Annotated in this window: 40 protein-coding genes and 1 pseudogene (1 of these 41 only partly in view); 16 read left to right on the plus strand and 25 right to left on the minus strand. The window is 62.5% G+C overall.

Translation table 11 applies throughout. The features are described 5' to 3' along the window. Positions 1-851: the 3' portion of a l-ornithine N(alpha)-acyltransferase gene (gene olsB, locus NKI41_RS18855; protein WP_023675251.1), read on the plus strand. Its footprint begins 25 nt before the window's first position; only the last 851 of its 876 coding nucleotides appear in the window; the start codon falls outside the window, past its left edge; the stop codon is at positions 849-851. A 112-nt stretch (positions 852-963) separates the two neighbouring features. Here the strand turns inward: olsB and grpE are convergent, their stop codons facing one another. Further along, positions 964-1,599, minus strand: coding sequence for a nucleotide exchange factor GrpE (gene grpE / locus NKI41_RS18860; RefSeq protein WP_023675250.1), 636 nt, complete (start codon positions 1,597-1,599; stop codon positions 964-966). 236 nt (positions 1,600-1,835) lie between these two features. Here grpE and NKI41_RS18865 point away from each other — a divergent pair, with 236 nt between their 5' ends. Next, the gene (locus tag NKI41_RS18865) at positions 1,836-2,039 is read left to right on the plus strand and encodes a hypothetical protein (RefSeq protein WP_023675249.1); all 204 of its coding nucleotides are present in this window, start codon (positions 1,836-1,838) and stop codon (positions 2,037-2,039) included. Between the two features lie 126 nt (positions 2,040-2,165). Continuing rightward, the gene (locus NKI41_RS18870; protein ID WP_352469420.1) at positions 2,166-3,188 is read left to right on the plus strand and encodes a fatty acid desaturase; all 1,023 of its coding nucleotides are present in this window, start codon (positions 2,166-2,168) and stop codon (positions 3,186-3,188) included. 148 nt (positions 3,189-3,336) lie between these two features. On the opposite strand, the gene NKI41_RS18875 is transcribed toward NKI41_RS18870, so the two are convergent. From NKI41_RS18875 to cysG, 6 genes are all read right to left on the minus strand, one after another. After that, the gene (locus tag NKI41_RS18875) at positions 3,337-3,957 is read right to left on the minus strand and encodes a DJ-1/PfpI family protein (RefSeq protein WP_352684498.1); all 621 of its coding nucleotides are present in this window, start codon (positions 3,955-3,957) and stop codon (positions 3,337-3,339) included. A gap of 137 nt (positions 3,958-4,094) precedes the next feature. Then, positions 4,095-4,631, minus strand: coding sequence for a DUF934 domain-containing protein (locus tag NKI41_RS18880; RefSeq protein ID WP_352684500.1), 537 nt, complete (start codon positions 4,629-4,631; stop codon positions 4,095-4,097). Positions 4,632-4,824: 193 nt separating this feature from the next. Continuing rightward, positions 4,825-5,589 carry a phosphoadenylyl-sulfate reductase gene (locus NKI41_RS18885; RefSeq protein WP_352448339.1) on the minus strand — a complete coding sequence of 255 codons (765 nt, stop codon included), beginning with the start codon at positions 5,587-5,589 and terminating at the stop codon, positions 4,825-4,827. Further along, positions 5,564-7,234 (minus strand): nitrite/sulfite reductase, encoded by a 1,671-nt coding sequence (locus NKI41_RS18890; protein ID WP_352469418.1) that lies wholly within the window; start codon positions 7,232-7,234, stop codon positions 5,564-5,566. Before NKI41_RS18890 ends, NKI41_RS18885 begins: the two co-directional genes overlap by 26 nt. Before the next feature lie 73 nt (positions 7,235-7,307). Beyond that, positions 7,308-7,613, minus strand: coding sequence for a DUF2849 domain-containing protein (locus tag NKI41_RS18895; protein ID WP_352684502.1), 306 nt, complete (start codon positions 7,611-7,613; stop codon positions 7,308-7,310). Next, a complete protein-coding gene (cysG, locus tag NKI41_RS18900) occupies positions 7,610-9,061 on the minus strand; it encodes a siroheme synthase CysG (protein WP_352684503.1) in 1,452 nt (483 codons plus the stop codon). The genes NKI41_RS18895 and cysG overlap by 4 nt, the downstream gene beginning before the upstream one ends. Positions 9,062-9,501: 440 nt before the next feature. Here cysG and NKI41_RS18905 point away from each other — a divergent pair, with 440 nt between their 5' ends. Further along, a complete protein-coding gene (locus NKI41_RS18905) occupies positions 9,502-9,951 on the plus strand; it encodes a baeRF12 domain-containing protein (protein ID WP_352448343.1) in 450 nt (149 codons plus the stop codon). A gap of 227 nt (positions 9,952-10,178) precedes the next feature. Then, complete coding sequence (locus NKI41_RS18910; protein WP_352684504.1) at positions 10,179-11,951, plus strand: cation:proton antiporter domain-containing protein; 1,773 nt, start codon at positions 10,179-10,181, stop codon at positions 11,949-11,951. A gap of 112 nt (positions 11,952-12,063) precedes the next feature. Here NKI41_RS18910 and NKI41_RS18915 read toward each other — a convergent pair whose 3' ends face one another. The 5 genes and pseudogenes from NKI41_RS18915 to NKI41_RS18935 all read right to left on the minus strand — a co-directional run bounded on the left by NKI41_RS18915 (position 12,064) and on the right by NKI41_RS18935 (position 18,173). Next, the gene (locus tag NKI41_RS18915; protein ID WP_023675240.1) at positions 12,064-12,816 is read right to left on the minus strand and encodes an SDR family NAD(P)-dependent oxidoreductase; all 753 of its coding nucleotides are present in this window, start codon (positions 12,814-12,816) and stop codon (positions 12,064-12,066) included. Between the two features lie 60 nt (positions 12,817-12,876). After that, on the minus strand, positions 12,877-15,129 hold the full coding sequence (locus tag NKI41_RS18920) for a transglycosylase domain-containing protein (protein ID WP_352684506.1): 2,253 nt from the start codon (positions 15,127-15,129) through the stop codon (positions 12,877-12,879). 483 nt (positions 15,130-15,612) lie between these two features. After that, positions 15,613-15,861, minus strand: a pseudogene (locus NKI41_RS18925) (hypothetical protein); the annotation flags it as partial. 202 nt (positions 15,862-16,063) lie between these two features. Then, positions 16,064-16,684 carry a ribonuclease D gene (locus tag NKI41_RS18930; RefSeq protein WP_254816792.1) on the minus strand — a complete coding sequence of 207 codons (621 nt, stop codon included), beginning with the start codon at positions 16,682-16,684 and terminating at the stop codon, positions 16,064-16,066. 103 nt (positions 16,685-16,787) lie between these two features. Further along, complete coding sequence (locus NKI41_RS18935) at positions 16,788-18,173, minus strand: M20/M25/M40 family metallo-hydrolase (RefSeq protein ID WP_352684508.1); 1,386 nt, start codon at positions 18,171-18,173, stop codon at positions 16,788-16,790. A gap of 442 nt (positions 18,174-18,615) precedes the next feature. On the opposite strand from NKI41_RS18935, the gene polA reads away from it, so the two are divergent. Next, positions 18,616-21,564 (plus strand): DNA polymerase I, encoded by a 2,949-nt coding sequence (gene polA, locus NKI41_RS18940; protein WP_352469411.1) that lies wholly within the window; start codon positions 18,616-18,618, stop codon positions 21,562-21,564. A 292-nt stretch (positions 21,565-21,856) separates the two neighbouring features. Then, entirely contained in the window at positions 21,857-22,138 is a 282-nt protein-coding gene (locus NKI41_RS18945; protein ID WP_352448351.1) for a type II toxin-antitoxin system RelE/ParE family toxin, read from the plus strand. 67 nt (positions 22,139-22,205) lie between these two features. Here the strand turns inward: NKI41_RS18945 and NKI41_RS18950 are convergent, their stop codons facing one another. Then, the gene (locus NKI41_RS18950; protein ID WP_023675234.1) at positions 22,206-22,610 is read right to left on the minus strand and encodes a Fur family transcriptional regulator; all 405 of its coding nucleotides are present in this window, start codon (positions 22,608-22,610) and stop codon (positions 22,206-22,208) included. A gap of 206 nt (positions 22,611-22,816) precedes the next feature. Here NKI41_RS18950 and NKI41_RS18955 point away from each other — a divergent pair, with 206 nt between their 5' ends. The 3 genes from NKI41_RS18955 to NKI41_RS18965 all read left to right on the plus strand — a co-directional run bounded on the left by NKI41_RS18955 (position 22,817) and on the right by NKI41_RS18965 (position 26,202). Then, positions 22,817-25,018 (plus strand): caspase family protein, encoded by a 2,202-nt coding sequence (locus tag NKI41_RS18955; protein WP_352684510.1) that lies wholly within the window; start codon positions 22,817-22,819, stop codon positions 25,016-25,018. A gap of 102 nt (positions 25,019-25,120) precedes the next feature. Next, positions 25,121-25,501, plus strand: coding sequence for a hypothetical protein (locus NKI41_RS18960; RefSeq protein ID WP_352684512.1), 381 nt, complete (start codon positions 25,121-25,123; stop codon positions 25,499-25,501). Then, positions 25,498-26,202: a DUF4760 domain-containing protein gene (locus NKI41_RS18965; protein WP_352613079.1), complete on the plus strand. Its 705-nt coding sequence runs from the start codon at positions 25,498-25,500 to the stop codon at positions 26,200-26,202. The genes NKI41_RS18960 and NKI41_RS18965 overlap by 4 nt, the downstream gene beginning before the upstream one ends. An 84-nt stretch (positions 26,203-26,286) precedes the next feature. Here NKI41_RS18965 and NKI41_RS18970 read toward each other — a convergent pair whose 3' ends face one another. Beyond that, entirely contained in the window at positions 26,287-27,369 is a 1,083-nt protein-coding gene (locus NKI41_RS18970; protein WP_352474872.1) for a trypsin-like serine peptidase, read from the minus strand. A gap of 390 nt (positions 27,370-27,759) precedes the next feature. Here NKI41_RS18970 and NKI41_RS18975 point away from each other — a divergent pair, with 390 nt between their 5' ends. Next, positions 27,760-28,848, plus strand: coding sequence for a S1 family serine peptidase (locus NKI41_RS18975; protein WP_352684514.1), 1,089 nt, complete (start codon positions 27,760-27,762; stop codon positions 28,846-28,848). A gap of 90 nt (positions 28,849-28,938) precedes the next feature. Here the strand turns inward: NKI41_RS18975 and NKI41_RS18980 are convergent, their stop codons facing one another. Continuing rightward, entirely contained in the window at positions 28,939-29,289 is a 351-nt protein-coding gene (locus NKI41_RS18980) for a hypothetical protein (RefSeq protein ID WP_352502632.1), read from the minus strand. A 181-nt stretch (positions 29,290-29,470) separates the two neighbouring features. Here NKI41_RS18980 and NKI41_RS18985 point away from each other — a divergent pair, with 181 nt between their 5' ends. Further along, a complete protein-coding gene (locus NKI41_RS18985) occupies positions 29,471-29,767 on the plus strand; it encodes a DUF2934 domain-containing protein (protein ID WP_352502631.1) in 297 nt (98 codons plus the stop codon). 82 nt (positions 29,768-29,849) lie between these two features. On the opposite strand, the gene mgrA is transcribed toward NKI41_RS18985, so the two are convergent. From mgrA to NKI41_RS19020, 7 genes are all read right to left on the minus strand, one after another. Then, positions 29,850-30,896, minus strand: a complete 1,047-nt coding sequence (gene mgrA / locus NKI41_RS18990) for an L-glyceraldehyde 3-phosphate reductase (RefSeq protein ID WP_352684516.1) — start codon at positions 30,894-30,896, stop codon at positions 29,850-29,852. A 129-nt stretch (positions 30,897-31,025) separates the two neighbouring features. Beyond that, positions 31,026-32,174, minus strand: coding sequence for a Gfo/Idh/MocA family protein (locus NKI41_RS18995; protein ID WP_352684518.1), 1,149 nt, complete (start codon positions 32,172-32,174; stop codon positions 31,026-31,028). Between the two features lie 12 nt (positions 32,175-32,186). After that, entirely contained in the window at positions 32,187-32,933 is a 747-nt protein-coding gene (locus NKI41_RS19000; protein WP_352684519.1) for a sugar phosphate isomerase/epimerase family protein, read from the minus strand. 86 nt (positions 32,934-33,019) lie between these two features. Then, complete coding sequence (locus NKI41_RS19005) at positions 33,020-34,132, minus strand: ABC transporter ATP-binding protein (protein WP_352448362.1); 1,113 nt, start codon at positions 34,130-34,132, stop codon at positions 33,020-33,022. A gap of 5 nt (positions 34,133-34,137) precedes the next feature. Then, positions 34,138-35,073 carry a carbohydrate ABC transporter permease gene (locus NKI41_RS19010; RefSeq protein ID WP_352644084.1) on the minus strand — a complete coding sequence of 312 codons (936 nt, stop codon included), beginning with the start codon at positions 35,071-35,073 and terminating at the stop codon, positions 34,138-34,140. Then, positions 35,066-35,959, minus strand: coding sequence for a carbohydrate ABC transporter permease (locus tag NKI41_RS19015; protein ID WP_352448363.1), 894 nt, complete (start codon positions 35,957-35,959; stop codon positions 35,066-35,068). The genes NKI41_RS19010 and NKI41_RS19015 overlap by 8 nt, the downstream gene beginning before the upstream one ends. A 107-nt stretch (positions 35,960-36,066) precedes the next feature. After that, a complete protein-coding gene (locus NKI41_RS19020; protein WP_352684520.1) occupies positions 36,067-37,305 on the minus strand; it encodes an ABC transporter substrate-binding protein in 1,239 nt (412 codons plus the stop codon). A gap of 394 nt (positions 37,306-37,699) precedes the next feature. On the opposite strand from NKI41_RS19020, the gene NKI41_RS19025 reads away from it, so the two are divergent. Further along, positions 37,700-38,749 (plus strand): LacI family transcriptional regulator, encoded by a 1,050-nt coding sequence (locus NKI41_RS19025; RefSeq protein WP_352684522.1) that lies wholly within the window; start codon positions 37,700-37,702, stop codon positions 38,747-38,749. Positions 38,750-39,074: 325 nt separating this feature from the next. On the opposite strand, the gene NKI41_RS19030 is transcribed toward NKI41_RS19025, so the two are convergent. The 3 genes from NKI41_RS19030 to NKI41_RS19040 form a co-directional block, all read right to left on the minus strand. Continuing rightward, entirely contained in the window at positions 39,075-40,226 is a 1,152-nt protein-coding gene (locus NKI41_RS19030; protein WP_352684523.1) for a reverse transcriptase family protein, read from the minus strand. 180 nt (positions 40,227-40,406) lie between these two features. After that, a complete protein-coding gene (locus NKI41_RS33300; protein WP_502901219.1) occupies positions 40,407-41,630 on the minus strand; it encodes a phosphoribosyltransferase-like protein in 1,224 nt (407 codons plus the stop codon). A 121-nt stretch (positions 41,631-41,751) separates the two neighbouring features. Continuing rightward, positions 41,752-41,928, minus strand: a complete 177-nt coding sequence (locus NKI41_RS19040; protein ID WP_352684524.1) for a hypothetical protein — start codon at positions 41,926-41,928, stop codon at positions 41,752-41,754. 40 nt (positions 41,929-41,968) lie between these two features. Between NKI41_RS19040 and NKI41_RS19045 the strand changes: the two genes are divergently transcribed. From NKI41_RS19045 to NKI41_RS19055, 3 genes are all read left to right on the plus strand, one after another. Continuing rightward, positions 41,969-43,798, plus strand: a complete 1,830-nt coding sequence (locus tag NKI41_RS19045) for an ATP-dependent nuclease (RefSeq protein WP_352474106.1) — start codon at positions 41,969-41,971, stop codon at positions 43,796-43,798. Continuing rightward, entirely contained in the window at positions 43,779-45,044 is a 1,266-nt protein-coding gene (locus NKI41_RS19050) for an ATP-binding domain-containing protein (protein WP_352684527.1), read from the plus strand. Before NKI41_RS19045 ends, NKI41_RS19050 begins: the two co-directional genes overlap by 20 nt. A gap of 207 nt (positions 45,045-45,251) precedes the next feature. Then, positions 45,252-45,698, plus strand: a complete 447-nt coding sequence (locus NKI41_RS19055; RefSeq protein WP_352684526.1) for a hypothetical protein — start codon at positions 45,252-45,254, stop codon at positions 45,696-45,698. The last annotated feature ends 43 nt before the right edge of the window (positions 45,699-45,741 follow it).

The following is a 45,741-nucleotide window of genomic DNA, read 5'->3' on the forward strand; positions in this document are numbered from 1 at the left end:
ACGCCAGCGGGCCTTTGCTCGTCGGCCGGAACGCCGATGCCGTCATAAAAGGCGCATCGCTCGGCCGCATCGGCAATCTCGAAGTGCGGCTCGCCCGCAACGAGGCCGAGATCGCTGCCGCGCAGGAAGTGCGCTACCGGGTGTTCTACGACGAGCTTGGTGCCAGGAAGGACCTGTTCCAGATGCAGGACCGCCGCGATGCCGATCGCTTCGATCCCCTCTGCGATCATCTGCTGGTCTTCGATACTTCGCTTTCCGGCCCCGAGCATCGCCGCATCGTCGGCACCTACCGCCTGCTGCGGCAGGAGATTGCCGCGGCCGCCGGCGGCTTCTATTCCGAAGGTGAATTCGAGCTGACCAAGCTCATCGCGCGGCATCCCGGCCAGCGCTTCCTCGAGCTCGGCCGCTCCTGCGTTCTGCCGGAATACCGCTCGAAGCGCACCATCGAGGCGCTGTGGCAAGGCATCTGGGCCTACATCAACCATTACGGCATCGGCGTGATGACCGGCTGCGCGTCGTTCCACGGCACCGTGCCTGCGGCACATGCCGAGGCGCTGACCTATCTTGCCCACCACTGCCGGACGAATTCATCCTGGGACGTGCGCGCCGTCGCCGGGCGCTATTGTTCCATGGATCTGATGCCGATCGAGGCCGTCAACACCAAGGCGGCGATCGCGGCGATGCCGCCGCTGGTCAAGGGCTATCTGCGCGTCGGCGCACGCATCGGCGACGGTTGCGTCATTGATCGTGAATTCTCGACGGTCGACGTGTTCGTGGTGATGCCGGTCAAGGAGATCGGCGCCCGCTACGTCAATTATTATGGCGGAGAAGCGCAGCGGTTTGCGGCCTGAATAGGGGAGTAGGCGGAGAGAAGGCAACGGCCCGAGTAGGCAATTGCTCTACTTTACCCGACGTAGCGCTATTCCCTACTCCCGTACTGCCCTATTCCCCTACTCCCCTAACTTACGCATCTTTCTCAGCCTGCTCGTTGACCGGCCCCGGCTCCACCGGCGCTTCGCTTGCGACATGCTTGGGGCCGCCCTTGGCGACGCCGACCATGGCCGGCCGCAGCACACGCTCGCCGATCGAATAGCCGGGCTGCACGACCTGCACGACCGTGTTGGCCGGTACGTCGGGATTGGGCACCTCGAACATCGCCTGGTGGAAATTCGGATCGAATTTCTCGCCCTCGGGCTCAAGCTTCTTCACGCCGTGGCGTTCCAGCGCCGACAGCATGGCGCGCTCGGTGATCTCGACGCCGTCGATCAGCGCCTTGAAGCCGGCATCGCCCGAAGCCTTGGCCTCCTCCGGGATGGCATCCAGCGCACGGCGCAGATTGTCCGACACCGAAAGCATGTCGCGGGCAAAATTGGCAACCGCATAGGCGCGCGCGTCGTGGACGTCGCGGGCGGTGCGGCGACGCAAGTTCTCCATGTCGGCCGCGACGCGCAGCGCGCGATCCTTCAGCTCTTCGTTTTCCTTCAGAAGCCGCACAAGCGCTTCATAGTCGCCGTCGACGCCACCTTCCCTTGGCTCCGCGGCAGCCTCGGTCTTCTCGGCTTCATCGGGCGCGCGTTCGTCTTTTGCCTGGTCGCTCATCGCCGTTTCCCGTCATTTTCGAATGGTGTGGATTTGCGCCCGATATCGAGGTTTAGCGGCCAAAAATCAAGGGGCAAGCGATACTGCAGCCGCTGTCGCTGCTTGATGGCGGACGGCGCAGACCTTTCGATTTTAATTCAAACTTTACCGTACCCGACGGCTTTGCTTGCCAGCATACTACAATGCGGGAACCATTCCTCCCCTGGAAGAGTTTCGAAGCCGACACAGGATTTTGGATGATGCCCCGCAGGAATGGCGAAAAACGCGACGGGCTCGCCGCCGATATCCGGCGCCAGCTCGGCACCGAGGCGACCAAGCGCTTTCTGCGCACCTTACCGGCCTTCCGCACGGAGTCCGATATTCCCGACCGTCTGAAGGAATTGCTCGACCGCCTGGACGGCGTCGAAGCCAAGGTGGTCGCAGGCGGGCGCCGTCGGTAGACACCGTCGCCAGCAACGCGACCTGCGATTGCGGCCGCAATTCCTCGCCATCGCGCGACATTTACCCGCAGTAACTTTGCGTGATCTCCGCCTTGCGGCAGCGCGCCGCTCCGCCTATGTTTCATGATGAACATGATTTCACCCGAAGCTGTGGCAAACAGCAAGCGCGCCTGGTTGAAGATTCTGTCGCGCTATAAAAAGCCCGACAGGCGTCGCAGCGCCGTCGAACTCGCCATCACCCTCATCCCCTTCGCCACGCTGTGGGCACTGTCCTCGGCCGCCTATGCCTATGGCCATTGGTGGGGTCTGGTCCTCATCCTTCCGGCAGCCGGCTTTCTGGTGCGTATCTTCATGATCCAGCACGATTGCGGCCACGGCTCCTTTTTTGCCAATCGCTATGCCGACGACTGGATCGGCCGCGTGCTTGGCGTGCTGACGCTGACGCCCTACGATTGCTGGCGCCGCGCCCACGCAACCCATCACGCCAGCGCCGGCAATCTCGACGAGCGCGGCACCGGCGACATCAAGACACTGACGGTCGCTGAATATCGGCAGCTGTCATGGCGGGGCCGGCTCGCCTATCGCCTCTATCGCCATCCGCTGGTGATGTTTGGCCTTGGCCCGATATGGATCTTCATTTTCGAGCAGAGACTGCCCTTGGGCATGATGCGGGGCGGTTTCACCCCCTGGGTGTCGTCGATGTCGACCAATCTCGCCATCGCGGTCATCGCCGCGCTGCTCATCTGGTTCGTTGGCCCCGGCGCGTTCCTGGTCGTGCATTTGCCGATCGTCATCCTCGCCGGATCGGCCGGCATCTGGCTGTTTTATGTCCAGCATCAGTTCGAGGAGACGGAGTGGACAAAGGACTCCGAGTGGGAATTCCAGCACGCTGCCCTGCACGGTTCGTCCTATTACGACCTGCCGCCGGTGCTGAACTGGATCACCGGCAATATCGGCGTCCACCACGTGCATCACCTCTCGGCCAAGGTGCCATGCTACCGGCTTCCGGAAGTGTTGAGGGACTATCCGGAGCTGCGTGAGATCGGCCGCGTCACACTCCTCGACAGCCTGCGCTGCGTCAAGCTGGCGCTGTGGGACGAGAGTCGCAGCAAGCTGGTATCGTTCCGCGAAGCGCGGATGGCCGTGTAAAGCATACCGCCGCACCTAAAGCGCGTCGCGCTCGACCGGCCTTCACGCGACGCGCTTTAGGTTGTTGTTTATGCATGCCGTTATCGCAAAACCGCTGACACTTTTGCGCGACATGCGTTAGGGGTGCGGCGGGCTCCACATTCCGAGCTTAAGCCGCCCGGCGCTGGTCGCGCATCAGGATCTCGCCCTGGCGGATCTCGGTGCCCAGCACTTTCAGGCATTCGCGCATGAAGGCGGCAAGGCCCGGCCAGCCCTTGGCCGACACCAGATTGCCGTCGACATGGGCGCCGGTCGGCGCAACATCGATATAGATGCCGCCGGCCAGCGTGACTTCCGGCTCGCAATATTGCAGCGCCGCGACTTCCCTGCCGCGCACCACGCCGTCGACCGCGATCAGGATCTGCACGCCGTGGCAGATGGTGAAGATCGGTTTTCCCGTCTCATGGAAATGCCGCACCAGCGCCTGCACGCCCTTGTCGATGCGGATATATTCCGGCCCGCGCCCGCCCGCCGCGTAGACGGCATCGTAGTCGGCCGGATTGACCTCGGAAAACGTCTTGTTGAGGATGTAGTCGTGGCCGAGCTTTTCCGTATAGGTCTGGTGGCCCTCGAAGTCGTGCAGCGAGGTCTTCAGGATATCGCCGGCCTTCTTGTCGGGGCAAACGACATGGACGGTGTGGCCCACCGCATGCATGGCCTGTTCAAAGACGAAAATCTCGTACTCCTCGCTGAACTCGCCAACGAGCATCAATATCTTCTTGCCAGCCATACCCGGTTCCTCCCTTGTGGCCACATTTATTCGGATCGCGAAATAATGGGCCCATCCTAAGGCGGAGAGGCGCAAAATAAAAGGCTGAATCGGGAATGTGGTCCGACCAGATAGGGCTTCTGGCCCTCTGGAGCGGATCAGCCGGCGCGCACCCGCCGCCAGGAATATTTCGGGCCTTTGGCCTCCGGCTTCACCGCCGGCTGATAGAACAGCGGAAGTCCGCCGGTGCGGCCTTGCTCGAGCCGCTTCAGCAGCACCGGGTGCGATACCTCGAATTCATCGAAGCCGACGCGCAGCATATGCGGCAACTGATCGATCAGCACCTGCCCGGTGGCGCGCATAGCGCCTGCAAAATGATAACGGCTGCGCAGCAATTCGCCCTTGGAGAACGAGCGGCCGTCATTGAACGCCGGAAACGCCAGCGCCACCAGCGACAGCTGATCGAGCAGGCCTGCGATCTTCTCGAGCTGATCGCCGGGCTGCAGCAGCACACCGATGCGCTCCTTCGCCGACCGCCGCACCTCCGGATCGAGGCCGAGAAACGCCTGCAACGGCAGGATGAAACGGCCATTGCCGATCAGCGCCTCGGCGCTTTCGGCATGAACCCACTCGTCCTCGCGGAACCCATCCGGTGTCCACAGCCGCATGGCGTTTTCGGCTATCAAATCGCTCATCAAGAAAATTCCCAAGTCCAAAGATTCTAAAGTGCACCGTGAGATTCAGGTCAGGCCGAGCCGGAACCGAAGGCGGGCGCGAAGCGACCAAACTGCGTGGCTTCCGAGAACCGGAGCGGAGCGTACTTTGGGTACGTGAGCGCCGGAAGCGCAGGAAGCCGCCGTTTGCAGGCCGGCTGGATATCAACATATCCTAAAGCGAGGCGTCGGTCAGCGACCTTTCCAGCCCCGACAAGTGGATGCCGCATTCGGTCTTGGCGTGCCCGGCCCAGCGGCCGCTGCGCGCATCGTCGCCCGGTTGCACCGGCTGCGTGCATGGGAAACAGCCGATCGACAGATAGCCATAGGCGACCAGCGGGTTCTCACGCAGCGCATGCGCGCGCATGTAGCCGGCCTGGTCCGATGTCGTCCAGTGCGCCAGCGGATTGATGCGGATGCGCGAGCCGACCGCCTCGAACACCGGCAGCGCTGCCCGGGTCGCCGCCTGGAAGCGCTTGCGGCCGGTGAACCAGGCGCGGAACGGCTCGACGCCGCGCGCCAGCGGCTCGACCTTGCGGACGTCGCAGCAGGCGTCGGTGTCGGTCTCGTTCAGATTGCCGGTCGGGTCGATCCTTGCCAGCGCCGCATCGTCGGGCCTGATCACCCGGATATCGCTCAGCCCGAAATCGGCGGCCAGCGCGTCACGATAGCCGAGCGTCTCCTCGAAATGCTTGCCGGTGTCGAGAAAGATCACCGGCAGCGTCCGGTCGATCTCGGCGATCATGTGCAGCAGCACCGCCGAATCCGCGCCGAAGGACGAGACGGCGGCGATTTCGCCGTGAAAGAACTCCCGGGTCGACCGCTCGATGATCTCCAGCGGCTTCAGATGGCCGTAGAGCGCGTCGAGACCCGCTGCTTGGGCGGCGATGCCGGCCTCGACGTCGACGATACGGTCAAGCGGCCTTGGCTTCGCCAGCATAGAGCGCCTCCTTGAACGGCGCGGGACCGACTCGGCGGTAGGCGTCGATGAATCTTTCGTTTCTGTCCAGCCGAAGCCCGAGATAGGTCTCGACGATCTGCTCGATGGCATCGGTGATCTCTTCCGAACTGAAGCCGCGGCCGATGATCTCGCCGACCGAGGTGTTCTCGTCGGCCGAGCCGCCGAGCGTCACCTGGTAGAGCTCGGCGCCTTTCTTCTCGACCCCGAGGATGCCGATATGGCCGACATGGTGATGGCCGCAGGCATTGATGCAGCCGGAAATCTTCAGCTTCAATTCGCCGATGTCGCGCTGGCGCTCCAGCGAAGCAAAGCGCCGCGAGATTTCCTGCGCCACGGGAATGGAACGCGCCGTTGCCAGCGCGCAATAGTCGAGGCCGGGGCAGGAGATGATGTCGCTGATCAGGTTGGAATTGGCCGTCGCCAGCCCGATATCGACAAGCGCGTCATAGACCGCCTTGAGGTCGGCACGCGCCACATGCGGCAGGATCAGGTTCTGCTCGTGGCTGACGCGCAGCTCGTCGAATGAATATTTTTCGGCAATGTCGGCGACCGCTTCCATCTGGCTGTCGGAGGCATCGCCCGGCGTCTCGCCGATGCCCTTGAGCGAGATGGTCACCGCCGCGTAGTCGGGATGGCGATGGGTGACCACATTCTGATCCAGCCATTCGGAAAAGCTCTTGGAGTCGAGACGGGCAAGCTTGACCGCCTCGTCGCCTTCCGGCCGGTCGACAAGTGGAGGCGGCGCGAAATAGGCATCGATGGCGCGGATGTCTTCTTCCGGCAGCCTCAGCTCGGCGTCCTTCAACTCCTGCCATTCGGCCTCGACCTGGCGGGTGATCTCCTCGACGCCGGTCTCATGGACCAGGATCTTGATGCGCGCCTTGAACTTGTTGTCGCGCCGGCCGTAGAGGTTGTAAACGCGAAGGATCGCCGTGCAGTAGGACAACAGATCCGCTTCGGGCAGGAAATCGCGGATCTTCTTGGCGACCATCGGCGTGCGGCCTTGGCCGCCGCCGACATAGACGGCGAAACCGAGCTCGCCGGCGGCGTTCTTCTTCAGGTGCAGGCCGATGTCGTGCGTCTGGATGGCGGCGCGGTCGCGCTCGGCGCCGGTCACCGCGATCTTGAATTTTCGCGGCAGGAACGAGAACTCCGGATGCACCGAGGACCATTGCCGCAGGATTTCGGCATAGGGGCGCGGATCGGCAACCTCGTCGGCGGCTGCGCCGGCGAAGTGGTCGGCGGTGACGTTGCGAATGCAATTGCCGCTGGTCTGGATGGCGTGCATCTCGACGCTTGCCAGATCCGCCAGGATCGCCGGGATGTCCGACAGCGCCGGCCAGTTGAACTGGATGTTCTGGCGCGTCGTGAAATGGCCGTAACCCTTGTCGTATTTGCGGGCGATGTGGCCAAGCATGCGCAGCTGCTTGCTGTTCAGCGTGCCGTAGGGCACCGCGATGCGCAGCATATAGGCATGCAGTTGCAGATAGACGCCGTTCATCAGCCGCAGCGGCCGGAACTGGTCCTCGGTGATCTCGCCGGCAAGGCGCCGCGCGACCTGGTCGCTGAACTCGGCGACGCGGGCCTTGACGAAATCGTGGTCGAACTCATCGTAACGGTACATATTCAGGTCTTTCCGGGCGCGTCCGCCCGTTATTTTCTTCGTTCGAGCATGATCGGGATCATGCTTGGGTCATCTATGCCGCGCGTGCGGCTTGCGGACGGGCCTGCTTGCCCAGGTCGTTGCGGGTGGTCGGGCCGGCGGCACGGATCTTTTCACGCAGCCGGACCGCTTCGACCGTGCCGTTGGCCACGGTCACGTCGATCAGATTGACGTCGACCACTTCGTTGTTGGCGGAGGCCTTGGTGCCGATCGCCTCCAGCCGGTCCTCGGCCGCCTTGTCATGGGCGATGTCGGCATGGTCGATGGTCTCGGCCCAGCCGCCGTTGGCGTACCAGACGGCTATGCCGTCGGCGAGGCGGTTCGCGGTCAGGACTTTCATTGGTTCACTCCTTGCGCGGCAGTACGGGCCACGCTTTCCTGCCTGTGTGCCGCCAGCGGCTCGGACCGTTCGAAGTTGGCGCCGGCGACGGCGTCGCCAATGATGGTCATCACCGGGCCGCTGAGGTCGGCACGCGCCTCCAGCGACGGCAGGTCGGCGAGCGTGCCGTGGAAACGGCGGCGGTTGGCAAGGCTGGCATTCTCGACCACGGCGACGGCCGTATCCGGCGACAGGCCGGCTTCGATCAGCCGGCCGGCGACCTCTGCAGCGACCGAGCGGCCCATATAGACGGCGACCGTCGCGCCGGAAATGGCGAGCTTTGCCCAATCTGGCAGCGAATTTCCCTTGAGGTCATGGCCGGTGGTGAACACCATCGACGACGACACGCCGCGCAGCGTCAGCGGCAGTTCGAAATCGGCGGCGGCGGCGAAGGCCGCGGTGACGCCCGGAACCACTTCGTAGGCGACGCCGGCATCGCGAAGTGCCGCCATCTCCTCGCCGGCCCGGCCGAACACCAGCGGGTCGCCGGACTTCAGCCGCACGACACGCTTGCCGGCGTGGCCAAGCTCGACCAGCAGCGCATTGATCTCGGCCTGGCTCTTGGAATGGCAGCCCTTGCGCTTGCCGACCGGCAGGCGCTCGGCATCGCGACGGCCCATTGCGACGATCGCCTCCGGCACCAGCGCGTCATGGACGATCACGTCGGCTTCCATCAGCAGGCGATGGGCGCGCAGCGTCAAAAGGTCCTCGGCGCCTGGACCGGCGCCTACAAGCGCGATATGGCCCGATGCCGGTTCTGTCGAAAGCAGCAGGCCGACGGCCGCATCATGCGCCTGCGAAAGCTCGCCTGCCTCGACAGCGCGGGCCGGCGCGCCGCCAAAGAAATCGCTCCAGAAGCGGCGGCGGGCATTGCCCTTCGGCAGCAGTCTTTCGGCGGTGTCGCGAAACGATGCGGCGAGCGCCGCGAGCGGCCCGAGCGAGGGCGCCAGCATGCGGTCAATGCGGCTGCGCAGCATCTGCGCCAGCACCGGGCCGGCACCTTCCGTGCCGATGGCAATGGCGACCGGCGCGCGGTTGACCAGTGCCGGCGTGAAGAAATCGCATAGCTCCGGCCGGTCGACGGCATTGACCGGAATGCCTAGCCGGCGCGCATCCCCGGCAACGCGGCGATCGAGCGCCTCGTCGCCGCTGGCGGCAAACACCATCACCGCACCATTGAGATGTGCTGCATCATAGGCGTCGGCGATGTGGGCGGCCCCCGTCTCGGCGATAAAGGCCAGCAGCTCGGGGCTTGTTTCATCGCTGACGATGCGCAGCACAGCGCTCGACTGCGCGAGCAGCCGCGCCTTGGCCAGCGCTTCCTCTGCGCCGCCGACGATGGCTATGGCTTCGCCCTCGACCCGCATGAAGACGGGAAAGGCATTGAGCTTGGGTGTGGCTTGCGGCATGACGAGCGGAATCCTGGAACCGTTTGTCAGTTCTACGCGGGGGCGCGAAAAACCAGAAGGCACCCACTCGCGCATCGCTTCGTAGCAGGCAATCTCTTTTCTGCAAGCATGAAGGCCAAGAGAAAAATATTCCACATTCAAATGCGGGGCAGATTGAAGCTGCTGTTGCAGCCCTTGATCCGCTGCCTTTTTAGCGGCCGGAGGAGCTAACCACAAAACAGATTTTTCTAAATTCTATCAATTTAGTAGATTAAGCCGCCGGATGCTGACCGAGCGATCGACGGCAGCCCCGCACTCTCGCCGACCCCTGTCGGAGCACCGGGTCCGAGTGCCGGAACATTCCCGCCTCGGCACGCGTTTGCTCTATGGACCCAGGCCCGGTCACACCCCTGCGGCAAAGGCCCGGCGATGGGCTCGAAAAATCAAAAAAGGAGCGCCCCATGAGCAACGTCAGACTGAAACGCGGACTATGGATCGTGGTGGCAGATGGCGAAAAGGCGCTGTTCCTCGAGAACCGTGGAGACGTCCAATATCCCGACCTTCAGGTCGTGCACGAGATGGAGCAGGAAAATCCGGCAACCCGAGAACAAGGCACGGACCGCCCCGGCCGCTACAGCGACGGCCCTTCCGTCCACCGCAGTGCGGTCGAGGACACCGACTGGCACCGTCTCGGCAAGGAGCGTTTTGCCGAAGAGATTGCCGACAGGCTCTACAAGCTCGCGCATCGCGGCAGCTTCAAGGAGATCGTGCTGATCGCGCCGCCGCCGGTGCTGGGCGACATGCGCAGGAAGCTGCACAAGGAGGTCACCGACAAGATAACGGCCGAAATTCCAAAGACGCTGACCAACCACAGCATACCCGATATCGAGAGCCTGCTGCAGGCGACCTGATCGGGCATCGGCGGCGCGCAACTTTCGTTTCCGTAGCAATCGCCTGCCTGGAGCAGGCCGCGCCGGGTGGCAACGCTTGCCGGCTCAACGCCTTTTTGCCGCCTTGCCATCGATTTCATGGGAATTGCGGGTTGTCTCGCGACTGTCCCAGCCTCCATACTGCCAAGGCGGCGGCTTTTGGACGGCGCATATCCGACATCGCGATTCCTGAAGGTGCTCCATAGACAATGCCGCATGACACGCCCCTTATCGCCACCATCGTCGCCGGTCTGGGGCTGGCTTTCGTCTTCGGCGCACTTGCCAACCGTTTTCGCGTGCCGCCGCTGGTAGGCTACCTCGTCGCCGGCGTTCTGGTTGGACCGAACACGCCGGGTTTCGTCGCCGATGCCGGCCTCGCCAATGAACTTGCCGAGATCGGCGTCATCCTGCTGATGTTCGGCGTCGGCCTGCATTTCTCGCTGAAGGACCTGTTGTCGGTCCGCGCCATCGCCGTGCCCGGCGCCATTGTGCAGATCGGCTTCGCGACGGCCCTCGGCGCCGGCCTTGCCTGGATGCTCGGCTGGTCGATGGGCGCGGGACTGGTCTTCGGCCTGGCGCTTTCCGTGGCCTCGACCGTGGTGCTGTTGCGCGCCCTGCAGGAGCGGCGGCTGATCGAGACCGAGCGCGGCCGCATCGCCGTCGGCTGGCTGATCGTCGAGGATCTGGCGATGGTGCTGGCGCTGGTGCTTTTGCCGGCGTTGGCCGGCGTGCTCGGCGGCCAAGAGCAGGTTGAGGTGCACTCCAGCGGTCTGCTGTCGCTGCCGGCGAGCTACGGCGTCTGGGGCGTCGTCGCCATCACACTGGCCAAGGTCGCGGCCTTTGTCTTGGTCATGCTGGTGGTCGGCCGCCGGCTTATCCCCTGGATCCTGCACTACGTCGCCCATACCGGATCGCGCGAACTGTTCCGGTTGGCGGTGCTTGCGATTGCGCTTGGCGTCGCCTTCGGCGCGGCCAAGCTGTTCGGCGTGTCGCTGGCTCTCGGCGCTTTCTTCGCCGGCATGATCATGAGCGAATCCGAGCTCAGCCACCGGGCGGCCGAGGAATCGCTGCCGCTGCGCGACGCCTTTTCCGTGCTGTTCTTCGTTTCGGTCGGCATGCTGTTCGACCCGTTCAGCGTGATCAGCAATGGCTGGCCGATCCTGGCGACGCTGGCCATCATCGTTGTCGGCAAGTCGCTGGCAGCCTTCGTCATCGTCGTCGTCTTCCGCTATCCGGTGGCAACCGCATTGATGATTTCGGCAAGCCTAGCCCAGATCGGCGAATTCTCGTTCATCCTGGCTGAACTCGGCGTCGGGCTGAAACTGCTGCCCGAACAAGGCCGCGACCTCATCCTCGCCGGCGCCATCCTGTCGATCGTCCTCAATCCGCTGATGTTTTTTGCCGTCGACCGGATGAAACCCTGGCTGGAAGCACGCGCCGGCAGGACGGCGCCGTCCGGCGAAGCAAGGCCGATCGGCCCGGCGACCGAGCCCGGCCAGGTGGCTTCGGTCGCGGCGCCTGCTAACGAGGATGGCCCACCGCCCAGGACCAGGCTGACCGGCCACACCATCCTGATCGGCTACGGCCGCGTCGGCAGCCTCGTCGGCACGGCGCTGAAGCAGGCCGCCCTGCCCTTCCTCGTCATCGAGGATGCCGACAAGACGCTGGCGAAGCTCAAGGCCGAAGGGGTCGAAACCGTACCCGGCAACGCGGCGAGTGGCGACGTGTTCGCCGCATCCAATCCCGAGGGGGCGAAGCGGCTGATCCTGGCCATTCCCAACGCCTTCGAGGCCGGGCAGGTCGTTCTGCGCGCCCGCGCCGCCAATCCGACAATCGAAATCATCGCCCGCGCCCATTCCGATGCCGAGGTCGAGCACCTCAAAAACCTTGGTGCCGACACCGTCATCATGGGCGAACGCGAGATCGCCCGCGGCATCGTCGAGGAGGTTTTGGCAGCACCGAAAGCGCCCACGGCAGCCTAAGCCTGCGCCGCCCCGCCAGCGTTGCGGTCAAGCCCTTCTCCCCGTTCTTCACGGGAGAAGGTCCCGGCAGGGGGATGAGGGGCAGCGTCAACGATTGATCAAAACCAACCGCTCAAACGTGCTGGCCGCCATTGATATGGATTTCCGAGCCGGTCACGTAGGACGCCTGCTGCGAGCACAGGAAGAAGATGATGTCGGCGACTTCTGCCGTGGTGCCCAATCTTCTCAGCGGGATTGTCTCGACGATTTTTTCGGTGCCCGGCGACAGGATCGCGGTGTCGATCTCGCCCGGTGCGATCGCGTTGACGCGAATGCCGTGCGGGCCGAAATCATGCGCCATCTCGCGCGTCAGCGAGCCGAGTGCTGCCTTCGACGTCGCATAGGCGGTACCGGCGAAAGGATGCACGCGGGTGCCGGCGATCGAGGTGACGTTGACGATCGAGCCCTTGGCCGATGCCAGTTCCTTGAACAGTCCGCGCGCCAGCATGATCGGGGCGAAGAAATTCACCTGGAAGACGTCGCGCCAGACATGCATCGGCGTGTCGATAGAGTTCATGCGGCTGTTGCCGTCCTTGAGCTTCGGCGAGATGCCGGCATTGTTGACGAGCGCATGCAGCTGCCCGCCATGCGCCTCGAGCCGGTGGCGGATCTCGGAGATGGCGATGCCGACATCCTCCTGGTCGGCGAGGTCGACCTTGATATGGTCTTCGGGGCCGGCCGGCCACGGGCAGTCCTCGGCAAAGGCCTGGCGCGAGCAGGTGATGACGCGCCAGCCTTCGCGTGAAAAGCGCTTGACAGTGGCATGGCCGATGCCACGGCTGGCGCCGGTCAGCACGATGGTTTTTCTGGTGTCGGTCTCTGCCATTCGCGGTCTCCAAACGGGAGATGTAGCGGAACGCGGCAGCGGTGGCGAGGGGCCCGTCGCTCAGCCGCCTGTCAGAATGTCCAATATCGAGGTCTGCCGCTTCTTGACCGGGCCGCCGACATTGCCGGGCGGCACCGGATGCTTGATCGATCCGGTGGCGCTATCGACGCCCGGCATGGCAAGGCCGCCGGCATCGACCGTCTCGGCAGGACGCGCGGGACGCGAAGCCGACCGGGTGGCTGCCACAGGCGGCGCCGATTGGCCGACGGAAGCGACCGGCGCCGGCGGCGCCGTATCGGACGGTATGTCGTCCGGGACGATGGTGTCGGGCGGCGTCGACTTCCAGGTTCCAGGCAGCGGCCGCACCGGCACGCCCTCATGCGCGGCGACCATGAACTCGTGCCAGGCCTGCGCCGGCAGCGCGCCGCCGGTGACCTTCTTCATCGCGCTGCCGTCATCATTGCCGAACCAGACGCCGGTGGTCAGATTGGCGGTATAGCCGATGAACCACGCGTCGCGCGAGTTCTGGCTGGTGCCTGTCTTGCCGGCGGCCGGCCAGGCGAACGCCGCCTTCCTGGCCGTGCCGATCTCGACCGTGCCGGTCATCATCGAGTTCATCATGCCGACGACATCGGGATTGACGACCCGCGGCGCACCGCCGCCATTATTTTCGTAGAGCACCTTGCCGTCGCTCGTCGTGACGCGGCGGATGAAATGGATGTCGGGCTTATAACCGCCGTTGGCAAAGGGAACATAGGCCGAGGTCAGTTCCAGCGGCGTCACTTCCGAGGTGCCCAGCGCGATCGAGGTATTGGCCGTAAGCTCGGACTGGATGCCCATGCGGTGCGCCGCCTCGACCACCGCATTCGGCCCGACTTCCATGGTCAGCTGCGCGGCAACCGAATTCAGCGATTTTGCCAGCGCCGTCGCCAGCGTCACCTTGCCGAAATATTTGCCGCCGTAATTGTCGGGCGTCCAGTTGCCGATCTTGATCGGCGCGTCGTTGCGCACGCTGTCGGGCGTGCGGCCGGATTCCAGCGCCGCCATGTAGACGAACGGCTTGAACGCCGAGCCCGGCTGGCGGCGCGCCTCCGAGGCGCGGTCGAACTGGCTGGTCGAATAGTCGTAACCGCCGACCATCGCACGCACCGCGCCGGAATTGTCGATCGACACCAGCGCGCCCTGGCTGACATTGAGCTTCTTGCTGCTCTGGTCGATCAGCCGGCGGATCGATTGCTCGGCGAGTTTCTGCAGCGTCAGGTCGACAGTCGTGTCGACGACGATATCGCGGCGCACGTCGCCGATCAGGTCGGGCAGTTCTTCCATGATCGTATCGGCGACGTAGTTTTCCGAGCCGGTCCAGTAGGACGGCGCGCGTGTCGCCGGCGCGCTCATCGCCGTGGTCTGCTCCTTGGCGCTGATCTTGCCCTCGTCGCGCATCGCGGCGAGCACCAGCTGCGAGCGCTGCTCGGCCGCCTTCGGGTCGCGCGCCGGCGACAGCCGCGACGGCGCCTTGAGCAGGCCGGCGAGAAGGGCGGCCTCCGACAGCGTGACGTCGCGCGCGCTCTTGCCGAAATAGCGGCGCGAGGCCGCTTCGACACCATAGGCGCCAGAGCCGAAATAAACCCGGTTGAGGTACATTTCGAGGATCTGGTCCTTCGTATGCTTGTGCTCCAGCCACAGCGCCAAGAGCACTTCCTGCACCTTGCGTTCCAGCGTGCGGTCCGGCGTCAGGAACAGGTTCTTGGCCAGCTGCTGGGTCAGCGTCGAGCCGCCCTGCGAAAAATGCCCGCCCAGCACATTGGTCACCATCGCCCGGGAAAGGCCGATCGGGTCGATGCCGAAATGCGAATAGAAGCGGCGGTCTTCGATGGCGATGACGGCCTCGGGAATATAGGGCGACATTTCGTGCAGGCCGACGGCCTCGCCGCCGCTCATGCCGCGATTGCCAAGCAGCTGGCCGTCGACCGAGACGATCTTGATGTTGGGGGCGCGATCGGGAATGGCCCAGGTGGTGGCCGCCGGCATTTTCGCGCCGTAATAGACGACGATGCCGGCAGTGGCGATGCCGCCCCAGATGGCCAGCACGAAGCACCAGTAGAACAGCCGGGCAAGCACGCCGAACACGCCGCGCCGGCTTTTGCCGCGCCCGCCGCGCGGCGGCTTGGCCTTGGACGATTTGCGCTTTGCAGCGGCTTTTCGGTTGCTCGGCACGACGCGGTCCTCCTCGCTTACCGAAAAACCGGCCGAGGATCTCGCCCCCGGCGATGCCTCGAAGCTGGGCTCGATGCGGCTGTCTTTCCGGTTCGCCATGCGCTGTGCTGTCTTCCCCATGCTTATGGCGTTGGGGTTGAAGACTAGATGCGGCGGTTTAAAGGCGGGTTAAGTCGGGAAAAATCGAAGTAAACTGTATTCAGTCGCTTGCCGAACGGCTGCGGCCCGCGACAGCGCCAGAAATGAAAACCCGCCTCGGCGGGCGGGTCGTTGGGGCCAATGAGCACCATACCAAAATTAGTAGCATAGCTGCCGGCACAAAGCAAGAACAAAATACGCTTTGCCTCAGAATAATCACTTCAGGTCGGCGCTGCCCCTCACCCTTACCTCTCCCCGTGAAGGACGGGGAGAGGGGGTCGCCAGCGTCGCGGCCAAGCCCCTTCTCCCCGTTCTTTACGGGGAGAAGGTCCCGGCAGGGGGTTGAGGGGCAGCGCCGAGATCGGATGAAAAACCTATGCAACACAAACTTTGAGGAGGAAAAAATTCGCCACGATCCCGCCGGCCCGAGACCAGCCCCCCAGAGTCGTCCGCATCCGCATCGTCGGAGGCCGGCCGCCAGCTGATCGGCTCGATCTTCCTTTGCGTATGGCCGTCCGTATAGGCCCACCAGCCGGCGTCGCTTTCGTCCCAGTCGCCGCCGGCCGCCTTCAGCCGGTCGAGCGAACGGTATTGCGCGATGCTCTCGTTTATCACGCCGTCGCTGTCCTGCCAGTAGACGGTGACCTTGGAACCGTCCCTGGGTGCCGTTTCGATTGATTTTCGGGCAGCCATTTTCATTTCTCCCGGTGAAGCGAACGGAACGCAGGGACAAGCGTCCGGTTCCTGGCCGATGGCCTTTAGGAGGATTCGCTCCGGCGAGACATATGGCGTGGTTTTCGAGAACCGGAGCGCAGCGGACATTTGGGTCCGTGAGCACCGGAAGCGGAGAAAACTGCGCCAGATGGCCGCCGGAGTAGAATTATCATGAAGGCCATTAGCTGTGGGCGAAGATATCCTCCTCATCCCAGCCCATCAGGTCGAGTTTCGCACGCGTCGGCAGGAAGCGGAAGCAGGCATCGGCCTCCCTGGTCCGGTTGTCGCGCGCCAGACGCGCGCTCAGTACGTCGCGCAGCCGGTGCAAATAGAGCACGTCGGAGGCGGCATATTCGAGTTGCTCGGGCGACAGCGTCTCGGCGGCCCAGTCCGATGATTGCTGCGCCTTCGACAGGCCGATCCCGAGAAGCTCGAAGCAGATGTCCTTCAGCCCGTGCCGGTCGGTGTAGGTGCGCGTCAGCCGCGACGCGATCTTGGTGCAGAACACCGGCTCCGGCATGACGCCGAAGGCATTGTAGAGAACGGCGAGATCGAAGCGGCCGTAATGGAACAGCTTGGTGATGCTGCGGTTCTTGAGCAGGCTGACGAGGTTCGGCGCCTTCTTCTGGCCGGGCGCGATCTGGATGACGTCGGCCGAGCCGTCGCCCGGCGAGATCTGCACGACGCAGAGCCGGTCGCGATGCGGGTTCAGCCCCAGCGTCTCGGTGTCGATGGCGACCGCCCCGACATCGTAATGCAGCAGGCCGGGCAGATCGTTTTTGTGGAAACGTATGTCGCTCATCGTCTTCTCCGGTCGCGGCCCCGTGCAGCGATGCGCGACGGACCGTGCCCGTCCTTGCCGCGATCCGGCGAAAAATCAACAAAAACTTGAATCTGGCGTAATTTCAGCGTGTCAGCGCCTCGAGAATGCGCGCCCAGGAGCGCTGGCCCTTGTGGAAGGAGCTCATCTCGTACTTCTCGTTCGGCGAGTGGATGCGGTCGTCGTCGAGGCCGAAACCGACGAGCAGCGACTCCATGCCGAGATAAGTCTGGAAATCGCCGACCACCGGGATCGAGCCGCCGCTGCCGGTCACCACCGCCGGCTTCGGCCATTCGTCGGACAGCGCCTGCTTGGCCTTGGCGAGGAAGGGCGAGTCGTAGGACAGCTGGATCGCCGGCGAGCCGCCATGCGGATGAAATTCGACCGAGCAGTCGGCCGGAACGCGCTGCCTGGCAAATGCCTGGAAGGCGGCGCGGATTTTTTCCGGATCCTGTTTGTGGACCAGGCGGAAGGAGACTTTCGCCGAGGCTTGCGCGGCGATCACCGTCTTGAAGCCCTTGCCGGTATAGCCGCCGATGATGCCGTTGAACTCGGCCGTCGGCCGCGCCCAGGTCAGTTCGAGCACCGAGCGGCCCTTTTCGCCGGACGGGATCGACAGGCCGATCGGGCCGAGGAAGGTCTCGGCCGTCTCACCGAGCGACAGCCACGACTGCAATATCTGCGACGGCGTTTCCTCGACGCCGTCATAAAAACCCGGAATGGTGACGTGACCATCCGCATCGTGGATGTCGGCCAGGATCTTTGCCAGGATGCGGATCGGATTGGCGGCCGCACCGCCATAGAGCCCGGAATGCAGGTCGCGGTCGGCGGCAGTCACCGTGATCTCCTCGCCGACCAGCCCGCGCAGCGAGACGCAGATCGACGGCGTATCGCGGTCCCACATGCCGGTGTCGCAGACCAGCGCGAAATCGGCCTTGAGCTCATCCGCATTCGCCTCGAGAAACGGCTTCAGCGACGGCGATCCGGACTCCTCCTCGCCCTCGAACAGGATCGTGATGCGGCACGGCAATCCGCCATGCACCTGCTTCCACGCGCGGCAGGCCTCGACGAAGGTCATCAGCTGGCCCTTGTCGTCGGCCGCGCCGCGGCCGGTGATCACCTTGTGGCCGGGCTCGATCTCCTTGACCGCCGGTGCGAACGGGTCGCTTTCCCACAGCTCGATCGGATCGACCGGCTGCACGTCGTAATGGCCGTAAAACAGCAAATGCGGCGCGCCCGCCGGCCCATCGTGATGCGCGACCACCATCGGATGGCCTGGTGTGTCGCGCATGCTGGCGTCGAAGCCGATCAGCTTGAGCTCGGCGACCAGCCATTCGGCGGCCTTGCGGCAGTCGGCGGCGTAGTCCGGATCGGTGGAGATCGACTTGATGCCGAGCAGGCCGAACAGGCGTTCCAGGCTCTGGTCGAAGTTCTTGTCGAGGCGGTCGAGAACAGGGGAAACTGCGGACATCTGGCGGGCCTTTCGATTCTGGCGGCGAATCTAGAGCCCATGTTGCGAAACGGAAAGCCCGCGACCGTTGGGCCACAGCTTCCTGTCCAAAGGCAAAAAAATGCCGCCGTGGTGGAGGGAACCACGGCGGCCTCTACTCGAAACGATGCGGCAGCCCGGAGAGGGGGGATAGGCTGCCGCAAGTGTCCGGAATAGGCGGGGGACGGGCCTTGCTCCGGACTTCGGCGAAAACTGCCGATGGCGTTTATCTGTGTCTGCGAACGTGGCGATTCAAGGGCACAAAAATTACACTTTTGTAACATAGGCGTGAGCGAACAAAGCTCCGGCCAGGCCGCATGGCAGGCCAGGCTCGCACGCCATTTGTCAGGGTGTTGCCGGAACCCTTGGCAGAAGCCGCCTTTGGCATGGACCGCGGCGCTGCGCCGCGCTATTCCCTCGTGCCATGAAAAAAGGCGATCATCTCTTCCTTGTCGACGGCTCCGGCTACATCTTCCGTGCCTATCACGCGCTGCCGCCGCTGTCCCGCAAGTCCGACGGGCTGCCGACCAGTGCCGTGCTCGGCTTCTGCAACATGGTCTGGAAGCTGACGCAGGACGCCCGCAACACCGATGTCGGCATCGTGCCGACGCATTTCGCCGTGATTTTCGACTATTCGTCGAAGACCTTCCGCAACGACCTCTACCCCGAATACAAGGCCAACCGCTCGGCGCCGCCGGAAGATTTGATCCCGCAATTCGGCCTGATCCGCCAGGCGACCAGGGCCTTCAACCTGCCATGCCTTGAGACGGAAGGCTACGAGGCCGACGATTTGATCGCCACCTATTGCCGGCTTGCCTGCGAAGCCGGCGCCGACACCACCATCATCTCTTCCGACAAGGATCTGATGCAACTGGTCGGCCCAACGGTTGCCATGTACGACCCGATGAAGGACCGCCAGATCGGTGTTCCCGAGGTGATCGAGAAATGGGGCGTGCCGCCACAGAAAATGATCGACCTGCAGGCGCTGACTGGCGATTCGGTCGACAATGTGCCGGGCGTGCCCGGCATCGGGCCGAAGACGGCAGCGCAATTGCTCGAACAGTTCGGCGACCTCGACACGCTGCTCGCCCGCGCCGGCGAGATCAAGCAGGACAAGCGGCGCGAATCGATCATCGCCAATGCCGACAAGGCACGCATTTCGCGTGACCTGGTGAGGCTGAAGAACGACGTGCCGGTGACCGAAGGGCTTGACGAATTCGTATTGCATGCGCCGGACGGCCCCAGGCTGATCGGCTTCCTCAAGACCATGGAATTCTCGACGCTGACCCGCCGCGTGGCCGAAGCGACCGGAACCGACGCCGGCGACGTTCCAGCCACCCCCGTCACCATAGAGCGTGCCGATACCGCGCATGGCCCCGATATGGGTTTTGGCGTGCCCGCGGCCGCCGAGAGCGCACCGCCGTCGGACGAAGCGGCACTCGAAGCTCCGGCCGCAGCCAAGCAAGGCGACACCCCATCCCTGCTTTCGGCGCTTCGCCTGGAGGCTGCCACCGCCCGCAAGATCGACACCGGCGCCTACACCTGCATCCGCGACGCCGCGACGCTGAAGGCCTGGATCGCCGAGGCGATGGAGAGAGGCATCGTCGCCTTCGACGTTAAGACGTCCTCGCCCGATCCGATGCGGGCCGAACTGATCGGCCTTGCCATGGCCGTCGCGCCCGGCCACGCCGCCTATGTGCCGCTTGCCCACAAAAACGGCAATGGCGACCTGCTCGGCGGCGGCGCGGTCGAAAACCAGGTCCCGATCCGCGACGCGCTGGCGTTGCTCAAGCCGCTGCTCGAGGACAAATCCGTCCTCAAGATCGTGCACGACATGAAATACCGCCTTGTCGTCATGAGCCGTCACGGCATCGAGATCGGCCCCTATGACGACACCATGCTGATCTCCTACGTGCTCGAGGCCGGAACCCACGGTGGCCACGGCCTGGAGGCGCTGGCCGATAAATGGCTCGGCCACGCGACCATTCCGCTGAAGGAACTGGCCGGTTCGGGAAGAAGCTTCGTCGGCCTCGATCAGGCCGACCTCGGCAAGGCGACGGCTTACGGGGCCGAGCACGCCGACGTCGCGCTCAGGCTCTGGCAGGTGCTGAAGCCACGGCTTGCCGCCAAGGGCCTGGTCTCGGTCTATGAACGGCTTGAACGGCCGTTGGTGCCGGTCCTGGCACGGATGGAGCAGCGCGGCATCTCCGTCGACCGGCAGATCCTGTCGCGGCTCTCCGGCGAACTGGCACAGGGTGCCGCACGGCTCGAGGACGAGATCTACCAGCTGGTCGGCGAACGCATCAACATCGGCTCGCCAAAACAGCTCGGCGACATCCTGTTCGGCAGGATGGGTCTGCCCGGCGGTTCAAAAACCAAGACCGGCCAGTGGTCGACCTCGGCGCAGCTTCTCGAAGACCTCGCCGCCGAAGGCCACGAATTGCCGCGCAAGATCGTCGACTGGCGCCAGCTGACCAAGCTGAAATCGACCTATACCGATGCGCTGCCCGGCTTCATCCATCCCGACACCAAGCGCGTCCACACCTCCTACGCGCTTGCCGCGACGACGACCGGGCGGCTGTCGTCCTCGGATCCCAATCTGCAGAACATTCCGGTGCGCACCGTCGAGGGTCGAAAGATCAGGACGGCCTTCATCGCCGACAAGGGCAACAAGCTGGTTTCCGCCGACTACAGCCAGATCGAATTGCGCGTGCTCGCCCACGTCGCCGAAATCCCGCAGCTCAAGCAGGCCTTCGCCGATGGCGCCGACATCCACGCCATCACCGCGTCTGAAATGTTCAACGTGCCGGTCGAGGGCATGCCTTCAGAAGTGCGCCGCCGTGCCAAGGCGATCAATTTCGGCATCATCTACGGCATTTCGGCCTTTGGCCTCGCCAACCAGCTGTCGATCGCGCGCGAGGAAGCCGGCGACTACATCAAGAAATATTTCGAGCGCTTTCCCGGCATCCGCGACTATATCGATGCGACCAAGGCCTATGCCCGCGAGCACGGCTTCGTCGAGACCATTTTCGGCCGCCGCATCCACTATCCGGAGATACGGTCGTCGAACCCTTCGGTCCGTGCCTTCAACGAGCGCGCCTCGATCAACGCCCGCCTGCAGGGCACCGCCGCCGACATCATCCGCCGCGCCATGATCCGTATGGACGAGGCGCTGGAAAAAGCCAGGCTTTCTGCCCGCATGCTGCTGCAGGTGCATGACGAGCTGGTTTTCGAGACGGTCGAAGCCGAGGTCGAGGCGACGATCCCGGTCGTCTGCCACGTCATGGAGAACGCCGCCATGCCGGCGGTATCGATGTCGGTGCCGCTGCACGTCGACGCCCGCGCAGCCAACAACTGGGAAGAGGCGCATTAAGGCGGGCCACAGAGCCATGTTCGGTTCAAGGTTCACGAGCAGCAGCGGTATGCTATAGTGCCCGTATGATCACCAAGGCACTTGAGAATCTGGTAAGGCATGCGGAAGCTTGGCCTCGCGAAGACCAGGAGGAGCTTGCTGATTACGCCCGCGTCATCGAGGCGCGGCGGACTGGCGTGTATGCGATGTCGGAATCAGAGCGCAGCGCGGTCACAGCGGGCCTAGCAGAGGCCGATCACGGCACTTTCGTAGATGAGGATACCGTTCGCGCGGCCGACACCCGCCGCAGGCTATGAAGGTCCGATTTACGCGGCAAGCCTTTGCCGAACGCGAGGCGATTTTCAACTACCTCGAAGAGCGGGCGCCTCAGGGCGCCCTTTCAGTCATTTCTCGGATCCACGCTGGGATTTCGCGACTTGCCGAATTTCCCGAAAGCGGTCACGCAACCGACATCCCTGGCGTTCGCGTCCTCTTCATAGGCCGCTACCCTTATAAGGTCTTCTATCGTGCCCGTGCCGACGCAATTGAGATCCTGCACATCCGGCATACCTCAAGGAGACCCTTTCCCTACTGAGCCGATCCGGGAACACCCGGCGAGGGCTCGGAAAACCTTGCTCCGCCTTCGCCGCGTTGCTCCGGCCTCAAGCCGCCTCGGCCAAACACTTCGCACATGTCCCACGAAACTCGATCACCGCCTTCTTGGCGGCGAAGCCGGTCGAGCGCACCCATTCGTCGAGCCGGTGGCCGACATCATGGTCGGAGAACTCGGTCACCTGGCCGCAGGTGTCGCAGATGGCAAACGCCGTCATCGAATGGCTGTGGTCGTGCGGCTCGGCACAGGCGACGAAGGAATTGAGGCTTTCGAGCCTGTGCACGAAGCCGGATTTCACCAGCGTGTCGAGCGCCCGGTAGACCTGCAGCGGCGCGCGAAAACCGCGCTCGCGCAGTTGGTCGAGCAACGTATAGGCGCTGAGCGGGCCGCTGGCGGCCTCGAGCTTCTCGAGAACGCAAAGCTGGTTCTTCGTCAGTACATCCCTTGCCGCCATGATCCTGTTCCAAGCCGCTCCGATTGCTGCCATTTCGCAAACAGTCGGACCTCTTCCACTGAGATAGCGACGAACTGCCATTTTTGCTACTGTTTCTATTCGCAGCCGGTGGTCGGCTGGCCGGCGGCGCCATATTCAAAATACTGACAAAATCCTCGGCCAGGCTGGCCGTGCTTGGAAATTCGATCGGGCTTGGGGAAGCAATCATGATCAAAGTGACGCGGCGGACGCTGCTTGCCGGCACGTCCGCGCTGGCCGCTGCCGGCCTGGTGCCGTTTCGGGCATTCGCAGCGGCGCGCACCTACCATGCGCTGCTTGTTGCCTGCACCGATTACCCGAACCTGCCGAAGAAAAACTGGCTGATCGGACCGAAAAACGATGCCGGCCTGGTGCGCGATTACCTCCTGGGGAACACGCCCGCGCCGGTAAAATTCCTGGCCGAAAACGTCACGCTGCTCGCCAAGGATGTCGAAGGCGCCAACGGACCGCCGACACATGCGGCGATCAAGGCGGCGTTGGCCGATCTTGCCGCCAAGGTCCAGCGCGACGATTTCGTCTACCTGCATTTGTCCGGTCACGGCGCGCAGCAGCCGGCAGCGAACAAGGGCGACGAGACGGACGGCCTCGACGAGATTTTCTTGCCGTCCGACATCGACAAATGGGTGAACCGCGAAAAGGGCGTGCCCAATGCGCTGGTCGACAACGAGATCGGCACCGCGCTCGACGCTATCCGCGACAAGGGCGCCTTTATCTGGGCCGTGTTCGACTGCTGCCATTCCGGCACTGCGACGCGCGCCGCCGAGGTCGACGACGAGCTGGAACGCAAGGTCGAGTTCGCCGATCTGGTCGGCGGCGACGACGCTGCCAGGGCGGCTGCGGTGAGAGCCTATGACGAGATTGCGTCGGCCGCGCCGCGCGGCTTTGACGAGGACGGGCAGCGCAAGCCGGCCTTCAAGCTGACGCCGACCGGCGCCGAGCCGACCACCAAGGGCAAATTGGTCGCCTTCTACGCGGCGCAGACGGTGGAGACGACGCCCGAGATGCCGCTGCCCAAGGGCACGGCCGATGCACCGCGTTTCGGCCTGTTCACCTTCACCATCCTGTCGAAACTGGCCGAGAACCCCAACATCACCTATCGCCAGCTCGGCCAGGCAGTGCTGCAGCAATATTCGGCGGACGGCCGCACCCGGCCAACGCCGCTGTTCGAGGGAGAACTCGACGCACGCGTCTTCGGCACCGACAAGACAGACGCGGTCATGCAATGGCCGATCGTCATCGAGAACGACAAAGCCACGATCGGCGGCGGGTTGCTGCATCGCCTCACCCCCGGCAGCAGGCTCGCAATATTGCCGTCGGCGCTGTCGCCGCTGTCCGAGGCGCTTGGCTATCTCCAGGTTCAGTCGGCGAGAAACCTGGAAAGCCGGGTCAAGCCGGTCGAGTTCGGCGGCAAGCCGGCGCTCAAGCTGGCCGACATCCCCGCCAATGCCTATGCGCGGCTGGCCGAGCTCGCCGTCGACTACAAGCTCGTGGTCGCGCGGCCGGCAGCGGCCAAAGGCCTCGAGAAAGAGGCCGCGCTGGCGAACTCGGTTCTCGACGAACTGGCGGCCAGGAAGAGCTCAGGGTTCCACATCGCGCTGGTCGAGCCGGGCAAGAGCGCAGATCTGCGTCTCGCAGTGCTGCGCGAGAACGCCATTGCCGGCGCCGCAGAAGATGCCACCGACGCGCCGGCGCTGTGGTTCCTGCCGGCTTCGGGCGACATGACGCTCAAGGGCGGCAGCAAGCCGCCGTCGATCGTCATTCATCCGGACGGCCGCGAAAAGTTGATCGAGGCCGCCGCAGGGAATCTGACGAAAATCTTCCGCGCCATCGGCCTATCGAGGCTGGCCGCCGCCTCCGATTATCGGCCGGAAGAGGTCAGCGTCGAGTTCCGGATCAAGCGTTTTGACAGCGACACGCTGCAGCCGATCGAAGCGTCGACTGTGCCGCGTGTTTCGCCCGACGATCAGGTCCACGTACTGGCCAGGAACGGTTCGACCAACCTGGTCGACATCAACGTGCTCTATGTCGGCTCCGACTATTCCATCCAGCATTTTCTTGCCGAGCGCCTGACCGAAGGCGCCGTGCTCGAGGAAGGCCTGTTCAAATTCACCGACACCAGCTTCGGCATGGAGCGGATGATCGCCGTCTTGACCGAAGCACCGCCGCAGAGCGAGAAGCAGGATCTGAGCTTCCTGGCGCAAGAGGGCGTTGTCTCGGTAACGCGCGGACTGGGACAGCCAAGCTTCGCCGACATGCTGGCCGATATCGGCATGGCGCCGGCGACACGGTCGGCCATGCGGCTGACCGACGACAAGGGGTCGAAGGGCGCCGTGATGATTTTTCCGATGGAGACGGTGCCGCGCGCCTGAGGCGCGGTCAGGTGCCCGGCCGGGCCTCTTGCCTAATCGGCTGATAATGAACATTCTTCGACCACCGCTGTCGGCGGCCGAACGGAACGGGTGAGGGCGTTCGTGAACAGGATCGTATTTTCGTGGCGCGCAACAACCGCCGGCCTTGTCGCCGGGCTGTTGCTGGCCGCCAATGCTTCGGCGGACGAGGCTTGCGGCCTCTGCGCCAAGGAGGTCGTCATCAACTCCGAACTGGCGAGCTGCTTTCTCGACCAGTACGACCGGATCGCCAAAACCGGCAAGACCGCCGTTGTCGTCGATCTCAGCAGCTGCGCCTCGCGCGGCGTGGTCGAGCCGTTGCCGTCGCCGGGCAAGGCGCAGGTGGAGCCTGACGTGCAGTTCATCGTTTCGCGCACGCAGCTGGATTGCCTGAAGAAGAAGCTGGAGACGCCGGGCATCGTGCTCGACCCGTCCGCCACCATAGAACTGGACAGCTGCGGATGACGAAAGCGGGGGGCAACGCAACGCAGCAGGCAGTGACGGCGCCGGTACCGCAAAAGAAGCCGGTGTCGCTGCCGGAAACCGTCGAGGGCCTGCCGTGGGTGAGCAATCACGAGGTCAAGAAGGAGGCGAACCCATTCACCGATCGCGACTGGCGCATGCTCGTCTATGCCTGGTCCGGATTGCTGGTGCGCCTGGCGATCATCTTCACCTTGATCTTTTCGGTCTACCAGTTCCTGGCAAACCAGGAGCAGAAGCGCGTCGAGCAGACGATGTCGCTGGTCGAGCTCTGGGAAAGCAAGGATTACCAGCAGGCGCAACGGGCCCTCAAGCAACGCCTGGCGGCGCTCAACGCCAAATACGGCAATCTGCTCAGTGCCAATCCGACGCCGACCGAGGAACAGGTGTTCAGACAGCGCATCGGCATCGAAGCGATGAGCGCTACCGGCGGCGACATGCCGCTTGCCGACTTCAGCGACAATTTCGACCGCGTCGTCTATTTCCTCAACCGCCTTTCCTTCTGCGTCGAAGGCAGGCTGTGCTCGCGCGACGTCGCCGACTCCTATTTCCGCGACTATGCCGCTTCCTTCTGGAGCTATTTTGCCGGCTATATCGATAAGGAGCGCAAGGCCGGTTCACCGACTTTCGCCCAGCCGATCGAGAACTATGTCCGCCAGGCGCCATCCTCGGCCCAGTCCGAATAATTCCCGAAAATGCGAAAGCCGGCGACGGAAATGCTCCGCCGCCGGCCGGTTTTCCGCGATGATCGCGGCGGAAACTCTGCAGGCCTATTTGTACAGGCTGTTGATCCACTGGACGTTGATGGCGTTCAGACGCACGGCGGTATTGGCATCCGGGCTCTCGGCCACGTTCACGCCGGTGATGACGCGCTGCTTGGAGCCATTGTCATAGGCATAGACCGAGCTGCCGCTCGACCCGGGATAGGTGTCGCAGTCGTACTGGAAATACTCGGTGGCGATGTTTTCGGCGTGCACTTCGCAGGTCGCCTTCCACATCGTGCCCATCGGCTTGTCGCCGGGATAGCCGATGATGTTGGCGGTGAAATCGCCGAGGTCGTCATAATTGGCATAGCCGAGCCAGCCGAGGTTGGTGCCGACATCCTGCTTCAGGGTGACGATGCCGAGATCCCACGGCACGACCGAGCCGTAAAAGCCCTGGTAATTGTCGATGAAGCCCTGGATGACATAAGCGCTTTCATAGGTGAAGGCGCCGAACGGCGCGTCGTCGGCAGTCTTGCCGTTGAGAGCCGGCACGAACAGGATATCGTCGAGCCAGGCCTTGTCCTCGTGGCTGTAGAGGCAGTGCGCCGCGGTGAGCACCGTGCGCGGGCCGATCAGCGTCGCCGAGCAGCTGCCATAGCTGCCGCTCTTCGATTTGCCTTCGAGATAGCCGATCGCGGTGAATGGGTAGGTTTTAGTATTCTTGATCTGCTCGCGGTCGTCCGTGCCGAACACCTGACGGCCAGCCTCTTCGCCTCCGCTCAGTCCGGAATTGTCGGACTTCTGCCCGTCGGCGGGCGCGTTCATGTCCTTGATGACAAGGTCCTTCAGCGTCTCGTTCGGGTCAATCTTGATGTCCTTGCCATCGGCGGAGCGGCCGACGATGCCATAGGATTTGACGGCCGTTGCTTCGTCGGTGAGCGGCGCGGCGCGGTTGGCCTCGTCGTCGGTCAGTTTCGGCGGGGCGATTGGTTTCGCCCGGCCGGGCTTGTAATCGCCCGATGTTACATCCCGCATGCTTTCGCCGTTGCCGGCATTGGCGGAACCTGGATCGGCAGCCAAGGCAGGAACCGCCCACATTGCGGTGGAAAGCAACGCGGACGCAATAATGCTATGTGTCAGTTTTGTCATGGTGAGACTCTCCCAAAAGTCAGCAAGGACTGGATCAAGATACAGAAATATTGTCGAGATCGTGGTGGCGCAAAAAAATGAAATTGGTTACCGGTGCCTTTACCGGGCCATTATTCAGTGCAGCCAGATTAGGTCCCCGCCAAAAATGCCTGCAACGGTATACTGCCTAAAATAATCCAACATTGGCAACGACAAATTGCTTCCACATAGCCCGTGGGGGGCTATAGGATTTTGGGCGGGTTGGCTCGACAGCACGACTAGCAGAAATGGTGCTCGGCTTTGTGACGGATCGTGCTTCGCCGTGGAGCATGATCTCACCGGCCGGTTCCATTTCAGTGGACCATGCGTCGGCGACTGACCTGCCGGGAACATCGTCTCAGGGGGTTCGAGGTGAAGATCATCCATAGGTTCAGACCGATTGCCGCCGCCGCGCTGCTCGGCATCGCGGCGGCCTTGCCGGCCGTCAATTCCGTTCATGCCACGGACGCGGCCGCCCGGCCCGAGGCGGCGATCTCGCCGATGAAACGCGTAGCCGAGGCCAGGGCCAAGGCCAGGGCGCAGAACCCCGACGGCGCCGATCGCGTCTACGGCGGCAAAGAGGCCGAGAAGGGCGCTTACCCGTTCCAGGTGGCATTGCTGACCACCGGCAAACTGGACAAAAGCCCGGCCTCGCAGGCGAATGCGCAGTTCTGCGGCGGCAGCCTGATCGCGCCGCAATGGGTGCTGACGGCGGCGCACTGCCTCAATGACGACGGCGAGCCGATTTCGCCTGATGTGGTCACCGTGCTCACCGGCGCCACCGATCTGAGCGAGGGCAAGCGCTACAAGGCGGTGGAGATCATCGTCAACGAGGGCTACAGCGAGCAGACGCTGGACAACGATCTCGGCTTGATCCGGCTGGCCACGCCGGCCGATGCCCCGACCATCAAAATTGCCCGTGAGCCGACACCAGACGCCGGCAAGACGACGGTCACCGGCTGGGGCAAGATGCAGGACGGAACGTTTCCCACCGCGCTGATGGTCGCCGACCTGGACCTCCAGCCGAACGCAACCTGCAACAGCGGCATCAAGGCGATTTATGCGCATGATTTGAAGGCAGCGCTCGGCGAACTCGCCCGCCGCATGCGTTATTCGGAAAGGGGCATCGAGGCGGCCGCCAACGCGATTGCGGCCGATATGGCCGATCCGCTGACCGGCAACATGATCTGCGCCGGCACGGCCAGCGGCGAGCGCGACGCCTGCAATGGCGACAGCGGCGGACCGCTGTTCATGACCGGCGCCGATGGTCCGGTGCAGGTCGGCGTCGTCAGCTGGGGCGAAGGTCCGGCCGACGGCGGTACCGCCTGCGGCCACAAGAACGCCTACGGCATCTACACGCGGCTGGCCAATTACACCGGCTGGATCGAGGAGAAGATGAAGACGGCGGCGCCCGCAGCGCCCAAAGCCCTCGGCACGGCGCAGAAGCCCGCCACGCCCTGACCGGTGTCATTGCTGAACCAATGAACAGCGGGAGCAATCCCTCTGTTTCTGTCCCAAAACCCGGTTCTGTCCCAAAAACCTGGGTCGGGACTAGAACCAGCGATCGCGGCGCTGATCTGTGGCGGCCAGGGTGAGGCCGAGTAGCGCTCCTACGGCCGCTCCGAGGATGAATGCCGACGATATTGTGCCGGGATTCTCCTGGACCACCCCCGACACCGTCTGCGCCCTGTTGCGCAGGGCTTGTGCTGTCCGAGAGGCGCGCTCGGCAGCGTTGTCATACCAGCCGCCGGCGTCTTCGATCGCCTCTTCCGCGCGTTCGGCCAAGGTCCGATTGATCTTGCTGATCTCGCGCCTCAGCTGCGCGACCTGCTTCTCCAGGGCTTCCTGAGCTTCGCGTTGGGTCATCTTGGGTGCTGCGGATTCGTTTGGTTCGTCGGCCATGGTAATCTCCTTTGCTCAGGTGAGGATCAACGGCGTGCCCGCTGTGCAGGTTCCTCCGCAAAACGATTCCGTCCGGTGTTTGTTCGTTGGAAGCGCGGCTCTGCCTGCAAAATCGGCTTGAACATAGGATCGTTCCGGCGCTCCCCGCGTTGGTGAAAAACGCCACAAGGGAGGAACCGTCATGGACAACGATCGGCATGAAAAGATTCGGCAGCGAGCCTATGAAATCTGGATGCGCGAGGGCCGCCCGGATGGCGCGCATGAGCGTCATTGGCAGCAGGCGAAGCAAGAGCTTGGCCTCGACGACGCGGACGGTCCGGCGGGAACGATCGCCAGCTCCGACGTTCTGACGGTCGAGGCACTGGCGATGCGCACCGGGATAACCGGTGATCAGGCGCAAGAGCTGATCGACAGGCTGGGCAACGACAGGGCGACGCTCGAGCAAGCCGCGCGGAACCTCAAGGCAGCCGAAAGTTAGCCGCTGGCCACCGTGTCGAAGACAGCTACCAGTTCGCGCTGCCGCGTCTTTTCGATGAAACCGGACCGCAGACCGTCGTCGCCTACTTCCTCGGCGGCCCCTTGCGCTCGGCCGATGCCGCCCAGAGATTGATGTCCGACTCGCAGGCAAAGGTGTCGATCTCGGCGAGCTCGGCATCGCTGAAGTCGAGCGCCTTCAGCGCGCCGACGCAATCCTCGACCTGTTCCGGCCGGCTGGCGCCGATCAGCGCCGACGTCACCCTGCCCCGGCGCAGCACCCAGGCCAGCGCCATCTGCGCCAGCGTCTGGCCGCGGCGACGGGCGATGACGTTCAGCGCCTCGATATTGGCGATCGACTTGTCGTTGATGAATGCCGGGCGCAGCGACTTGCCCTGGCTGGCGCGGCTGCCATCGGGGATGCCGCCGAGATATTTGTCGGTCAGCATGCCTTGCGCCAGCGGCGAGAACACGATCGAGCCGACACCAAGCCCCTCCAGCGTATCGAGCAGGCCATCATCCTCGACCCAACGGTTGAGCATCGAATAGCTCGGCTGATGGATCACGCAAGGCGTGCCGAGCTGCTTCAATATGTCGGCGGCCTCGCGGGTGCGCTGCGAATTATAGGAGGAAATGCCGGCATAGAGCGCCTTGCCCGAGCGCACCGCGTGATCGAGCGCGCCCATCGTTTCCTCCAGCGGGGTGTCGGGGTCGAAGCGGTGCGAATAGAAGATGTCGACATAGTCGAGCCCCATCCGCTTCAGGCTCTGGTCGAGGCTGGCCAGGACATATTTGCGGCCGCCCCATTCGCCATAAGGTCCTGCCCACATTTCGTAGCCGGCCTTGGTCGAGATGATCAGCTCGTCGCGATAACCGGTAAAGTCCGTCCGCAGGATCTCGCCGAACGCCCGCTCCGCCGAGCCGGGCGGCGGGCCGTAATTGTTGGCGAGGTCGAAATGCGTGATGCCGAGATCGAACGCCCTGCGCGTGATCGCCTGCTTGGTTCTATGCGACGTGTCGTCGCCGAAATTGTGCCACAGCCCAAGCGAGATCGCCGGCAGCTTCAGGCCGGACCGCCCGCAGCGATTGTAGACCATCTTGCCATAGCGGTTTTCGGCGGGGACATACGGCATGGGAAATCCTCAAATCGAAACGAGCCCGACGGCTGCCGCCGCGACAGTGGGGCAGTCGAGCTTGCCACCCTTAGCCTCTCCCCACGCAAACGGGGAGAGGCTTTTTGCGGTGCTTGGGAGGCGCGCCGCCTACTTGGTTTTCTGCTTCGCCAGCAGCTCCTTCGCCGCCTTGACGCCGAGTGCCGCGGGCCGCTCGCAGCTGGTCTGCATGGCGACGAACTTTCCGGTCTCGCCCGAACGCAACAGGCCGGTCATGACGTCGACGGCATGCAGCGCCAGTTCCATCGAGCAGCGGTGCGGCCGGCCTTCCGTGATCGCGATCGCCATGTCCGCCAAACCGGCGGTGCGGTAGTTGGCCATCATGCCTTGCGAATGCATCTCGTTGGGCACGCCGAACGGATGCGGCCATTTCGGCAGCTTCTTCACGGGCTTGGCGGCATCGGTGTAGCGCACCTCGCCGCCGAAGAAGTTCGGATCCGGCACGAACACCGTGCCCGCCTCGCCATAGAGCTCCATCGGCGCGTGGCCGTGGCTCCAGACATCCCAGCTGGTGTTGAGCGTCACCACGGCGCCGTTCTCGAATTCCAGCACGCCGTGGATCGTCGTTGGCGTGGAGACCGGGATCTTTTCGCCGGCGCGCGGCTTCGAGCTGATGATGCGTTCCGTCATCGGGATCGAAGCGAAGGCGGCGACCCGCTTCACCGGCCCGATCAGCTGGATCAGGTTGGTGATGTAATAGGGTCCGATGTCGAGCACCGGCCCGGCGCCCGGCTGGAAGAAGAAGTCCGGATTGGGGTGCCAGTGCTCCATGCCATGGCTCATCACATGACAGGTGCCGCTGGTGATCCTGCCGAGCCTGCCGGTGTCGATCAGGTCGCGGACAAGCTGGTGCGCGCCGCCGAGGAAGGTGTCGGGCGCCGAACCGATGCGCAGCCCCTTGCTTTCCGCCCGTTTTTTCAGGTCGAGCCCTTCCTTGACCGACAGCACGAAGGGCTTCTCCGAATAGACGTGCTTGCCGGCGTCGAGGATCTGCTTCGACACCTCGTAATGCACCGCCGGAATGGTCAGGTTGACGATGATGTCGATATCGTCGGCCTTAAGCAGCCCCTCGACGGTCTCGGCGCGCAGTTTGAACTCTTTTGCCCGCGCTTTCGCCGCTTCCATGTTGATGTCGGCGCAGGCGCGCATCTCGATGCCGCGAAACAGCGGTGCCAGCGAGAAATACGCCTTCGAGATGTTGCCGCAGCCGATAACGCCGATGCCAAGTTTTGTTGCCATGCTGGTGTGCTCCTAATAGGTCTTGGCGGCTGCGATCGAGCGGCGGGCGAAGCGCTCGATATCATTGGGATTGTCCTGTTCCATGACGTAGTATTTTGCGGCGCTTTTGGCGCGCAGCGCCTTGATCAGGCCGGGCCAGTCGATGGTGCCGTGGCCGACATCCGACCAGCCGTCCTCGTCGAGGCCCTCGCCCGGCTTGGCCAAGTCCTTGACATGGACGGCGACGATGCGCTTGCCGTGCTTCTCGATCCAGGGCAGCGGATCGACGCCGCCGCGCACCACCCAGGCGACGTCCATCTCCCAGCCGATGTCGGGCGCGCAGGACAGGATATGGTCCTGCGGCACCGAGCCGTCGGCGAGCGCCTTGAACTCGAAATCATGGTTGTGCCAGGCAAAGCCATAGCCGGCTTTCCTGGCCGTCTCGCCGACCTTGGCCAGGCGTTCGCCGAAGCCGCGCCAGCCGGCTGTGTCGGCCGGCCTGAACTCGGCGTTCAGGAACGGGCAAATGAGCAGCGTGATGCCGAGCGCGTCGGCCGTCCTGCACACGCCGTCGAAATCCTTCTCGAGCGCGTCGATCGAGAAATGCCCGGTCGGCATGGCGAGCCCGTTCTTGTCGAGCTCGGCACGGAACGCCTTGGGATCGTCATAGACGCCGCCGAACCCTTCGACTTGGCTGTAACCAAGCTCCCCCAGCATCTTGAGCACGCCCTCCCAGGGCTGGAAATTGCGGGCGCTGTAAAGTTGGAATGACCAGTTCATCGTCTCTGTCCGTTTTCTTGTGGATGGTTAGTTTGGGGGGATGAGTCTTGCGGGAGTAGAAGAGTCTTGGGAGGCTAAATCATGCTCTAGAGGCGGTTACCTGTGGCGGCGTCGAAAAGCGAGGCGCGCATCGGGTCAAAACCGATGCCGACCGCCTCGGCGTTGTTTGGCGTGCGCTCGGCCGTCACCCGCACCGTGAAATTCTGGCCGGCGAGCTTCAGCCAGACCAGCGTGTCGGAACCCATGGGCTCGACGACCTCGACATTTGCCGTGGCTGCGAACGGCCATCCCGTGCCGCTGTTGAACGCCACGTGCTCGGGGCGGATGCCGAACACGGCCGGCCCTGGCACCGGGTCCTTCTCGAAAGCATAGGTGGCAAGCGGTATCCGCACATCCTCGGCGACGAAGTGCCAGTCGCCTGCCGCTTGCTCCAGTCTGCCGTCGAGGAAGTTCATTGCCGGCGAGCCGAGGAAGCCGGCGACAAACCGGTTGACCGGCCGGTTATAGATGGTCTGCGGCGCATCGAGCTGCTGGATGACGCCGCCCTTCATCACCGCGATACGGTCGGCCAGCGTCATCGCCTCGATCTGGTCGTGGGTGACGTAGATCATGGTGTTCTCGAGCTTGCGATGCAGCAGCTTGATCTCGACGCGCAATTCCGCGCGCAGCTTGGCGTCGAGGTTGGAGAGCGGCTCGTCGAACAGAAAGACATCGACGTCACGCACAAGTGCGCGCCCGATCGCCACGCGCTGGCGCTGGCCGCCGGACAGCGCCGCCGGCTTGCGATGCAAAAGCGGTTCGATCTGCAGGATCTCGGCGGCCCGGGCGATGCGCTTGGCGATCTCGTCCTTGGCGAGGCCGGCAACGCGCAGCCCGAACGACAGGTTCTTCTCCACCGTCATCTGCGGATAGAGCGCGTAGGACTGGAACACCATGCCGATGCCGCGATCCTTGGGCTCTTCCCAGGTGACGTTCTTGCCCTTGATGAAGATGCGGCCTTCGGAAACGTCGAGCAGCCCGGCAATGCAGTTGAGCAAGGTCGACTTGCCGCAGCCGGACGGACCGAGCAGCACGATGAATTCGCCTTCGGCAACATCGAGGTTGAGCGTCTGCAGCACCGATATCGCACCGAAATTCAGCGACAGGTTCTGGATCGAGACGCTGGTGCCGTTTGCCGCAATGCTGCCGTTTGCGTTCATCGCCATCATCCTTTCACCGCGCCGGCGGCGATGCCGCGCACAAACAATTTTCCGGACAGGAAATAGACGATCAGCGGCACCAGGCCGGTCAGGATGGTGGCTGCCATGTTGACGTTGTATTCCTTCACGCCTTGCACCGAGTTGACGATGTTGTTGAGCTGCACCGTCATCGGATAGGTGTCGGGGCGGGTGTAGACGACGCCGAACAGGAAGTCGTTCCAGATGCCGGTCACCTGCAGGATGATGGCGACGACGAAGATCGGCAGCGACATCGGCAGCATGATGCGGAAATAAATGCCCCAGAAGCCGGCGCCGTCGACACGCGCTGCCCGGAACAGCTCCTCCGGCATGGAGGTAAAGTAGTTGCGGAACAACAGTGTGAGGATCGGCATGCCGAAGATGGAATGTACGATCACCAGGCCGCTGAGGCTGCCGTAAAGGCCGACTTCGCGCAGGATGATGACGATCGGATAGATCATCACCTGATAGGGGATGAAGGCGCCGACGATCAGGATGATGAAGAAGGTGTCGGCACCTTTGAAGCGCCAGTTGGCAAGCGCATAGCCGTTCACCGAGGCGAGCGCGATCGACAGGATCACCGACGGGATGGTGATGCGCACCGAATTCCAGAAGCCACGCGACAGCCCGTCGCAGTTGAGCCCGGTGCAGGCGCTCGACCAGGCCTTGACCCATGGCTCGAAGGTGATCTCCATCGGCGGCGAGAAGATGTTGCCGAGGCGTATCTCGGGCATGCCTTTGAGCGATGTCACCACCATCACGTAGAGCGGCAAAAGATAGTAGAGCGCAACCACGATCAGCGTGCCGTAGAGGAAGATGTTGCGGCGCGAGAATGTGTGGCGCGGCTTCGGCCCGCTCGGCCCGTAGGCTTCGAGCCCGCCGGCGCCGGCAATGGCGGGCAATGAAACGGCTTGGTCAGACACGCTTCTTGCCTCCAAACTCGAGATAGGCCCACGGCACGATGACGATGATCACCGACAGCAGCATCATGGTCGAGGCGGCGAACCCCTGACCGAGGTTCTGGGCGAAGAACATGTAGTCATAGACATATTTGGCCGGGACTTCGGAGGCGATGCCGGGCCCGCCGCTGGTCTGGGCGACAACCAGGTCATAGATCTTGACGATACCGGCAGCGATGATGACGAGCGTGGTGATGAAGACCGGCCGCATCATTGGTATGATGATGAACAGATAGGTCTTCCAGGTCGGTATCCCGTCGACCCGCGCTGCCTTCCAGATATCCTCGTCGATCCCGCGCAGGCCGGCCAGCATCAGGCACATGATGAGCCCGGTGCCCTGCCAGAGAGCGGCGATCAATATGCCGTAGATGACGATGCTGGAATCATAGAGCGGATTGAAGCTGAAGCTCGTCCAGCCGAGGCTGCGCACCACTCCCTGGATCCCGAACTCGGGGTTGAGCAACCACTGCCAGACGAGGCCGGTGACGATGAAGGAGAGGGCGAAGGGATAGAGGAAAATGGTCCGGAACGTGTCCTCGAACCGGATCTTCTGGTCGAGCAGGGCGGCAAGCAGGAAGCCGATCACCAGCGAGAACAGCAGCGACAGCACGCCGTAGATCAGCAGGTTCTCGATCGAGACCAGCCAGCGCGGCACCGACCACAGCCGGTAGTACTGGTCGAGCCCGACGAAATTTAGCCGTGGCAGGAGCTTCGAACTGGTGAAGGAATAAAGCACCGTCCACGCGCTGCCGCCGACAAAGATCACCAGCGCTGTGAGGATCATTGGGATCGAGGCGATCTTCGCATTGAGGTTGCGAAAGAGTTGGCTAGGGCGTTCGCTCTTGCTCATCTGCACAGCCGCTTTGGATCGGGTAAGGGCCGGAGGGTCAAGAGGCCTTGACCCGAGCTCCCGACCCTGCGTTTGCAGGGGCGGGAGTGAGGCGGTCGGTCGATCGCTCAATCGGCCGAACCGACAATGGCGGCGAAGCGCTTCTGCGCATCTTCCACGGTCATGTCCTGCTTGGCGAAGAACTCGGAGAAAAGATCCTCCTTCTGCTTCTGGGTATCCTGCGAAAGCAGCTGGTCGGTCCAGGGCATGATATTGCCCTTGGCGAGAATTTCGAGCCCCTTCTTCATGCAGTCGTTCGCCGCCTTGAGGTCGACGTCGCCGCGTACCGGCAGCGAACCTTTCTTGAGATTGAAGGCGACCTGCGTCTTGGGATCGAGCAGCGTGTGGGCCAGCACTTCCTGTGCCTTCGATTTTTCGGGATCCTTCAGCAGCGGGAAGTAGAAAGCGTCGCCGCCGGTGGCGATCATCTCGTTGAGACCGAGGCCCGGAAGGCAAGTATAGTCCTTGCCGGCGACCTGACCGGCAACCTGGAACTCGCCCTGCGCCCAGTCACCCATGATCTGGCCGCCCGCCTTGCCGGTGATGACCAGATTGGTGGCCTGGTTCCAGTCCTGCACATTGGTGTTCTTGGCCATCTTGCGGGCATCGTCCGCGGCCTTGAAGACCTTGGCGACCTCGGGCCCGGCGGCGAATTCCGCGTCCTTGTCCTTGTAGACCTTGAGGAAGGCGTCGGTGCCGCCGACCGCCGCGAGCAGCACGTCGAAAGCGCCGGAGGCCTGCCAGGGCTGGCCGCCGACCGCGAGCGGCTGGATGCCTGCTTTTTCAAGCGCGGGCGCCGCAGCGACATATTCATTCCAGTTCTTCGGCACCGGCACGCCGGCCTTTTTGAAGGCCGCATTCGACAGCCACAGCCACTGCCAGGAGTGGATATTGACGGGCACGCAATAGATCTTGCCGTCGAGGGTACAGCCGTCGAGCAGGCTCTTCGGCTGCACGATTTCCGTCCACTTTTCCTTGGTGGCGAGATCGGTGAGGTCGCGCATCAGCCCGGCCTGCACCAATTCTTCCGCCTGCCGGCCGTGATTGAACTGGGTCGCGCCCATCGGGTCGCCGCCGGTGATGCGGCTGATCATGATCGGCCGCGCCGTGCCGCCGGAGCCGGCGATGGCGCCGTCAACCCAGTGATTGCCGGTTGCGTCGAAAGCCTTGGCGAGTTCGGCGACCGCTGCCGCCTCGCCGCCGGAGGTCCACCAATGGGTGACTTCCAGATCCGTCGCGGCCGCCGGGCCGGCAAATTGCAGCGCGACCGTCGCAGCCAGCGCAGCAGTCATGAGTTGGTATCGCATTTCGTTCCTCCCAGAATCTGAAACGTTACAGATTTTCGATACGGCAATTGCTTGAGGCGCGCAACCCCTCAGGCGAAGGTGGCATCAAGTTTTTTCGAAGCGCGAATAAAATCGCGCGACTCGCCGGCCTACCGCATCGCAACAAGAGGGGTTGCACTGCAAAATGCAATGCTGCGACGCCAGAAAACCGGAAAAGCTCCTTCTGTCGCTCTTTTTTGCGCCGACCGGAGTGCCGCTCGTTTTGCGCCTGTCACCAGTGATATCGCCACGGCAGTGACAATCTGTAACGTTTCAGTATATAGCGGTCTCATTCGGTGAAGGCCCGCGGCGTACCCGCGGCCCGCCGATTGCCGGCCTGCCCGGCAACTGCTATGCGCCTGACGGGGCGGGATGAATGAACAGGCATCAAGAAGAGAAGGCCGACGAAGCGTCGGGCCGGGGCCGACCGACACTGAAGACGCTCGCCTTCATGACCGGGCTGGGCGTCACCACCGTGTCGCGCGCGCTGAAGGATGCGCCCGAGATCGGCGCCGAGACCAGGCGGCGCGTCCAGCTTGTCGCCAAGCAGATCGGTTATCGGCCCAACCGTGCCGGCGTCCGCCTGCGCACCGGCAAGACCAATGTCATCAGCCTGGTGCTCAACACCGAGCACGAGATCATGAGCTTTGTCTCGGATATCATCTACGGCGTTTCCGAAGTCATTGCCGACACGCCCTACCATTTGATCGTGACACCCTACTCGCGCTCGCAGGATCCGCTCGATCCGATCCGCTACCTCGTGGAAACCGGTTCAGCCGACGGCGTCATCATTTCGCGCACGCAGCCGAACGATCCGAGGGCCCGTTATATGCTGGAGCGCGGCATCCCCTTTGCCACGCATGGCCGCACCGATATGGGGCTGATCCATCCCTACCATGATTTCGACAATTACGCTTTCGCAGCCGAGGCAGTGCGCCATCTGGCCGGCCTCGGCCGCCGCCGCCTGGCTCTGTTGGCGCCGCCGGTCGAGCTGACCTATCACAGCCACACGCTCGCCGGCTTTGCCGATGCGCTGAGCGAGGTCGGCGCCAGCGAGATTCCGTTCAACACCGTTTCGATCGATCATTCGATCGAGCAGATCAGAATGCGGACCGCGCAGTTGATGCGCCGCGAAAGCCGCCCGGACGGTTTCATCAGCAGCGCCGCCGCCGCGACGCTCGCCATCGTCGCCGGCATCGAAGACGCCGGCCTCAAGCTTGGCCGCGATGTCGATGTGGTGTCCAAACAATCGTCGGAGCTTCTGCACCTGTTTCGCAGCGAATTGCTGGTCGTCAACGAGAACTTCCGACTGGCCGGCGCCGAACTCGCCCGCTCGGTGCTGGGCTGGATCGGCGGCGCCGCACCCGGCACCCTGCAAAGCCTGAGCGAGCCGGGCGAAGTGCAGGCCTGTCGCCGCCCCGACTAGAGCGGGATACGTTCAAATTGAACTGGGCTCCATCTATTTGTCATAGCCGCATTTCTGCGGCGCCAAGTGATTCCACTTGGCTGCAAAATGCGCGCTGCTGACTGGCAACCTTGGGGCCGGAAGCAGAACGGTCTGTTTTCGGTACGTAGATGAGAAAAGCAGCCGTTGCTTCTTCAAGTTAACGCACGCTGTTCGTCGCCTCGTCCCCTTCGCAGATACAGCTCAACATGCTTTCGCACGCCTACGCATTTCGGCGCGGGGATGACTTCACCGACCTGGCCGATGTACTGAAAGCGGCCCGAGCCGGAGGTCCGCCTGGAAGGGTCTAAACCCTCTCAGCGTCCGGCCATGGGTTGGGCCAGACAATTTCGGCGAATGCGGACGACATTTTCCCCCAGTAGGAGAGATCGATCGATTTCGCGTAGTCGAGGAGGCCCTTGACGTGTCTGTAGAGGCCGGACACAGAGTCGAATCCTCGACGCTCCGCGTGATATTGAACGCCGTGATTCTTCATATGGTAAATATGCATTCGCAAGGTATCACGGAATTTGCGGGACAGTCGTGGTTCAGATCCGTCGACGAGCAGCCCCAGGACCATCCTTCGGCCACCCGGCGGAATGATGCGTGTCTTCGCGGTATTAACGCGAAGGCCCTTGGCGCGGATAACAGCCGCGACTGCATGAACTAATTTCTTGGCCCTCTCTCGACTATATTCGCCACGTGTCGAAAAAGTCATGTCGTCGCTATATCTACTGTAGCGTAGACCATGTTGTACTGCCAATGCCTCGAGCTTGGGATCAACATCCATCATGAAGAGATTCGATAATAAGGGGCTACTTGGGGCACCTTGAGGGAGGAAGCCCACCCTCGAATCTGTGTATTGCGCGATCGTATAGGTGCCGAGATCACGTTTCCATGGCGCAGCGAGGTAGCGTTTGCTGGATCGAGGAGCGTCAGTAACAATTCTGGCCATCTCGAACGCTATAAGTGAGCGATACCCCAGCTTCACGAAAACGTCGAATGCGTGTCGCTCACTGACTGAGCCGAAGAACGCTGATATATCGACCTTGATCACCCATTTCGCGCCACGATGTTGTGCGGCGCAGTCGCGGATTGATATCTTGCGCAGGAAAGAGAAGCATGCAGGATGAGCTTTGGCTTTGCTCAGAATATGAGTGTGTATCCATTTTTGAACCCGGCGCAACTCCGCTTCCGGGACGCTAATGAGACGATGGCCGCCGGACCGCTTTCGAATACGAAAGTAGGCATAGTGGTTCTCATTCCGCGCAACGATGCTTCTAAGTTTGAGATAGTCGACGCCGCAGCGGTCCGCCAAGTGGGCCAGGGTAAGCACGGCAGGCACGGCCGGGTTTCCATAAACCAATCGTTCGATCTCACTGGCGGCTGCTTTCACCAGCTTGGGATCGCGGCCGTCAGCAAGTCCCTTTTCTATGTAGCGTTGAGAGGACCAGGACATTGCTACTTTGACTTCACCGGAGGTGAATAAAGGGAAAGCCGACCCAAGGCGTTCGATGGGAAAAAGGCTTTTCCTTTAATCGACTGCCTCGCGTCAGCTTGCTCTAAGGGCGGCGGCAATCCGCACCCCAGCAGTTGCAGCTTACAACCACCTAGGTACCTGCCTAGCGGCAGGTACACACTAGCCATGCCCTGATCCCCTCAACTGTTTGGGATAATAGTCATCAGAACCGAGCGTGGGAAGGCCCCCGACGTCCTCGCCCAGACGGCGCGAGTATTGGAGTTCGGCGTTGCCGCGGTCCGTCACTCGCAAGGCCGGCGTCAAGAACTTCCAGGATATGCACCGCTCGATGATTTTTGTGCATTGCTCGATCGTCAGGCCAGAGGCGTGAGCCAGCGCCGAACGCTTGCGAACCCGTTTCGCAATTAAACCAAGAAGTACCAGGATCGTCTCGCCGATTGGTCCTCTGCGTGAAAGTGCCCCGGACCTGGCGAGGCGAGTTTGTCCGACTCCATGCAACACCCCCGAGGCTGGGGGAATGGCCAGCTCCGGTGGGAATGTCGAAGCATCTCCCACCAGGACGGACCTAGCGGGGAATAACGGCTTCCAAATTTTGCCGAGGCCAGCATCAGCCCAGAAAATGACCGGGACGTTGTCGGGACAACCGTGTTCGAAAACCAGGGCGGCACCAGTATCCCCGTAGCCCAATGGAAAGTAGGGATGTTCAGTACGTTTTGCGTAGCTTTTCAGACCAGCCAACAGGGCGGAACGCTCCGGCCGAGAGATGGGCAACCCCTGGAAGGTTGGACAACCTCGCACAAGCTTGGGCTCGATATCTAGCAACTTCGCCACTCGCCCTTCTCCGTGACCGGTCGCAGAGTATGCGACCAGCACAAACTTTATTAGACCAAGGGAATGCCACGACTTGATCGTTGAGTGCGCCCAAAGGGCACGGTAAAATTCCGCAACACGGTCGCCGGAACCAACAAAGTCATCTACGAGGACGACGAACCGACACTTCGCGGCGCGCATCTCCTTAATACTAGGATGGTTTAGAAATTGACCCCGATTTGCACGGCACAATCCCCGCACTATCGCGGCGACGCGGCCCTCGCTTCCGACATCTCCGCCAGAGCCTACGGCGTCAGCCTCTTCATCCTCCCTTAGATAGGGAATTGAAGAGTCTGGCCATTCTCGCACCGCGAAAAAGGCACTCGGGCCGGCGGCCTCATGCGCGGTATCTATTAGGAGGGAAATCAGTTGTCGTTCGAACTCAATACCGGATACAAGGACGAGCGACTCCAACAACTGTCGTGCCAGTTCGTGATCTGGCAAGTCGAACTGGTTGATCCAATCTTGTCCGCGTGCCGTCTCTGAAAGCCGAAGCGCTAGCGACCTAGCCAAGTCTATCGGCCTTTAACCTGGATAGCATGATCCATTCTCCTTCTCGGGCATCAGCGACCAAAACACCTTACTTTCGTTGTTGCGCATGTCGAGGTCTCACTTGTCTCCCGATCGCGGAATGTCAGCCGATGAACTTCTGAGCCCCAGAAATGGGCAAGCTGACAGGTAGCTCGTGTTCAACACCTTTGCGGATCTGAAGAGCGTCCATTGCAAACAGTGTGCTCACACGCCCCAGCTGTTGCTTGTTTGTCGATTTCACAGCACGGAAATCGGAATAGCGTTCTTCGCACTTTTCCATCGCTCCTGCGAGAGCTACTGTTCCTTTGGGAGTGGGAACAATGAAAATCGTAAGACTGGATATTGAAAGTTTTCGTGGCATTCAAAATGGAAAGGTTTTTTTCGGCGATTTCACTATTCTTATAGGTGCCAACAACTCCGGCAAAACCACTGTCGTCGAGGCCCTCGCCTTATTGCTGGGGCGGGACCGGCTGGTGCGCACCCTTACCGAGCATGACTTCTTCGGCTCGGATCCGCAGGCGGCGACGAGGATCAAGATAATCGCTACCATTTCCGATTTCGCGCCCAACGACCCTGCCCATCACCACGACTGGTTCCGACAGGGGCGCGGCGTCGAAAAGTGGTACGATCCTACCAGCGGCGACCTTCATCCAGCGGCTACGGCGCAAGCAACGCAGCTCGCCTGCCAGATCGCCTTCTGTGCACGCTTTGATCGCACCAACTTAGAAACCGAGACCGTACGCTATTTCTACGACCATGCCCTCGACGACGATCCGTTCTTGGACGACTCGCCCGCCGTGCCGCTCCCGATTAACCTCATCAAGGAACTCGGCCTTTTCCTCGTTCCAGCCAATCGGACTTGGGATAGGATGATGTCTTTCGGTTCCGACCTGTTTCGCAAGACGGTCGCCTATGTCGGTGGTAATCCTGCAGAAGCGGTGCTGGCAGAGCGGGGTAGGCTTCGCGATCCGGAACAGCCGCTCGAAGAGGACGATAGACTTTCGGCGCTCGTCGGAGAGGTGAACAACGATCTCAAAACGCTGTTCGGGCGAAAGATCGATCTCAGCCTTCGCCTCACATCGACAGACAGCGAAGGTGTTCTGGATGCGGTGATGCCACATTTTCAGGAGGCCGGCCGTCCGCCGCTTCCGGGCCGCAGGCATGGCAACGGCATAATCTCGCTTCAGACCCTCGTGCTGCTGATGCGCTTTGGAAGCCTACGAAGAGCGCGCGGCGATAACTTCATCATGCTGATCGAGGAACCGGAACTGCATGTTCCGCCGCCGCAGCAACGAAAGTTGCTTCACTACCTGAAAAAGATGGCGACGCAGACAATCATCACCAGCCATTCGCCCACCGTGTCGGCAGTCGCGGACCCTCATCAACTTGTCCTGATGGTCAATCGCGCAGGAGCGCTGGTCGCGAACCCTCTGCTGACAGTTCCAATCGATCAGAATGCGAGCGCTGTCAGGCGCTCACTGTTTCTCACCGAACGTGCGGCGACAGTCTCGGCAGTGATGCACCCTTCGGTTCTGATACCCGAAGGAAAATTCGATGCGTCGTGGCTGCGATTATTCGGGCGTATCGCTGATCTGACAGAACTGCCCGCCGATCCGCAGGGCGCGACCTTCACACACGAAGTTGGCGTGATCCCGACCAAGGACGCCCGCATCAATGAAACCTACCGCGACCTTGCCCTTGTGCATCCCACCCTCAGCTGTCTCGTCGATGGCGACCAATCAGGCAACGACTACAGGAATGCGCTGTCCGGTGGAGCATCGCCTTGCCTGCGTATTATCCAATGGCCGAACGGCTGGGAGATCGAAGATCTCGTCTCTTGGGTTTGCGCCGCGGACGCGAGCGTCATCGCGCACGTAGATTTAGTGCCGTTCAACCTTCCTGCCAACATTGCGGCGCTTGCAAATCATCTGAAGTCTCCAGCCGCAAAGACGGACGAAATTCTGCACGGCACTCTTGCCGATCTAATTGTTGCAAAGCCGGCATGCAGCCGTCGCGTGCGGCATGTCCTCGCCGTACTTGCTGACATCGCGACAGGGAAAACGCCTCCTGCGAATTCTGCCACCCAAGTAGGCCATGCCAACGGCGTCACCATCCACTGGTCCTTCAACAATGCCTTTCCGGGGATTTGAGGGACCGGCGGGTTCGGGCAAAACCTACCGACTTATGGAATCGGTGGGAGAGCTGCTGGCCCAACACCCCTTGGAGCCGCACCAGAAGGTTTTGGCGCTAACGTTCATGCATGGTTCGCGCCGGCGCCTCGACGAAGAACTGCGATCAAATCCGCTTTTGCGCGGAAAGTCGATTGCCATGACGATCGATAGCTTCGCCCTGCAGGTCTGGACCCGATGGCGATCGTTGGCCGCTTCCTTGAATCTCGCAACGGGCAATTTCAGCGAGACCTGCGATGCATGCGGGCAGTTACTCGAACATCCACAGGTCGCGATGTGGGTAGCGCGTTCCTATCCGGTCATGGTGGTAGACGAAGCGCAGGAACTGTCGCCGCCGAGACTGCGGATCATCAGCGCTTTGGCGCCACATGCTTCGGTGTTCGTGGCCGCAGACGAATTTCAATGCCTCGACGAAGATCTGGATACAGGTCCATTTTTGGCATGGTTCCAAGGTGGGGAGACCACGCAGCTCAGTCACATCCACCGGACGGCTGTCGCAGGTCTTCTGAACGCTGGTGCAAATCTCCGCCACCTGACTGCGCCTGCAGCCGGGCCGGGTCTAAGCATCAACTATTTTTTTCCGAACGTCGCGCCGTTCCGGATTGGCGCCGCGATAGCACAAGCGCAAGGGACCCGTGCCGTCCTTTTCCCACCGGCAGGGCGCGCCTGGGCGGAGGCGATTGCGCAAAGGCTCGGCGAGGGATTGCAATCTCCCAACTACAACATTCCGCCGATCAGGCTGGTCCTTGAGCCGCGGGCTTCCGACGAGATCGAGGCGGTGATGGCTGGCATTGCGGACGCTGAAATTTTGAACGCCACCCAGATCGCAGCACGGTTTGGGCAGCTGGAAAATCCGCCTCGCTGGATACCGCATGTCACAGCAGCAGCGTTGCAGGCCATGAACAGGCAAGGGAAGGCCGAGTGGTCGGCACCCGAATTACGTGCGTTGGTCGAACGTAAGGCAGCGAACTTTCGCGCCTATAGAAGCGACCGCGTTCGCGGCGTTCCATTACTTAGCGTTCACCAAGCGAAAAACCGACAGTTCGACCACGTCATCATCCTCTGGCCGCACGGCGTTCCGGGAGGCGATCAGTTAAAGGCTAGATTGCTCTACAACGGCATCACGCGCGCCCGCATCAGTTGCAGAGTATTTGTCCGCTCGGACGCCCTGCTGCAGCAAGCGCCCTTCGCGTTCAACGCCAACTAATACGACGAACGTCGGAGTGTCGGCCTACTGGAAGAAGCAAAGCTCGCATGATTGGCCGACATGAGGCAGTTGCGGTCAGGCAGGATTTGGCAGTCACCAGACAGCCCGCTATCGCTGGCATACCAGGTTGCCATCGGCTACGAGATCGCCGAATGGCGCGTCACGCGTCTTGGCTCAAGGCAATCTCACCAAAGCATGAGGATTGGAATGCAGCTTCCGCAGAAGATGTTCGAATTTTCCGACGTTCCCTATCTGCAGGGAAAGCCCTGGATTCCACTCCGACTGGTGATGGAGGCTGTCCCTGAACGGCTCCCGAGTGGCATCCTTCGGGCCGAAGAGTTTGTCGGAATCGCGACCGCCGCAGTTCACTCGGAAAATCGCGCGGATGCCGACAACTTCGGCTGGAGCGATGTTGGCATACAACCTCATCGCGCAGGTATGGAGACATGGGGCTATCGCCCAGCCGATGTCTTCCGCGGGGGAAGGCAACAGCCTCTAGGCTTAAATCTGGTTATCGAGCAGCACGTCGAAGAACTCAATCGTTCCGTTTGGCACTTGCATCCTGATTTAGTCGTGGCACTCAACCTGGTTCAGGAGGGCGACGTCTGGTACCGACCGATAGTGTTGAAAAAGTCCGGGTTGCAGCAGTCCTGAAGCACTGATTCAATCTTCGTCGTAAGAGGAGATTGAGTCGATG

It is taken from the genome of Mesorhizobium sp. M0601, assembly GCF_040320845.1.
In the GTDB taxonomy this organism is placed as follows: domain Bacteria; phylum Pseudomonadota; class Alphaproteobacteria; order Rhizobiales; family Rhizobiaceae; genus Mesorhizobium.

Bases quoted from the DNA above. Each gene is read 5' to 3' on its own strand.
- NKI41_RS19000 (WP_352684519.1), bottom strand. From the start codon at position 32,933: ATGAACTGGTCATTCCAACTTTACAGCGCCCGCAATTTCCAGCCCTGG.
- mgrA (WP_352684516.1), bottom strand. From the start codon at position 30,896: ATGCCGTATGTCCCCGCCGAAAACCGCTATGGCAAGATGGTCTACAAT.
- NKI41_RS18885 (WP_352448339.1), bottom strand. From the start codon at position 5,589: ATGCTGGCGAAGCCAAGGCCGCTTGACCGTATCGTCGACGTCGAGGCC.
- NKI41_RS18890 (WP_352469418.1), bottom strand. From the start codon at position 7,234: ATGTACCGTTACGATGAGTTCGACCACGATTTCGTCAAGGCCCGCGTC.
- NKI41_RS18905 (WP_352448343.1), top strand. From the start codon at position 9,502: ATGAGCAACGTCAGACTGAAACGCGGACTATGGATCGTGGTGGCAGAT.
- NKI41_RS18875 (WP_352684498.1), bottom strand. From the start codon at position 3,957: ATGGCTGGCAAGAAGATATTGATGCTCGTTGGCGAGTTCAGCGAGGAG.
- cysG (WP_352684503.1), bottom strand. From the start codon at position 9,061: ATGCCGCAAGCCACACCCAAGCTCAATGCCTTTCCCGTCTTCATGCGG.
- NKI41_RS18865 (WP_023675249.1), top strand. From the start codon at position 1,836: ATGATGCCCCGCAGGAATGGCGAAAAACGCGACGGGCTCGCCGCCGAT.
- NKI41_RS18965 (WP_352613079.1), top strand. From the start codon at position 25,498: ATGACGAAAGCGGGGGGCAACGCAACGCAGCAGGCAGTGACGGCGCCG.
- grpE (WP_023675250.1), bottom strand. From the start codon at position 1,599: ATGAGCGACCAGGCAAAAGACGAACGCGCGCCCGATGAAGCCGAGAAG.
- NKI41_RS18945 (WP_352448351.1), top strand. From the start codon at position 21,857: ATGAAGGTCCGATTTACGCGGCAAGCCTTTGCCGAACGCGAGGCGATT.
- NKI41_RS19055 (WP_352684526.1), top strand. From the start codon at position 45,252: ATGCAGCTTCCGCAGAAGATGTTCGAATTTTCCGACGTTCCCTATCTG.
- NKI41_RS19005 (WP_352448362.1), bottom strand. From the start codon at position 34,132: ATGAACGCAAACGGCAGCATTGCGGCAAACGGCACCAGCGTCTCGATC.
- NKI41_RS18980 (WP_352502632.1), bottom strand. From the start codon at position 29,289: ATGGCCGACGAACCAAACGAATCCGCAGCACCCAAGATGACCCAACGC.
- NKI41_RS19015 (WP_352448363.1), bottom strand. From the start codon at position 35,959: ATGAGCAAGAGCGAACGCCCTAGCCAACTCTTTCGCAACCTCAATGCG.
- NKI41_RS18985 (WP_352502631.1), top strand. From the start codon at position 29,471: ATGGACAACGATCGGCATGAAAAGATTCGGCAGCGAGCCTATGAAATC.
- NKI41_RS18915 (WP_023675240.1), bottom strand. From the start codon at position 12,816: ATGGCAGAGACCGACACCAGAAAAACCATCGTGCTGACCGGCGCCAGC.
- NKI41_RS18920 (WP_352684506.1), bottom strand. From the start codon at position 15,129: ATGGCGAACCGGAAAGACAGCCGCATCGAGCCCAGCTTCGAGGCATCG.
- NKI41_RS18970 (WP_352474872.1), bottom strand. From the start codon at position 27,369: ATGACAAAACTGACACATAGCATTATTGCGTCCGCGTTGCTTTCCACC.
- NKI41_RS19040 (WP_352684524.1), bottom strand. From the start codon at position 41,928: ATGGAAAAGTGCGAAGAACGCTATTCCGATTTCCGTGCTGTGAAATCG.
- NKI41_RS18895 (WP_352684502.1), bottom strand. From the start codon at position 7,613: ATGAAAGTCCTGACCGCGAACCGCCTCGCCGACGGCATAGCCGTCTGG.
- NKI41_RS18910 (WP_352684504.1), top strand. From the start codon at position 10,179: ATGCCGCATGACACGCCCCTTATCGCCACCATCGTCGCCGGTCTGGGG.
- NKI41_RS19045 (WP_352474106.1), top strand. From the start codon at position 41,969: ATGAAAATCGTAAGACTGGATATTGAAAGTTTTCGTGGCATTCAAAAT.
- NKI41_RS18950 (WP_023675234.1), bottom strand. From the start codon at position 22,610: ATGGCGGCAAGGGATGTACTGACGAAGAACCAGCTTTGCGTTCTCGAG.
- NKI41_RS18870 (WP_352469420.1), top strand. From the start codon at position 2,166: ATGAACATGATTTCACCCGAAGCTGTGGCAAACAGCAAGCGCGCCTGG.
- NKI41_RS18880 (WP_352684500.1), bottom strand. From the start codon at position 4,631: ATGAGCGATTTGATAGCCGAAAACGCCATGCGGCTGTGGACACCGGAT.
- NKI41_RS19020 (WP_352684520.1), bottom strand. From the start codon at position 37,305: ATGCGATACCAACTCATGACTGCTGCGCTGGCTGCGACGGTCGCGCTG.
- NKI41_RS18955 (WP_352684510.1), top strand. From the start codon at position 22,817: ATGATCAAAGTGACGCGGCGGACGCTGCTTGCCGGCACGTCCGCGCTG.
- NKI41_RS19030 (WP_352684523.1), bottom strand. From the start codon at position 40,226: ATGTCCTGGTCCTCTCAACGCTACATAGAAAAGGGACTTGCTGACGGC.
- polA (WP_352469411.1), top strand. From the start codon at position 18,616: ATGAAAAAAGGCGATCATCTCTTCCTTGTCGACGGCTCCGGCTACATC.
- NKI41_RS19050 (WP_352684527.1), top strand. From the start codon at position 43,779: ATGCCTTTCCGGGGATTTGAGGGACCGGCGGGTTCGGGCAAAACCTAC.
- NKI41_RS18995 (WP_352684518.1), bottom strand. From the start codon at position 32,174: ATGGCAACAAAACTTGGCATCGGCGTTATCGGCTGCGGCAACATCTCG.
- NKI41_RS18935 (WP_352684508.1), bottom strand. From the start codon at position 18,173: ATGTCCGCAGTTTCCCCTGTTCTCGACCGCCTCGACAAGAACTTCGAC.
- NKI41_RS18930 (WP_254816792.1), bottom strand. From the start codon at position 16,684: ATGAGCGACATACGTTTCCACAAAAACGATCTGCCCGGCCTGCTGCAT.
- NKI41_RS19025 (WP_352684522.1), top strand. From the start codon at position 37,700: ATGAACAGGCATCAAGAAGAGAAGGCCGACGAAGCGTCGGGCCGGGGC.